Raw genomic sequence first — 57671 nt, forward strand, 5'->3', positions numbered from 1 at the left:
AACCCACGGGCAGCGCGCAATCATTTGCGCGTCGCGTCAGCGACGCTTGAAACACGCGACCATTCAAGCGTCGCTGACGCGACGCGGGTTTGTGGCGCGGATACCGTGGGTTGAAAACCCACGGCTAAATTCAACCGCCGCGAACGCGGCAAAAACAATTTTCAAAACACGAGATAACTTAGTTTCTCGTGTATTGAGTATCAGGAATTGACGCTCTATGCTGACTTGGCGGCAGAGCGGGCGTTAGCGGCGGAACGGGCTGGGCAGAAGATCGTGGTGGAGGTCAAAAGCTTCGTTGGCCTTGCCAAGCTGCAAGAGTTGAAGATCGCGTTGGGGCAGTACGACATTTATGCCAGCTTTCTGGAATTGCTCGCGCCTGAACGCAAGCTCTACGCCGCGGTGAGCGCGCAGATTCACGCGGATTTCTTCAGCCGCTCGGCGATTCAAGTGGTGATGCGCCGGACGCGGCTGCCGCTGATCGTAGTGGACATTAGACATCGAGGAGGTTGTGCAATGGATCAACTAACCAAATACCGCGAACTCATCAAACAAATCCTGACTGAATATGTCACCCTAACGAAGCGCACTAAGACGACAGGGCCCGAATCACAGTTGTTGATGGATGACGTGCGGGGTCATTACATGTGGCTCAAATTGGGTTGGGAAAAGGGACGGCGCGTGCAATACATCACTGTTTACGTGCGCCTGTGTGATGGGAAACTCTGGATCGAAGAGGACTGGACGGAAGACGGTATTGCCACCGAGTTGCTGCGTGCGGGCGTCCCCCAAGAAGACATCGTGCTGGCCTTTAACGCGCCAGATTCCAGGTCGCAGACGGAATCGGTTGCTGCTTAGCCGCTGTGGCATTCAAACTGATGCTCTTCACACAAAACGACTCATCTTTCACTAACACCTCCACTGTGAATTTCTGGCTCGGCGTGGATGGCGGCGGTACCAATTGCCGCGCCGCACTCGCTGATGCCGCAGGCAAAGTGCTGGGCGCCGGGCAAGCGGAGGCCGCCAATCTCATCCGCGTAGGGGTGGAAGCGGCTGTCGCACATATTCAGCAAGCCGTTGCCGCAGCCTGCGCCCAGGCGGGCGTCAGCGTGGCGCAAATTACCGGCGCGTGTTTTGGCTTAGCAGGCGTCGGCAATGCACAACATCACGCGGCGATGTTGGCGGCCTTGCGAGCGACGTTTCCGATTCCACATTTGCTGCTCGAAACCGATGCGCGCATCGCGTTGGCCGGGGCGACCGATTTGCAGCCGGGCGTGGTCGTTATCGCGGGGACGGGTTCGATTGCCTGTGGCATCAATGCGCGCGGCCAATTTGCGCGCGCGGGCGGCTGGGGGCCGGCGATGGGTGATGAGGGCAGCGGGTTTTATATCGGACGTCGCGCGCTGGCGGCGGTGGTGATGGCTTTTGACGAACGCGGAGCCGCCACCAGTCTGAGCGGGCCTGTCTGCCAGCACTTTCACGTCAGCGCGCCGCCCGAATTGCCACCCGTGATTTACAGTGAACCGGTCAAAGTGATGCACGAGATTGCCCAGCTTTCCAAACTGGTGGTCGCGCACGCGCAAACGGGCGATACCGTGGCGCTGGGCATTCTGACCGATGCTGCGCACGAGTTGGCGCGCGCCGTCAACGCTGTGATCAGGAAACTCGGTATGCAAGATGAAGCGTTTCGCGTGGCCTATGTGGGCGGCGTGTTCGGCGCGGGGGACTTGATGCTGGAGCCGTTGCGGCGGGCGGTGCGTGCTGGCGCGCCATGGGCGGAAGTCGCGCCGCCGTTGCTGCCGCCCGTGCAGGGCGCGGTGAAATTGGCGCGGGGCTTGTCGGCGGCTTTACCAAACGCTCATCTCAACGCGTGACTTGAAAGGTGTACTGCTCAGCCCGAATTGAACCTGCTGTCGCCATCAGGTTGATTTGATATGCACCGGCGGGTAATTGCGCGGTCGGCACCGTTAAAACAAGCTGTTGTTGCTGGCCTTGCTTGAGCAGGCGCAAGCCATCCCAACGTTGTTCCTTACCCAACTCGTCACGCAAGACGGCCTGATACGCTCCGCTTTCCACTTGTTCCAATTCAAGAATGAGTTGAATTTGCGTAGCGCCGGACGGCACAGCAATGAAATTGCCTGCCGCGCCGCCGCGCGTCGCGAAAGGCAGCAGCGTGAACGAGGCCAGTGGTGGCGTGGTGGCGCTGCTGGTATGCCATATCCCCCAACCCACGGCCGCGAGTAACACGAACGCGGCGGCATAGGTCAAAGGAGAACTCAACCAGGCGCGCCACCAAGGTATGGGCGGGCTGGGCGCGAGCGTGAAGGTCGCTTGATTTTGTGGGGCGACAGGCTCGCGGGCCGCCGCTTCTTTCGCGAGTTGTTGGTGCAAGGCTTGCGCCCAACGTAAGCGTGTGCGGCGTTCCGGGGCGGCCAGAAAGGTTTGCTCGAATTGTTGCCGGTCGGCGGGACTCAATTCATCGGCAATGTATTCATCCATCAACTCGTCTTCTTCAGCCTGCAACAACTCAAAAAAATCGCCGTCGTGCAGTAAACGCTCTTCCAAAGCTGCGCTGGGTTCAGCCGCTAGGACTCCAAGCAGATATTTTTTTATTTGTGTAGCTTCCATGTCTGTTCTAAACATTTTTCACCTGCACCATCAACCTGCACCCAAAAATGGGAAATTCTTTTCTCACGAACCGCGCTTTCAAACTGTTATGGGCAAGGCGCACATTTTATTTCATCGGTACTCGCGCGAACGTTGGGTCGCGGGGGCTGATTCGGTTCCAAAGTCTTTTAGGTATCTTCAACATCGCTCTTGGGTTAAAGCCATTCGACCGTTATTTCTCCAGGCCTTCGCACAGGTATTGAAAAAGTTGTTGGCGCAACCGGTGGACACGGATTTTGAGCGCGTTATCGCTCAGCCCGTATTGCTCGGCCAAGCGGCGGCGGTGCTCGATCTTGGCGCGTTTGTCGTATTGGTAGTAAGCGGTCACCAACTGACGCTGCTCCGGTTCCAGGCGTTGTAAGCAGCGTTCCAGGCATTGCGCTTGATGTTCTGCTTCGGCGGCTGATTCAGGGGGCGGTAAAGGCAGCGGCGCAGGTTTGACCTTGGTATATTCACGGAAGATGAAATTGGCGATGCCGTAAAAATAGAGTTTACGGTCGCCCTGATAGGTGGGGGCGATTTCCGGCAGCTTGGCGCTCACGCGATTGAAGGTTTCATCCGCCAATTCGTCCGGCGTGTGACAGCCGCGCGCGGTGAAGATTTTGATCAAGCGCTGGCGAATTTCTTCGTAGCACTTACCGGCGCTTTCGCGCTCTGGCCCAAGCCAATCCAGCAATTGGTCGAAGGCTTCCGGCGTCAGTTCCCAGTCTTTTTTCATTGAGGGGTGATGCGCGAGCGCTTCAGTTTCGCGGGGGCGCGTGGGGAGCGCCTGGGGAACTGAAATTGCGCGGTTCTCCTTGCAAGATAAACGCCGCCCAAAAGAAAGGCGCGCTGGTGCGAGGTTGGTTCAACATCTCCAATTGCGCTTGCCGTAAGGCGGCGGCGGGGGCGCGCTTTTCCTGCAACATACCTTGATAAAAGCGGCCCATCAACGCCGGGGTGGTGTGGTCGTTGACCTTCCACAAACTAGCGACGACCCGCGTGGCGCCCGCATACATAAAGCCGCGCGTCAACGCGATCAGCCCTTCGCCCCGCACCTCTTTGCCCAGCGCCGTCTCGCAGGCGCTCAGCACGATCAGTTCGGCGGGCAATTTCAACCGGTAGATTTCGTGCATCCGCAACAGACCGTCCGTCTTTTTCCCGTCGGGTTGAACGCAGGACAGGAACAGGCCGGAAAGTTCAGGATGCGCGCCGTCCAAGTGTCCATGTGTAGCAAAATGCAGGATGCTGTAGGCGCTCAATTGCGGGCCATCCAGAATGCCGCGATTGACGTCGAAGCCTTTCAAAATAAGACTTTGCTCCGGTGCCGCATACTTCCGAATCGCTTCAGCCTCTTCGTCTGCATTGAACAAACGTGTGAGTGGGATCAGGGCGCCGTCATGCGCACGCACGGACAACCCTGACGAGACTGCTGATGGCTGTGTGGTAGCCAATGCCTGGCCCGCCATCTTGGAGCTTGTCGAACGTAACCGTCCATCATCGGAGTTGTAAACCGGATCAGCCAAAACGGCAAGCAGTTTAGCGTTCGGTGGCCGCGCCGCCCGTTGCCGCCGCAATTCCGCCAGCACCGCGCCGGAGGGCAAGCTGGTGATCTCGAATTTCGTCAGCAAGGGCGTTCCCGCCGGCGCGCCCGGCAAGGGCAAGGCGCAGAACGGCAGGTATTGCAGCGCGCCATCACTGACCACGAGCAAGCTGGGCTGCTGCAACTGTGCCAGCAATTCAGGCGGCAAAAGCATTTCGCTGAGCCGGGCAGCTTCCTGCCAATACTGTGCATCGGCCTGGCGGACGTATTCGCCGAAGGTTTCCTGGGGAGCGTGCAAGCGCGCCGTGAGTCGTTCATAAACACACTGCGCCTGTGTTTCAATCTCGCTGCGTTTGGCTAACTGCCAACTGCGCACTTGTTGCGGCGTGATCAACCACACATAGCTGCGTTCTTCACCAAAAGCATATTCCAGCAGCGCCGTCTGTCCATCCAGCAATTGCCGTTGCACGGTGCGCGCGTCAGTCAGCGGCGGCTGTGTCAGCGCGGCATAGCCGGGCGCGGCTTGGCGCAGCTCGCCCTCCAGCGTAGCCAATTGTAAGCGCAACTCGCGCACCTCACGGGTCAAGGCCGCCTGCTCTTCGGGCTTGACCTCGGAAAGCAAACGATTGGCCGCGACGTTTAACTGTTCCTGCAAGGCGCGCTCGCGTTCAAGCAAGGCGAGCGGCAAACCGGTGCGCATCTCGGCGCGGCTCTCGTTGAGCATTTCGCGTAGGGTGCGCGCGCGCGCTTGCTCGTTCATTTGCCAGGCGCGCGCGGCAAACCCGGCCTGTGGCTGCCGTTCGTGCTGGCGCATCAGGATGTCCACGTACAAGCCGTAGCTCTTTTGCACGGTGGCGAAATAGGATTCGCGCAATTGGCGATTAGCGACGCGTTCGCGCAACGTTTCGATTAGTTGGCGGGCGCGCTTGATTTCCTGTTGCGCCGCCGCCAAACGCCCGAGGTCGCGCTGGGCGTGCGCCAAATTGTGCCGCGTGGTGATTTCGCCCAAACGGTCTTCGTACTTTTGGCAAATGGGGAGGGCCTGGCGGTAGTAAGCCAACGCGCGCGCTTGCTCGCCCACGGCTTCGTAACGGTTGCCGATGAGGTTGAGCGTGAGCGCTTCTTCCTGCTTATTCCCGACCTGTTTTGAAAGTGGCAGGGCCTGTTGGTAAAACGCCCCGGCTTGGCTCAGTTCGCCTCGCAACTCGTGCACCACGCCAATCTTCCTGAGCATCAAGGCCTGGATGCGTTGATGCCCATGTTGTTCGCTCAAGAGCAGCGCCTTTTGTAAATGAACCAAGGCCTTTTCCGGCTCTTTCAAGTGCAGATGCGCGTGGCCGAGCAGGCTATGCGCCAGCTCTTGTTGTAACGACAACTGCAGCGTGTCGGCTAAGGCCAACTGTTGCTCGGCAGCATCTATCGCATCCTGCTCTTCGCCGAGTTCCAGGTAGGTGTAGCCGAGTCCGGCCAGGGCGCTGACTTCTCCGAGCCGATTGCCGGCTTGCCGGTGAATGCCCAGGGCCTGCTCGTAATAGCTCAGCGCTTGCTGGAAATTGCCCAATTTGATGTTGGTGACGCCCAAACCGATTTTGGCGCTGGCTTGCCCTTCCGTGTTGCCAAGCCCTTCCCAGAGTTGCAGCGCCTTCAGGTAATCCGCCTGGGCGAGCGGTACTTGGCCGAGGTCTGTTTTAGCGTTGGCGAGTTGCAGATAGGCGTTGGCTTCGCCCTCTTGATCATTCAACGCTTTCCAGTGCTGCAAGGCTTGTTGCAAATAGCCGAGGGCGGCCTGTTCCTGGCTTGAATAATAGTGCGTTAGGCCCAAGCCAAACAGCGTCAAGGCTTCTTCGTGCCGGTCGCCCAGCGCGCGCCAACCCTGCAAGGCCAACTGGTATTGGTTGGTGGAGCGGCGCAAAACCTCGGTTGATTGTTGTTCGTGCAGCAACTCAGCCGCTTCCATCGTCCTTTCGGTCAGCACCCGGCGCGCGTCCTGCGCCGCGCTGCCGCGTTGCTCCAACCACTGGAGTTCATATTCCAAATTGGCTGTGGTGGCGTCGAGTTTGCTGATTTCGATGACAACCTTGCCGGGAGCTTCAGCCAGCAAAGAAAAATGTGTCTCGCCGAAGCGGCGGCTGTTGCTGCAATGCTGAATGTTTCCGTGGGCGTCGTAAACCGCCCAGATCAAACCGAAGCCACTTGGCCGCAGACTGAAGCGCAGGAACGAAGCGCGCGGCGCTTGCACCGTGTAGCGATGTGTCTGTCCGGCGCTGATGACTTGCCTGATTGGTTGGGCCAGCGTGAGCGTTGGCTTGGTTGCCGTGATGGGGGTTGGCCTTGTCGAAACGTTTTTAAGCGCGCTGGCGTTGAGATAGAGCAGCGCCGCCAAGCTGAGCAGCAAGCCCGCGCCACACACGAATGGACGTGATGGGCGACCGGGCAAGCCTAATCCGCGACGCTGCCAAAACGGGGGAGTGGAGGGCGCTTTCATAAACGCTACTGCATTGTTTGCGAGGTCTGTTTTCGGTTGTGCTTCTGATGTCTAGCACTTGGATTGATCGTGGCGGAAGAATAGTACGTTTCTGGCTGAGATGAAAAGCAATATCCTTCCGCACCGATTTTGACACTACGGTTGCGCCGCTTAATCCGCCTTTTGCGAAGAGGCGGGTAGCTCCGCTTGGGGGCTAGGGCATTGACCGTCTGTGGTGGTTCCTTCAACAGTAGGAGGCAGAGGGAACAGCCCCGTCGGCGGGGCTGGAATCCTTTCAGGACTGCCTTGATCTGCTTTTTCGGGATTGCCCTGACCTGCTTTTTCGGGATTGCCCTGACCTGCTTTTTCAGGATTGCCCTGGCCTGCTTTTTCAGGATTGCCTTGACCTGCCTTTTCAGGGTTGCCCTGGCCTGCTTTTTCAGGATTGCCCTGGCCTGCTTTTTCAGGATTGCCTTGACCTGCCTTTTCAGGGTTGCCCTGGCCTGCTTTTTCAGGATTGCCCTGCCCTGCCTTTTCAGGATTGCCTTGCCCTGCTTTGACCGCGCCGATGCCGGTCAATGCGCCTGCCCCGCGCAGCGCCGCCGCAACCTGTTCACCATTCACGCGGTCTCCCAGTTCCTCGTCGAGTTTCAGCAATAGCTCATGCCACCCCGTCACCTGTCCGAATTGCACCGTGCCATAGCTCTCGGCCGGTGCGACCAGCGGGAAGTAAACCGAAACGCCGCGCGCGTTGCGGACACGGTAGCCGCTGAAACCATAATCGAAAACCAACGCTTCGGGTTGCGCCGGAGCGCCGGCGAAAAGCGCTTGCCGGACGGCCTGGCAACGCGAGCGAATCGTTTCTTTGGTGGTGAGCATCTCCAACCGGTAGCAGAAATCGTAAAGGTCAACGTAGTTCGCGACAAAAAAGCTCTGCGTGTAAGCGCGCGCCAAGACAAGTTGCGCGAGCACCGCGGCTTTTTCATGCGGTTGCGCGAGCCAATCCAGCAGGTTTTGTGTCAACTCGCGCAGCGCCTGAACCGTCCCGTACCAGTTCGTCAAGTTGCAGATCGCTTTCGTTACGTCGCGATCCCGTTCGCTATAAAAGCGCAAATAGTCGCGCACAATCCACACCGACAACTCCTCCGGCGACATCCGCGTATGCTGGTGCAGATGCTTCAGAATACGCTCATAGGGCCAACTCTCCAGTGCGATGGTGTCTTCGGAAGCCACCAGAAAGCGGGCACTCTCGCGCACCGCATAGCCCAGTTCGGCAAATCCCATCAGACAAACATCCATCCCCAAAATATCAATCGGCGCCGGAAACTTGGCGGCAGCCAGGGCCGACGCCAGGCCTGCGAGACTCAGCACGTCGAGAGATTGTTGGGCTAATTCGTGTGGCGTGTTGTCATCCAATATACCGAGGCCAAAATTTTGTAGCGGTTGGCCGCCCACTTTCTGACCGGGCACATGCATGACGGACACAGCAGCGGAAGACTGCTCGGCGACCGGCTGCTGCACTGCGTGATAACTGCTTGGATAGGTGTGCAGCCTGCCTTGCAGGTTGACGCCCAGAGTCTGACCGGCGGGCAGCGTCTCATGTGTGACGAAGCTGTTGGTGGTCAGCCCGGCGGCGCGATGCGGGTCGGTCAACTGTTGCCAGCCGTTGCCGTGGCCCCAGAGGACGACAAGGTAGTGGTTGGCCGGGTAATTTTTCTGGCCCCAACAAAGGAAAGCCGTCAATTCCGCCGGGTCGCCGGTGTTGATTTCCGGCAAGGTCTCGACCACGTCCTCTTTCAGCCGGGTCGTTTCGTCGTGCAGCCGGTAGCGGAAGGTTTGGCTGGACGAGCGGGTGTCGAGTTGGGCCAGCAGGTTGAGTTTGCCGTCAAGTGAGCCAACCTTTTTCATTGCTTCGAGGTTGGCAAAGGCGGCGTCTTCCAATTCGTTATCAGCGGCGAAATAGACCATCACGGTCCAATCCGCTGTCGCGACGGAATTAGGGGAAGTATTGGTTTGCATGGTCAGTTCTCCTTACATGGTGTGTGAAATGGACGGAAACCACCGGGCTGGCCGCTGATTTTGACTGCTCATAATCAGCGGCGGCTGGCGCGGTAGCGAATGGCGAAACTGTGTGTTGACCCGTGTTTGCTAAGTGTCTATGTCTGTTAAGTGCGTGCCAACTCGTGATAGCCCGTCCGAGTTGCCGGGCCGCAAGATAACACGATTGATCAGCGTGGACGGGGCTTTTTTAGCCGCCATTGGAAAAAAGGCTGCCACGTAAAACTTTTTTTCGTGCTTGGCTGAAACGTTTCCCGCTGCGCTGACATAAAGGAGTGAAGAGCGCAGACAAGGGTTTGCGCCTCGTGTGTTGATCCGATTTTCGATGTGACAATTCACGCGTTGCGACAGTCGTCGTACCGTTGCTTGTCAGGGATAGAGATTCCCTGGCCAGCCGCAGTGCGCCCCCGTGTGGCAGCGTTGTGAGGAGGAAGGGTCGCACCTCTCAGGTGTGGCCGTTGCAGGTTTGCGCCGTAGCTCGCCAGCGGGTCTTCAGTCATTGAAAAGCTAAATAGCCAAAGCTTCGTCCTCAGGGGTAACCGCAAGCTGGCAGGCTGCGGCGCAAACACTTTTGCTCATCTTTATTGAGTCCAACTTCGGCTTGTCTTATCCGTCCGGCCATCTTTATCGCAGCTTCTCCCATCAGCTTGCCTCGGCATGGTTGCTCTCAGCCCTGACACGCGGTTTCGTTATGGTATAGTTGCGCGCCGCCCAAATGCTGAAAACCAGTAATACCAAAACACCGGGTGCGGCAGTTCATCACAATGACCACGACCGAACAATCCAATCCGAACACCGCCAACATTGATCAATTGCCGACGCTCGACGCACTGCGCGTGATGAACGCCGAAGACCGACAGGTCGCGCTGGCCGTCGAACGTGTCTTGCCCGCTATCGCCCGCGCCGTGGATGGCAGCGTTGCCCGGCTGCAACGCGGCGGACGTTTGTTTTACACCGGCACCGGCACCAGCGGACGCCTCGGCGTGCTGGATGCCGCCGAATGCCCGCCGACCTTTGGCGTTGCGCCGGAACTGGTGCAAGGCGTGATCGCGGGCGGTTACGATGCCTGTTACAAAGCAGTCGAGGCTTCGGAGGATGACAAGGAAGCGGGCGCGCGCGATCTGCAAACGCGCGGTCTCACGGCTGACGACGTGGTCGTAGGCATCGCGGCCAGCGGGCGCACGCCTTACACCATCGGCGCGGTCGAATACGCGCGGCAATTGGGCGCGCTGACGATTTGCATTACGTGCAACGCCGACACGGCGCTGGCCATAGCGGTTGAAATCCCCATCGAACCCATCGTTGGCCCCGAAGTCATCGCCGGTTCGACGCGCTTGAAATCCGGCACGGCACAAAAGCTGGTTTGCAACATGCTTTCGACCATGACGCTGGTGCGCTTGGGTTATGTGACCGGCAATCGCATGACCAATCTGAAAACCAGCAACATCAAACTGCGCCAGCGCGCCACCGGCCTCGTGATGACCGAATGCGGTTTGGACGAAGCCCAGGCGCAGGCCGCGTTGGCAGCCGCGAACTGGGATTTGCGCGTCGCCATCGTGATGCAGAAGGCGCAGGTGCCGCACGCCCAGGCTGTGGCCGCGTTACAACAGTCCGGCTTCATCATTGCGCCGGCGGTTGAATTGGCGCGCCATGCTTAGTTGAGGTGCCAAATTGAGGTTAATCATGGCTTTGCTTGAATTGCTGATTGCCGTGGCATTTTTGCTCGGCGCGCTGTTGGCGCTGGTATATGGCCTGTTTTGGATTCGCGCCCAATTCTATTTCGTCAACCAGCAGGGCCGCGTGCCCTGTCCGCATTGCGCGGAACTGATTCAACCGGCGGCGAAAATTTGCCGCTATTGCCAGCGTGACGTGGGCGACTTGTTCGATACGCCCAAATCTCCCCGAGGACTTTTTCAGTGAGGTTGCAAGATGCCTGCAATCGGGTTGCCCTATTCGCCGCCAAATTGGACAAATCAACCGTTGACGCTTTATCACGGCACGGTAGACATTCACGCCGCTTCGATTTTGAGCGGTGTGAATGTGAGTTTGGGCCGTAGCGGTACGGATTTCGGACGCGGCTTTTACACAACAACGGTGCAGCGGCAGGCGGATACCTGGGCTTGGCAATTGGCGCAGACGATGACGCGCCGATTGCCCCGCGCAAAACCTGCTGTCTTGGCGTTTGAGGTCAAGCGCGATGATTTGGCGGCCCTCGATTCATTGTGGTTTGTGCGCGGCCATTTTGACGCCGAGAATTTTTGGAGCTTGATCTTTTACTGTCGCGGCGGCGGGCTGGCGCACCACCGTAGCAGCAGTTCAATCCCAACAGCAGCGCCAGCTTGGTATGATGTCGTCATTGGTCCCGTCGCCGCAGCTTGGCGGCAACGGCTGACAATTTATGATGCTGACCAAATTAGCTTACACACCAGCAACGCGGCGGCAGTGCTCAATCGCAGTCGCAAATGGAGGGTGTCATGATTAACCCACAACATTTGAACCTTTCGCTACTCGATCCACACACTCGCAATGAGTTTTGGGAAGTGGTGAAAGAGTGCCTGATTGAATGGCACGGCTTGTCACAGTTCGATGCGTTGCAGCGCAGTCACGACTTACGCAAGCAAATTGAGACACCGCCTCCCGGCTTGATCAGCGACCTCTTTTATCACAACGAGCCGTTTCAAGTGGCCTGTGACATTACCGGGCAACAATTTGATCTGGCCCAGTACCGCGCCCCGTATGAAGCCATTCTGCAACGGCACGGTTGGTAACACGAATCTCCTTTGAAGGAACCTGTTGAATGACTCTGCAACAAGCCAGATACCCAGACTGGACGATCCCCGGTTATCTCGAAATTCAAAACCAGCACTTGCATATCCACGGCGTAGACGCGACGCAACTCGCGGACGAATATGACACGCCGCTCTTCGTGATTTCGGCGCCGCGCATTCGCCACAACATCGCCCAGTTGCGCGAAGCGCAGCAGCATCACCCCAAACTCAAACTCTGTTTCGCCTCGAAAGCCAACAACCTGCTCGGCGTCTTGCGCGTGGTGCGTGCGGCGGGCATTGATGTCGAAGTCAATTCGGGTGGTGAACTCTTCAAAGCTCTGCGGGCCGGCTTCCAGCCCGACCAGATCGAAATGAACGGCATCGCCAAGACCGAGCAGGAATTGGCCGAAGCGATTGACGCGGGCATTTACACGATCAATCTCGATTCACCGTATGAACTGGAATTGGTCGAACAAGTCGCGGCGCGCTTGGGCAAACGCACCAACGTCACGGTGCGCCTGGTCGCGGGCGTCGGCACGCGTTCGCACGCTGGGTTGCAGACGGCGCTGTATACGTCGAAGTTCGGCGTCTCGCCCGAACAGGCGCGCGCGATGATGTTGCGCGCGTTGCAACGTCCCGACCTCGTCAATCTGGCGGGTTTGCACATTCACGTCGGTTCGCAAACGCCCGACCCGCAGCCTTATGCCGAAGCCTTCAGCGCGATGTGGGAACATCTGTTGTGGCTGTATCGTGAGACGGGGCACCGCTTGCAACACATCAACATCGGCGGCGGCATCCCGGTCAATTATCTGCGCGACGAATTGCACGCGGGCGAAATCAGCAGCGCCGAACGCACGATGCTCGGCGCAAATTTGACGGCCTCAGAAATGATGAGTGCAACGCTTGAAACCGTGCGCGCGACGGCGCGCCAGGCCGATGCCGAGCACTTGCTGGACGCGCTCGAAATCGTGCTGGAACCGGGCCGCGCCGTGATCGCCGATGCCGTGACCATTCTGACCAGGGTGCGCAACGTCAAACATCGCCCCGAAACCGGCGAGGACTGGCTGCTCACTGACGCGGGTTACAACCTGATGCTTTCGATGGTGATGTATCACTGGTACTACCACGCGGTGAACGCCACGCGCGCCGCCGCAGCGCACGCGGGCCGCTTTCGCATGGCCGGGCCGTTGTGCGATGGCGGCGATGTCTATTTTGATTTGCACGGCGACAACCACCTGCCCGATCAGCGCGCCCTGCCGCCGCAGTCGCAAGCCGGCGATGTCATCGCCATGCTCAACACGGGCGCCTATACGATGTCGCAGATGACTTCTTACAATGGGCGCGTGTTCCCGGCGGCGGTGTTGATCGAGTCCAACGGCAGCGTGCAACTGGTGCGCCGCCGCGACAGTTACGAAGATTTGCTGCACAACGAACTTTAGAAAGCTATGGAACTGCGGTTATGATGCGTCCGTAAGTTACAAGGGTAACGTGCTGAGCCGCGCGGCAAGGCGGGATGAATAACCGGTCTGCCAACGAGACCTGAATGCCAAAACAGGAGGCCATGATGAGCAACACTGACGATGTTACTTTGCCAATCAATGAAGGGAGCGATGGGGGCGGTCGCGACACCGCTCCATTACTCTCACAAATTCGCGCCGACTTGACGCAACTGATGAATCTCACGCGCCAACGTTGGGAACACGACGATACCTTTCAAGCTGAAGCCCGCCAACGCTGGGGGCGCGACGATGAATTCCAAGCCGAAGTCCGCCAACGCTTGCGCGAAATCGAAATCCAAGTCGGTTTGTTGCACAAAGATCAGTTCCGCATCCGCACGGATGCGGCGGATATAGCGCAGCGCGTTGAGTGGTTGGAACGCAAAGCCGGCTAAGCTCAGCTTGGCGGCGGCGTTTGGCGGTGGGGCGTAGCGTAACTTTTACGAAACAACCAGGTGTCAGCATGAACGACAAAGGCTTTCCAGTATTGAAGCGCGTAACGGGTTGGAAAACGCAGCTCACCGGCGCACAGCAGGCCAAGGCCTTTTCGGCGGCAACCGAGGCTTTGCCTGAACAAGAAGTGAGCCTTGATATTGAGTTAGTGGCGCGCGCCTGCGATGGCTATCAATTGCGTTATCGCGCGCGCACCGCTGAAGCCGAAGTGACGGCGGGTGAGTCCTACCATCGCACGCCGCTGGCTGCCGAAGAGGCCGCCGCCGCGTTCTTCGGCGTCACGCGCGACGCTTGGCAAACCGTTCCGCCTGCCAATCAGATTGGCACTGTGCCCGCGCGCCCTGGCGGAGAGAGCGCTACGAAGCCGCCCATGCCACAGCGCAAACGTTAATCAACCGAGCGGAAGATCATGAAACATAAACTGCTCTGCGTGCTTTGCCTCTTGCCGCTCGCCCTGTCTGGCGTAGGCGCCGCCCCGCAACCCAAAACCATCAGGCTGTTCGACGGCAAGACCTTCAAAGGCTGGGAAGGGAACTTGAACCTCTTCCACATTGCCGATGGCGCAATCATTGGCGGCACTTTGAAAGAACCGATTGCGCGCAACGAATTCCTCTGCACCACGCAGGAATACGGTGATTTTGAATTGCGCGTGAAGTTCAAACTGCTGGGTGACCCCGCCAAAGCCAACGCCGGGATTCAAATCCGCACGCGCCGCATTCCCAATCATCACGAAGTCATCGGCTATCAGGCGGACATGGGGCAAAACTATTGGGGCGCGCTCTATGACGAATCGCGGCGGCGCAAAGTGCTGGCCGCGCCCGATGCTGAAGCGGTAAACAAGGTATTGAAGCGCGATGACTGGAATGATTATGTGATTCGCGCCGAGGGCAAACGCATTCGCCTGACGCTGAACGGATTGCAGACGGTGGATTACACCGAGGCCGACGATACGATTGAGCAGAAGGGTTTGATCTGCGTTCAGATTCACGCCGGGCCGCCGAGCGAGGCGTGGTACAAGGATTTGCGGCTGACGTTTTTGAAGTAAAGGACAGCTTACGTGCAAGAGCTTCGAAAGGACGAACACAGGCTGTAGCCTGAACTCCATGCTCTTGTGCTTTGCTTAGGCGCATCACTCCGGCGCTGCAACAACGCTCTCTGCCGCGTTCTCTTCTTGGGCGGGCCGCAACCGATTGCTGAGCGCCTCCGCCAACTCATTTAACGAATTGCGATTCAAGGCCGAAATGCCCAGCGCATTGTGCGTCCGGCAGAGATGCAGCCGTTCTTCTTCCGCCACCAAATCCAGCTTGTTAAACACCAGCAAGCGCGGAATCTCGCTCAATTCCAACTCATCCAGAATGCGATTGACCGAGGCCATCTGGTTTTCAAACTGCGGGCTTGATGCGTCTACCAGATGAATCAGCAAGTCCGATTGCTCGACCTCTTCCAACGTAGCCTTGAACGCGGCCAGCAAATCTTTGGGCAGATCGCGGATGAAGCCGACCGTGTCGTTGACGATGATCTCCTGGTCTTGCGGCAAACGCAGGCGGCGGCTGGTCGGGTCGAGGGTGGCGAACATCTGTTGCTCGGCATAAACGCGGCTCTGTGTCAGCGTGTTGAGCAGGGTGCTCTTGCCGGCGTTGGTGTAACCGACGATGGAAACGACGGGCATTTCGCGTTTGGCGCGCTGGGCGCGACGTTGCTGGCGGCTGCTGCGAATCTTTTCGAGTTGCTGTTCGAGATGTGTGATGCGGTCGCGCACGCGGCGGCGGTCGGTTTCCAGCTTAGTTTCGCCAGGGCCGCGTCCGCCGATGCCGCCCATCAGGCGCGACATTTCCGCGCCGCTGCCACTCAGGCGCGGGAGCATGTATTTCAACTGCGCCAACTCGACTTGAATGCGGCCATCGCTGGTCTGGGCGCGCTGGGCGAAGATGTCGAGGATCAATTGTGAACGGTCGAGGATTTTCAGATCAGTGGCCGCATTGATCGAACGCATTTGCGCGGGCGACAGCTCGCGGTCAAAGACGATCATATCCGCGCCGAGTTGCAGGCTGCGAATGACGATCTCGCTCAGCTTGCCTTTGCCGATCAGCGTGGCCGGGTCGAGTTTATGGCGGCGCTGAATGACTTCATCCAACACGACGAGTCCGCCCGAAGTCGCCAGTTCGTGCAACTCGTCCATAGACTCGCGCGCGTCGGTCAAGGTGCCGGTGGTGATGCCGACGAGCAGGGCGCGGTCGCGTGTGTCCGAGGCTTTGCGCGTGCCGCGATTGCGCGCCATTTCGGCTTCGAGCGCGGTGATGAGTTCGAGGAAGTCCACGTCGAGTTGGCCGGGCAAATGCGGATCGAGAAATTGATAGGGTTGCGGCGCGGGGGGCTTGGCTTCTTCCTCCTCGGTCTCAAGTGCGGGCGCGGGGGCCTCGATGCTGATCGGCAGCACGTGGGCCGCGCGCACCAACCCGGGCAGCCCGGTCTTTTCGTCCACATCAATCGCGACCATCAGATCGAGCCGCAGCAGCGCCAAGTCGGTCAGATCGTCCTGCGTCAAACGCTTTTCGCCGCGCAGGTGCGTGTGCAGGCAGCGCAGGCCGTTGAACCGCGATTGGCTCAGGCGCGCCCGATCCAGCACGGGCAGCACGATTTGCGTGGCATCGCCCACGACGACATGTTCGACGTAGCCTTTGCGGTTGACCAGCACGCCGACTTGGCGGCCAATTTCGTGCGAGAGTTCGGTCAATTGCCGGGCGAATTCGGCGGTGATGATTTCGGTGGGCGGCAAACGGCGCTGATACATCTTTTCGAGCCGTTTGAGTTGGCTGGGCTTCAAGCCCAGCGTTTTGCCTTCGATGTTGGGAATAAGCTTGTTCTCCTTTGGCGTCGGGTCGTTGACGCGCCATACGCGCGCCGCAGAGAACATAGCGCGCTAAGCGGCTTGAGACAAGCAGGGCAACCCTGGGTGCGCGGCGCTGCTAGGGCCTTTGCAAAGTCGCCAGCGAGCGCGCTCGAACGGTTTGACTGAATCCTGATGCCCGGTTCCTGATTCCTGACAAACTGAAAATACCGGCTGATTTTCAATTTGTCAGGAGTCAGGAGTCAGGAACCGGGCATCAGTAAAGAGTCTTGGGCGGATGTTTTGAGGACTTTGCAAAAGCCCTGGCGGCGCTGCCAGCGCCGCGCACCCAGGACACACGCAAACCTTTGAGGCAAGCTTGCTCAACGCGGCCTGGCGCTGACCGGCGCCTCGCCCGCTTGTCCCAGTGGCCGCGCCAGTACGCTGCTATCGCCGCTGCAACGGATGTACCAGGTTTGATCCGCCGCGCGCCAGACGGCCACATCCACTTGTCCATCGCCGTCATAATCGCCCGGCACGGCTTGATCGAAGTACGGTGCAGCATTCGCACCCCACGCCGTCACGCGGTAGTTGTTGCTCGCGCTTTGCCAGATGTACCACGTGCCCGTGCGCCAGATGGCGAAGTCCGTCTTGCCATCGCCGTCGTAATCCGCCGCGACCGGCACGTCCGTCCCCACGCCCCATTGCTTGCCGCTGAATTGGCCGTCGCTGCTGCGCTTGACCAGCCACGTTCCCGTTGCGCGCCGGAAGACGGCCAGATCAGTTTTGCCATCGCCGTCGTAATCGCCCGGCACCGCTACGTCGTCGTAAGGCGCATAACCCGCGCCCCAGGCGGTCACGGTGTATTGCTGATCCGAACTGCGCAGCACGTACCAGTTGCCGTCGCTGGGCCGGAAGACGGCGCAGTCCGTTTTGCCATCGCCATCGTAATCACCCGGTACCGGCACATCGCCGAAGGCGCCCCAGGCGTTGACGAGCGCGCTGCCATCGCTGCTGCGCTTGACGTACCAAGTGCCGTTCGCGGGGCGGAAGACTGCCAAGTCCGTCTGGCCGTCGCCGTCGTAATCGCCCAGCAAGGCGAGGTCGCCCGCCGTGCCCCAACCGGGCGTGAGGCTTTGCTGATCGCTGCTGCGCAGAATGTTCCAGCGGCCCGTGCTGGCCGACCACAAGACCGCATCGCTCTGGCCGTCGCCGTCGTAATCGGCCTGTTGCGCGCGCGCCACCACGCGGCTGCCGATGGTCACGCGGTATTCGCGTTGGCCCGTGCAGTTGTTGCCGTCGGTAGCGCGGAGGGTGAAGCTGTACGTGCCCGCCGCCGTCGGGTAGCCGTAGAGCAAGGCTGCCTGGCTGTAAAACGTCACGCCCGGCGGCAGGCTGCCCGCCGTCATCACATAGCTGTACCCGGCGGTCGGACTGGCCGCCACCGAGTTGTTATACAACTGGTATGGCGCACCGTTCGGCAAAGCGGGCAAGCTGATCGTCGGGCAGCCGCTGAGCACGAAGGCATACGCGCGCGCCCCCGTGCACGCGCCCCAGCCCGTCGCCGTGAGCGTGAAGTTGTAGCTGCCCGTCACCGCTGTTATCCCGCTCACAGTGCCCGTCGCCGCATTCAGCGTCAGCCCCGGCGGCAACGCGCCGCTGGTGACTGCATAGCTGTAATTCCCGCCCGCCGGTGTGGCCGTTACCGTTTGATTGTAGAAGGTGTTCAACGCCGGCGCGGGCAAGGCCGATACACTGATGGCCGGGCAATTGATCGTCAGCCTGTAGGCCTGTTCGCCCCCACAGGTATTCGTAGTCATATTGGTGGCGCGGATGGCGAAATTGTAAACGCCCACAACGTGCGGCAGGCCGCTCACCACCCCGGCCAAACTGAGCGTCAGCCCGGACGGCAGATTGCCCTGGCTCAGCGTGAAGGTGTAATTGCCCGCCGGCGTCGCCGTGACGGTGTAGTTGTAGGCGATGCCCGCCGCGCCATCGGGGAAGGGCGGCGTGGTCAGCGTAATCGCCGGACAGGCGACCGTGAAGCTGTACGTGCGACTGCCCGCGCAACCGCCTGTCCCGGTCGCCGTGATCGTGACGTTGAAGGCGCCGCTGGCGGTCGGCGTGCCGCTGAGCAACCCCCCGCTGCTCAGCGACACGCCGGGCGGCAAGCCGCCCCCAGTGATGGCAAAGGCATACGGCGCCACACCGCCGCTGGCCGTGAGCATTTGGCTGTACGCGCTGCCGGCCTGCGCCGCTGGTAGCGGATTCGGATTGAGCGTGACGGGGCCGCAAGTGATCTGCAAGGTGTAAGCGCGCGCCCCGCTGCACGTGAGCGCATCGCTGGCCGTGACGGTGAAACTGAAATTCCCCAAGGCCGCCGGCGTGCCCGTCAGCAGGCCCGTTGGTGAAAGCGTCAGTCCGGCTGGCAACGCGCCGCTGGTGATGCTGAAGCTGGCCGAGTTGCCGAACGCGCCACTCTGCGTCAACGCTTGTGAATACGCGACACCGGTCATGCCGGCGGGCAGGATGCTGTTGGTTGGCGTGACCGTGAGCGCCGGACACAGCACCGGCACTGGCCCGGCGGTTGAACAGTTGTTGTTGGTGTTCGTGTCGGGCACCAGGCCCGCAACGCAGGCCATGTTGGTAAGCGTGGTATTGGCTGCCGCCCCGGCAACCGTCCCCGTGACCGTGAGCGTCACCGAACTGTTGGCGGGCAACGAGGTAAGCACCGCATTGATTGCATTGCCGCTGCCGCTGGCGCCCGCGCCGCACACCGCGCCGCCGGTCGGATTGCCGCAACTGAAAGTGACGTTGCTGAGCGAGGCGCTGACATTGTCGGTCACGACGGCATTGCTGGCGCCACTCGGCCCGGCGTTGCTGACCAGGATCGCGTAACTGATCGTACCGCCCGCCACGACGCTCGGCGGCCCGGTCTTGAGCACGGCTAAATCAGCGCCGGGCAGATCGAAGCCGAAGTTGGCCGTCGCCATGCCGCCATTGGTGACCGCCGCCGTCAAATCGTTCGGCGTGCCCAGCGTCGCGCTCAGCGGCAAGTCGGGATCATTCGTTTTGACCCGCACCGTGTAATTGCCCACCAGAATGTTGCTGAAGTTATAAACGCCACCCGCGCCGCTGTCAGTGATACCCGTGACCGCGCCAGTGCTCTGGTCAATCAAGCGCACTTCGATATTCGGAATGCCTGCTTCGCCGCCGCCGGGCATATTGTCGCGGTCGTCGTCGCTGTAAACCCGCCCCGTTACCGTGCCGGTCGCCAGGTTGACGCATTGCTGGACGGTCACATCGTCCATCGCAAAATCGTTGCCGTAGTTGCCGAAGGTGTTGTTGCGCAGGCGGAAGGTGATCGTCGTCGAAGGGCCGGTGTTGAAAACGAAGCTGCGCTGCTCCCACACAAACTGCGGCATGTGGATGGGGAAGGCGGTCGGTGCCAGACGCGGCACCGTGCCGAAAACGTCCACGGTCTCGAACGAGACGCTCGCTTCCAACGCCGGCACGCTGTTGAGGCTGCCGCCGAAGATCGAAAACTCGTAGTTGGTATTCGGCTGCAACCCGCTGACGGTTTCCTCGAAGAAAATGTCCGGTGTGCCCGCCGCATTGATCATCACGAAGTTGTCGTTATCCAGCCCCGTCGTGTGGCCCTTGGGCTGATACCAATTGCCGTACAGCGCGGCGTTCGGGTTGTTGACCACCGTGTATTCACCGTCTACCGGATGATTGAACGTGTTGCCCAGGTTGTAATCAACATAGGCATAGCCGGGAATGACGCCGGCGGGCAGCGCGCCTGCCGATGCGCCAGGCGCGCCCGTGCCCGTCCCGAATGTGCCGTTGCTGGCGGCGGTGAAGAGATTGCCGCCCGTCAGCATGCCGCCCGCCATCGTGCAAGCGCCGTTAGCCGCCTGAGCGCTTTTCCCGGCGGCCAAGGCCGTGTGGGTGGTGCGGCTGGTCAGCAGCCAGCCCAGCGTGAGCGCGCAAAGCAGCCCGGCCACACAGCTTAAAACCAAGCGGCGGCGTTGTTGAGTTGTCGTGTTGAGCTGAATGTTTCGCATGGTAATTCTCCTTGGTGTCTTGCGTGTTTGGGTCAGCAGATGAACCGTGAGCGCCACGCGCCGGGTAGGGATGCCCGCTGTGGGGACGCGCAAAGCGGCGGCCCCCGCGCGTGGCGTTCACGCTGCATCTGCCGGTGCAGGGAGACAACCGCGACCAGCGTCAGCGGTTTGTGTTTGTGCCCAGCGCAACAACGCGGGCAGACAAAGGCGCGGCGCGGCCGCCACGGCTTCACTGAAATGCAACGCGCCGGCTTCGATCCAGCGATAGACCTGGCGCGTGTCATAGCCCGCCGCCGCGGCGGCCTCATCCGGCGTCAGCCAGACGACGCGCGCCGCACAGGCCGCGCACCAGGCTTCGGTGACGGCCGCCGGACTGCTGATGGGCTGGGCCTGAACGCTCAGCAATTCGCGGGTGACGATGGTGATTTTGGTGCGCCGCATGTTTGTTTCTCGAAAGTTTGGGTGGGACGATTTGCCAAATCGCCCCGCTATGTTTTGTCGTGCTGGCGTCCCGCTGCTAGACTGCGCCCGGCGTCGCAACCCCACGATCAGACGCCGGTCGCCCCCGCGCCTAACCAATCAACCGGCGAACCATACTTTCGTTCAACAGGCCGTCTACAGGACGGGGCGAAGCTTAGGCGGGAGGCCGCTAAAGAGTCCTAAATTTGGGGCTAAAGCTTTCCGAAGATTTCCGAAGACGGGTTTATGTCCAAGCCTGAGAGTTCCTTATACGAGTTCGGCGAATTTCAACTGGATGCCGCGCGGCGCTTGTTATTGCGCCAGGGCGAGCCGGTGACGATTGCGCCGAAGGTTTATGAGGTGCTGCTGGCGCTGGTCGAAACGCCGGGCCAACCACTGAGCAAGGATGAATTGTTGCGCCGCGTCTGGCCTGACACGGTGGTTGAGGAGAGCAACCTGACGGTCAGCGTCTCGGCCCTGCGCAAGGTGCTGGGCGAACGGCGCGACGAGCATCAATTCATCGCCACGCTGCCCGGTATCGGTTATCAATTTGTCGCGCCGGTCAGTCAGCTAGAAAACAACCCGCCAGAAGAGGGGGGGCGCGGGTACGGAACGGGGAGCGTGAGCGACCTGCACCTGGGCAAGGGGCGCGAACCGCAAGCTCAGGTCGCTCACGCTCCCCGTTCCGTACCACTGGCTGAACAGGTGCTCGAACGCCAGACCATCGCGCAAGTCGTGATCGAAGAAGAGACCGAGGCCGAGACGCACGCGCGCACAACTCCGCCGCTGCAATTACCGGCTCCACGCCGGAGCTTCGTTGCGACGCGCTGGCTGGCGCTGGGCGGCGCGGCGTTGCTGTTGGTGGCGGCCTTGGCTTGGTACTTCCGGCGTGAAGCGCCCGCCAACAGCGGTCAGGTGCGTTCGCTGGCCGTGCTGCCGTTCACAGAGTTGGGCCAGTCCCAAGCGGATTCCGCGCTTGGCTTAGGCATGGCCGATACGCTCATCAGCCGGCTGGGCAGCCTCGGTCAAATCGAAGTGCGCCCGACCGCCGCCATTCGCCGCTATGCGGGCCAGACCGCCGACCCGCTGGCCGCCGGGCGCGAGCTGCGCGTCGAAGCCGTGCTGAGCGCCAACCTGCAACGCCAGGGGCAGACCCTGCGCGTGACCGCGCAATTGGTGCGCATCAACGATCAACACACGCTGTGGTCGGACACGCTGGACGAACAGGCCACGCGGCTTTTCACCTTGCAGGACAACCTCAGCGCGCGGCTGGCCGCGGCCCTGGCCTTGCCGCTCAGCGCGCGCGACCGCGAACGCCTGACCAAACACGGCACCGCGAATATCGAGGCTTATCAGCTTTACCTGAAAGGCCGGCTGTTCTGGAACCGGCGCACGCCGGAATGGATTGCGAAAGGGATCGAGTCTTTCGAGCAGGCGCTGCAGTTGGATCAGCAATACGCGCTGGCTTGGGCGGGGCTGGCTGATTGCTATGTGCTCAGCTCTTCGGGGCTGCCCGCGCTGGAACGCATGCCCAAAGCCCACGCGGCGGTCGAGCGGGCCTTGCAACTGGACGAGCAATTGGCCGAAGCGCACGCCACGCGCGGGCTGATCAAATTCAAGTTCGATTTTGATCTGGCGGGCGCCGAGACGGCCTTTCAACGCGCCATCGAATTGAACCCGAATTACGCGACGACTTTTCACTGGTATGGCGACTGTCTCTCGCGCCTGGATCGTTTCGACGAAGCGTTGCGGCTGTTGCGCCAGGCCGAACGCCTAGACCCGCTGGCGCTGGCGCTCAAAGAGGACATCGGCACGGTCTATTACCGCATGCGGCGTTACGCCGAAGCGGAAAAGCAATACCGCGACGTGCTGGCGATTGACCCGGGCTTTGCGCGCACGGTCGGCATGCTGGCCCTGGTTGACGCGGCGCAGGGCCGTTACGACGAAGCCGTCGCCATGCATTTGCACAAACAGGAACTCGCGGCGGCCCCGCCCGCCGAGTTGAGCGCGTTCAAGCAGGCCTATCAACAAGGCGGCTGGGCCGGATACTGGCGCAAGTATCGCGCGGCGAACGGCGAAAAAAAGGGTAACGCCTACGAGAACGCGCGGCTCGCGTTGCGGCTGGGCGAACGCGCGCGCGCTTATGAATGGCTGGAGCAATCCTTCGCCGATCACAGCGGCATTCAGATCGACATCAAGAACGACCCCGAAATGGACCCGCTGCGCGCCGAGCCACGCTTTCAAGCGTTGCTGCGGCGTTGTGGATTCGCGCCTTAGCGCGATTGGCAATTTGGCGTAGGGCAGTAGCCGCGCAGCCCGGTACGGTACCGCGCGCGTGAGCAAGCGGCGCTTAGGCTGCCACACCAGTCCGCCGTACTTGACGTGCCACTTGCTCACGCGCGGCACTGTCCCAGCTTTGAGCACGCTTGGCGAGAAATTTGAGGCCCGCCTAAATACAATCACACCACTCTCTGCGTATGTTGTGAAGCAGGGAAGGCCACGCCTTTCCACGCAGGCAACAAGTCCACAAAAGAGGAGTCGCATCATGAACAGCAATTGGTTTCATTCAATCCGGCTGGCGCTTGCGCTGCTGGCGCTGAGCACGCTGGCGCTGGCGCAACACGAACACCATACTGTGCCCGCCAAACCCGCCCGCCGCATAGCTGGCGTGGGCAACTGGCAGCATCCGGTCACGACCAAAAACATCCAAGCCCAACAATTTTTCAATCAGGGCCTCGCGCTCATTTACGCCTTCAATCACGAAGAGGCCGCGCGCTCGTTTGAGCGTGCGGCGGAACTCGATCCGCAATTGGCAATGGCGCACTGGGGCTACGCGCTGGCCGTGGGGCCGAATTACAACGAACCCACGATTGACCCCGAACGCATGAAAGCCGCCTATGAAGCCGTGCAGAAGGCGCAAGCGTTGGCCGCCAATGCCAACGAAGTCGAACGGGCTTACATCAACGCGTTGGCGACGCGCTTTACGCTCGAGGCCAACCCGGATGGTAAGAAACTGGGTACGGCTTACAGCGTGGCGATGCGCGATGTTTATCAACGCTTTCCTGACGATTTGGATGCGGCGGTGCTTTACGCTGACAGTTTGATGAATGTGCAGCCCTGGCAATTGTGGGCGCGTGATGGCAAGCCGCTGGGCCACACCGAAGAGATCGTGCGCGTGTTGGAAAGCGTGCTCAAGCGCAACCCGCAACACGTCGGCGCCAATCATCTTTACATCCACGCGGTCGAAGCTTCCAAACAACCAGGCCGTGCGTTGGCCAGCGCGCGCCGTCTGGGTAAGCTCGCACCTAAGGCCGGTCACCTCGTGCACATGCCCGCGCACATCTACATTCGCACGGGCGCGTATGACGCTTCCGCCGCCAGCAACGAAGCAGCGGCGGCAGTGGATCGTGCTTACATCAAAGCGACCGGTGCAAGCGGAATGTATCCGGCGATGTATTACAGCCACAACCTGCATTTCCTGGTCGAGTCGTACAACCGCGCGGGCAACTTCGCCAAAGCCCGGCGTTCGGCGCATCGGCTGGTCGCCAACGTGGCCGGGCATATCGAGATGATGCCCCAGATGGCCGGAATGCTCGAAGGCTTTTTGCCGTCAGAGGCATTTGTGCTGTTGCGCTTTGGCAAATGGAGTGAGGTGTTAAGACAGAACGAGCCGCCGCGTGAACAGAAGATCACGCATGTGTTTTGGCAGTACGCACGCGGCGTGGCGCTGGCTTCACTGGGTAAAATGGCTGACGCGGAAGCGGCTCGTAGGGCTTTTTTGCAAGAAGGTAACAGCTTGCCGGGCGAGACGCCTTTTGGCCTGAATTCGGCCAGCAGCGTCTTGCAAATCGCCGCAAGTGTACTGAACGCGAAACTAGCCGAGGCGCAAGGAACGCGTGAGCAGTCATTGGCGGCCTGGCGGCTGGCAGTGGACGCGCAAGACGCGCTGAATTACGACGAACCGCCGGGATGGTATTACTCCGTCCGCGAATCTTTCGGAGCGGCGCTTTTGCGTGCCGGAAAAGCGCCGGAAGCCGAGCGCGTATTTCGCGCCGATCTGGCTGATAATCCGGGCAACGGACGCTCGCTGTTCGGCCTCGCCGAAAGCCTGAAAGCGCAGGGCCAGCGGCAAAAGGCGGCGGCGGCGCGGCGTGCTTTCGTTAAAGCTTGGCGCAATGCCGACGCGCCGTTGCGCTTGAACGATTTGTAAAAGCCGCCGCACGGCATTGAAACTCAGGGCGGGCTTGGCGCAAACTTAGCGAGCTTGACGCGCATCGGTTGCATCGGAGCGCGTCGCGGTGGCAGGTAGAGCGTCAAGCTCGCTTTTGTTTTACCCCCACTAACATTTCCAACGCTGTTAAAGGAGTCGCAATGAATCAACGTTATCTGCCCGCCTTGTGGTTAGCTCTTGCCGGGGCGGCCTGCGTGTTTCCGGCTGGCACTTTGGCGCAAGCCCGTCCACAACCGAAACCGGCTGCGCCACCGGCAACGCCAGCGCCTGCCGCGCCGGTCAGCACGGCGAAACCGCCCTCCAAAGACGAGGTCTATTTCGCCATCGCGCGCCGCATCAACGCGCAAAACAACACGGCGGTCAGCGGCGTGGTGGGCGCGCTGGGGGGCGTGATCGAAGTCAAAGACATCGCTATGGGCGCCGATGGCAAAGCGACCGTGACCGTGCAGGAACGCGCCGGCTCGAATGCCGCCTACACCCAGAAATCCATGCGCATCATGTTGACGCCGCCGGTGGCCGGCGACAAAGACAACAAATGGGCGTGGGAACAGTTCGAAGAGGGGCGCCGCTTTTACGCGGTGGATAGAATTTTCCCGTTTACATCCGGCGATCTGAATCGCAAGAAACAGAACATCAGCGCCAAGTGGGCCAACTTCTCCGCTGCCATCGGCAAACAACTCGAAACCGGTATCAAAGCGCTGGAAACGGCCAAGGCCGTCATCAAAACCGATCCGGCGCCGCTGATTGCCTTGCTGCCGCTGCGCACCTCGCTGGCCGAGGCGCTCAAGAATAACGAGCAGGACGCCCTGGTCAGTATTAGCCTGGAACTGAGCAGCAGCACCGATAACATCACCGCGCTGGCCGATACGTTTGAGGCCCTCAAAGCCAATGATGCGTATTTGCGGTTGTTGGAAGAGTTCAAGGCTGCCGTCAACGCCATCATTGCGATGCGTCGCGATTATGTCGAGGCGGTCAAGGTTTACAACGAATCGCTGGAGCGCCTGCCCTACGCCTTGGTGGCTTACGGGCTGGAATTTCAACGCATCGAACCGAAGCTGACGGCGGATTAGCAACCTGGGTACGCGCGCATCCCTGCGCGCCGCGTGGCGTAAAACGCATTGAGGCTGAATAGTTCTGGTGGCCTGATTCCGTCGTTTGCCACCCTTGCCCGCAAGGATGCGGGCGTACCCAGGAACTTTCGGCGCAAGGTTGCGTATGAAGCGCTGATGCAAACACAACCCCACGTAATCACAAGGAGAATTTATGAGCGACAATCCGAATAACCCCGCGAACGCGCCGTTAGCCACACAACCGCCACCACCTGCTCAAGGCAAAGACACGATCGAAGAGATCGCCACGACCTTGCGCGACCTCTTCAACCGCGTGCCCGAGACGGTCAACAAAGCGGTCGAGCGCGCGATGAACGTGAAAGACACCACCGTGCTCGTGCGGTTGAGCGACGATTCGTCGGACAAACTCGACCGGCTGGTCGCGGCGGGCGTGTTCAAAAATCGTATGGAAGCGGCGGGCTTTTTGGTCGAAGAGGGCATCAAGGCGCAAGCCGGACTCTTCGAACGTATTCAGGCCAAGCTGGACGAGATCGAACGCATCCGCGCCGAGTTGCGCCACAGTGTCGCCCCGGAAGCATAGAACCACGATTCGGTACCGGGAGCGGTAGCGACTGGGCGCTTGGCACTCGCATAAACTGCCAAGCACCCGATCGCTACAGCTCCCGGTACTGTCAAGCACGCCATGACTTACGAATACCTGCTCGTCGAAACCGCCGCCGCGATCACGCGCATTACGCTCAATCACCCGGCCCGCCGTAACGCGCTCTCGCTGGCGCTGATGCGGGAGTTGACCGCGTGTTTGCGCAGCGTGAGCCAATCCGCCGCAACGCGTGCCGTGATTCTGGCGGCCAACGGGCCAGCCTTTTCCGCTGGGCACGACCTGCGCGAAATGCTTGACCGCAGTGTTGCTGAGTACCGCGCACTGTTCGATGCCTGCGTGGAGTTGATGACCACCATCCAAAGCATCCCGCAACCTGTCATTGCCGAAGTGCAGGGCATCGCGACAGCCGCCGGTTGCCAACTGGTCGCCACTTGCGATCTGGCGGTGGCCAGCGAAACGGCAACCTTTGCCACGCCCGGCGTGCGCATCGGCCTGTTTTGCAGCACGCCGATGGTCGCCCTGACGCGCGCGCTTGGCCGCAAACGCGCGTTACAAATGCTGCTGACCGGCGCGCCGATTGACGCGCGCACCGCAGTCGAATGGGGCCTCATCAACCAGGCCGTGCCTGCTGACCAACTTCGCATTACGACCGAAGAACTCGCCGCGCAAATTGCCGCAGCCAGTTCACTGACCGTCGGCCTCGGCAAACAGGCGTTTTACGCCCAACTCGAATTGGAGCAAACCAAAGCTTATGCCTACACCAAAGAAGTCATGAGCCTGAACGCGCTGGCCGCTGATGCCCAGGAAGGCATGGGCGCGTTTTTAGAAAAACGGCCCGCCTGCTGGAAGGGAAGATAGTGGCTAGTGGTCAGTGGTCAGTGGTCAGTAACCGCCAACCACTGACCACTGACCACTGACCACTAGCCACTGCTATGACCAAACATTTCTCAATGCTGCGCACCTTTCACCTGGCGGACTTGTTCACACTGGCCAATGGTGCGTGTGGCGTCAGTGCGATCTTCGGTGCAATGAAATATCTGGCGACGCAGGAGCGTTGGCATCTTTACGTTGCTTTTGGCTTGATTCCGCTGGCCCTGGTATTTGATGTGCTGGATGGGCGTATCGCGCGTTGGCGGCATACGGCGTCATCGTTGGGGCGCGAATTGGATTCGTTGGCGGATGTGATTTCGTTTGGCGTCGCGCCAGCGGCGATTGCCTTTGCCGCAGGACTGAACAGCGGCCTGGAGCAGTTGCTGCTGATTTTTTTTGCGGCGTGCGGGCTGAGCCGGTTGGCGCGTTACAACGTGACGGCGGAACGGTTGGCGGCCAACACTGGCAAGGTCGAATATTTTGAGGGCACGCCGATTCCGACCAGCGTGGTGCCGTTGGGCGTGTTATTGCTGTTGTTTCACTTTGACCGGTTGCAGCGCGTGGCGTTGCTGGGCGTGGATTTGCATTTGGTGGCGCTGCTCTTTTTCGTCTCGGGCTGTTTGATGATCAGCAAGACCTTGCGCATCCCCAAACCCTGAAGCCTTCCATCGAAATCAAAATCGTCTGGCCGAAAGAGTAACTACACGAGAAACTAAGTTATCTCGTGTTTTGAAAATTGTTTTTGCCGCAGAGCGGCGGTTGAATTTAGCCGTGGGTTTTCAACCCACGGTATCCGCTACAAACTACAAACCCGCGTCGCGTCAGCGACGCTTGAATGGCCGCGTGTTTCAAGCGTCGCTGACGCGACGCGCAATTGATTGTGCGCTGCCCGTGGGTTGAAAACCCACGGCTAAATTCAACCGCCGCTCTGCGGCGAAGAGTGCGCTGCCCGTGGGTTGAAAACCCACGGCTAAATTCAACCGCCGCTCTGCGGCGAAGAGGTAAATGCCAGAAAATTTAGTTTTTCTTGTAGTAACGCAACCCGCCGAGGTTGCGCTACTGCGGCGCGAGTCTTCAGTGCGACTATTTGCGCATCAACTCAGGGTGTTCAGCCGGATCGAATCTGAATTTGCCGTCTTTGTCCATACACCACGGATTGCTGTATTCGCGCAGGTGCGGCAGCACTTCGCGGGCGGGGTCAACGTGCAGCACTCGTTTGCAGACGTGGCGAAAGCGGCGGTTGTAGCGCCGCTTGTCCTGCTTTTCGCTGCGGGCCAGCGTGATGCCGTGAATGGGCGTTCGTTTTCGTGATCTGCTCATTATCATTAGTACCTCCACTAATGAAACGGCTTCACGCAATGCCTCCGCTGTGTGGTTGGTTGAGTGAACATCGCCGGCATTTTCGGCTTGGCTGTGGCAAAAGAAAAGGGCTGACGCGCTTGCGCCAGCCCTTTTCAGTTACTTCCGTGGTGTGCTTAGTTAGAAGTTGATCTTCAGCGCCATCTGCCCCGTGCGCGGGCCAGTACGCGGGCCGCCGGTGACGCCAAAGCGTCCGGTGGTCGGATTGGTATCCGTCACGTTCGGGCGAATCGGCGTGCCGCCGATGCCGAAGTTCGTGCGGTTGAAGATGGTGAAGAATTCGCCGCGTAACTCGATGTTGACCGTCTCGCTGATGCGCGTGCGCTTAATGAAGCCCATGCTTTCGTTGTAAACGTTCGGGTCACGCAACTCATTCAGGTAAATCGGCGCGTTGCCCAATTCAAACGTGCCGGGGATCGTAAAGAAGTCGGTCGTCCACCAACGCTTGGTCAGATCGCGCGGATCGAGGTCTTGGCGGCTGACATTGGTGCGAATCGCCTTGCCCGGCACGATATTCACGCGCTTGCGGCCATACTCAAATCCCCATTGCGGATAGGTGTATGGCGCATTGAGCAAGGCCAGCGCGCCGTTGGTGTAGCTGCCGGTAAAGCTGATCGTCCAGCCGCCGACGAGTTTGTCGAGCACGCCGTTGCCGCTCAGGAACTTTTGACCTTTGCCAAAAGGCAGGTCAACCACGGCCACGACGTTGGCGATGTTCGGATAGTCGGTGTATTGCAAACTCTTGTTCAACTCGACGGCACGTGGGTCATAGGGCCGGTCGGTCTTCGGGTTGCGATTGCTCGCGTCGCCGCCGGTTTGTGTGCCCGAAGCGTCGGTCAATGCTTTTGAGCGCGTGTAGTTGGCTTCGAGCGTGACCCAGCCGAAACGGCGATCCAGTTTGACTTGCAACGAGTCGTACCAGGAATGACCAATCGGATTGTAAAGATTGTTGATCGGGCCGTTGATTTGCGGGAACGGGCGTAGCGCACGCGCCAATGTTGCGCCCGCACCCCAATCGGCGATGAAGTTGGCGTAAGGTGATTTGTAACCCGCCGCGACCACTGCCGGGTCGTCAATGCGTGAGTTGAGGAGTGCGCCCAGTGAATAAAACTTCGGATCAAGATGGTTGAGCGGCGCGTGGCTCGACGAAACGCGTGTGCCGCGCATGCCGATGTATGCGACTTCGGCCACCAGCTTCCAGGGCAGTTCGCGCTGAATGCTGATGCTGTAGTTTTGGAAACGCGGCGCTTTGCCCGAATCCGGCGTGATGAAATAAATGTCATCCGCCGCGTTGCTAACCGACGCATTGACCACCGGCGGCGCGAGGAACGTGGGTGGCGGCACAAAGCCGTTGTCCCAATTCAAGGCCGCGCCCGTCGTGCCCGCGCGCGACAGACCAGCGGTCGTGGAATAGCCGTTGGCGCATCGCAAACAGAAACCGCCCGTCAAGCCATTGCCCGCCGCATAATAAATGCCATAACCGAGCCGCACGACGGTCTTTTGATTAACCGACCAGGCCAGGCCCAGGCGTGGCCCGATGCTGCTGAAATCGGTGTCGGCAAAGCGCGACTTCTTGATGCAGCCGTTGCAATCGCCCAGATAGGCGGTCGCGCCTTTCAAGCCCGAACGCGGATCGGTGAGCGTTGGATCGAACGAAGTAAAGCCCGTCGGACTGGTCGAACGCGCCAGCGGCAATTCATAGCGCATGCCGAGATTGAGCGTGATGTTCGGACGGATGCGCCAATCGGTTTGCGCGTACCAGCCGTGGTAACCGAAATTTGCCGAGATGGCGCTGGCGTTGAAAGTGCGCGAGGCGTTGTCAACCAAACCGAGCAGGAAACTGGCAAACGAGTTGCCCGAACCCGACACGTTGGCGGCACTGGCCGTTTGGTTGGCCGCGAAGGCAAAGGTGCCCTGCACGCCCGCGTCGTCAAACCCGCCAGTCGAAAGCGGTTTACCAGTGGTGCGCATCCAGCGATGGTCGGCGCCGAACTTCCAATTGAAATTGCCGCGCACCCAACTCAGATCGGCCCGGAAATGATCGGTGAAGTTGTACTGCGTGCCTTTGGTCTTGTTGCCGTTGGTATCGGCATAGGCCGTGTAACCATCAGTTGCAAAGGTGATGACGGGGAACGAATTGGTATCGCCTTCCGAGACGCCCTTCAGGCCCAGCTTTTGCGGCCAACCCTGGCCGACCTGATCGTTGTCGAAAATCTGGCGCAATCTGGTCATGCCGTAGGTCAAATGCAAATTCACCGTCGGCGTGATGATGTAATCGTAATTAAACCGCGTAAAGGTCGGGCGATTGGCCGAATAGGAAGTCGTGCCCCCGCCTTGCAACGGTTGCGGCAAAGGCCCCACCTGCAACGAACCGAGGTCTTGCCAGGTGTAAAAGAAATTGATCAGGTGTTTGTCGGTGATGTTGTGATTGGCCTTGATGCTCCACGAATTCTGGCGCGCCCGTGTTTGAATGGTCGCCAGATAATTATTGAGCATGCCGGAAGTCGTGGTCGCCGGGATCAACGGCAAAATGTTTTTAGTAACGTTGCTGAACCGGTTTTGCGGAATGAGGTTGCCCGCGAAGGGCTGCCCCGTCAGCGGATCGTAAATCACACGGCCCGGCAGCAATTCAGAGAAATCGCCCGTGCGCATTTTTGCGGTCGGCAGGCTGCGAAAGCTCGATGATGCATCGGTGCGCCGATAATTCTCAGTCGTGAAGAGGAAGAAGGATTTGTTTTTCGACTCGTTATAGCCGCCCAAGGGGCCAAAGTATTTTTTGGGCAGGAAGATCGGCCCGCCCAGCGCGCCGCCAAACGTATTGCCGTGGTATTTCGGTTTCACGGCGACAACGCCAGCGCCCAGCGGATTTGCTTTAGTCGCCCAGGCCGTAGCGCTCAGCGCGCTCGATGTGTGGAAGTCATAGACGGTGCCGTGGAAGTCGCGTCCGCCCGATTTGGTGACGAAGGATTCGATGCCGCCGCCCGTGCGGCCATATTCCGCCGCAAAGGTATTGTTGATGAGTTTGAATTCGCCGATGGCTTCGACCGAGGGCAAGCCGTTGAAGGCCACGCCGCCCGATTCCGGGTTGGTCGCGTTGACGCCGTCAATCAGAATTTCCTTGGAGCGGCGCTGTCCGCCGCCAATGCCGCCTTCACCGCCCGCGCCATTGACGACGCCGGGTTGGAAACCGATGAATGCTTCCGGGTTGCGAATGCCGGCGCCACTGATGGGGGCATCCACCATCAGTTTCGGCGAAAAGTTGACGCCGACTTCGGTCGTCGTTGTTTGCAGTTGCGCCGCTTCCCCTGTGACTTCCACGGTCTGGTTCACGTCCCCGACTTCCAGCTTCAAATCGGCCACCGTGGTGTTCGAGATGGCGACGATGACATTGGAGCGCGCGATTTTTTTGAAACCGGATTGTTCGACCGTCAGGGTGTAAACGCCGACTTCCAGGTTGGAGTAGGCATACAACCCTTCGCTGGTCGTGACGGTTTTGATTTCGCGTCCGGTGGCATTCTGCTTGGCCGTGACTTTGGCGCCCGCCACGGCGCCGCCATTGGCGTCAGTCACGATGCCGGAAAGCGAGCCGGCACTACTTTGCGCAAACACGGCGGTCGCCGGGCCTAAGAAAAGACAGCTTAAAGTTAGCAATCGGATGAGCTTTTTCATCACATTACCTCTGGGTTAGTTGAGTTGTTCGTACTCCGGCGTTCCAAGCAGGTGCCGTTGGAGTAGGAGTTTGATGTTGGTTGTTGATGATCGGGGAGTGCAATCCCACATGTGCCCAGCAAAACTTGTATCAATAGGTAAGTTAGTAAATTGTGGGGGACAAGGTATGGCTAGACATCGGGGATGTCAAGTGGTTATACCAATAAGACGAATTTTCCGGATGGGCTTTTTTTAGGGTGTGTGGCGCTCAATTCCTGACAGGCGTCGAGGCTTCCCAAAAACGCCATTTGGCATACCCTGCACGTGTGCCCGCGCCATCCAATTGCAAGCCGAAAGAGTTGGGCAAGGCTTCCTGCAAGACCTGTTGGCGGAAACTGAGTTTGATGAATGTGGCCGCGCCGTATTGAAGCTGGTTGCCGTTGAGCTTGGCGAACAGATACGACGCATCCGTCTCGAATTCGCCGTATTTCACCTTGCCCAAATCGTATTGATAACGCGGGCCGATTTGTTCGCGCGCCAAATCCATCTCCAAGTCGAGTTTGACACACAGGTAAGACCTTTCCGCACCGTCCGTGATTTCCAGGCCGAGCGCGCGCCCCGCCTTGTCCACCTCCAGCAGCTTGAATTGCGGGTAGGCGATGTCGCCCTCGGCGCTATGCGGGAAGAGCACGGTCACAAAGAATTCATAAGCGCCCGCTTGGTAAAACTGCGAGTTGGTTTGATAGATCGCCGTCTCGTCCTGAAAGTGGCGCGTGATGGGGAAGGTGCCGATCTGTTTGCCCTGGGCGTTTTCAGGGAAGCGAATCGTCAGCACTTTGTTTGCTGGCAACTCGTCCGTCTGGATTTTGTCGTAGCGCGTCTCGAAGCTCTGCCCGTTGCCTGATTGGCCCTGGCCGATGATTTGGCGCGTGTGCCAGAGGTTGGTGAAGGTGTAGTAATCGGGTCGCAGCACCTTGATGCCGTCCACCACGATGAAGTAATCGCGCGCCTTGACGTGCGTGATGACGCGATCCCATTGGTAGCCGAGTTCGTCATCGGTGACGCGCGTGCGGCTGGCGTCCACGTCCTTGAACTTGAGGAAGTCAATTTTCTGCGTCGTGACTTTGCGGTATGCGCCGGAGTTGCGGATGAATTCGTAAACGCCTTGCGCTTTGCCGCGTTTGTTTTTGCGCGCCACGACGCGGTTGTGGAAGTAGTCGCTTCGCCATTCGCCAAACGGGCCGCTGGGCAAATCGGGGCGATAGCCGCCGTCGTGCAGCAGCACCGAACCGCCCGACATCAGCAGCGCGATGCTGTTTTCGTCGGCGTGGCCGTGATGCATTTTCTCTTCTTCGACTGAAAGCGTTTGGCGCAGGAAATCGCGCCCGAGCAAACCGCCGTCGCCTTCGTCGCGGTAATTCAACAGCATCATCGTTGATGTTCTGTCCCAGCCGTTGCGAAAGACGACTTTCTTACCGATGACATCTTCGAGCACGTCGCCGCTCAGATTCGCGGGCGGCGCGGGTTTGATCGAATCGTCGGCCCAGCGGCAGGCATCGGTAAACGGCGAGCCTACCCCGGCGCCGAGGTTGACGTCGCTTAAGTTTTGCGTCTTGGCCGCGCGTTCAATTGCGCGCTTAGTCAGTTGTTCGGCGACGTATTTGTAAACCGGGTTGCGATAGAGCGTCGCGGCCTTTTCATACACGGGCACGAAGCGTTCCCAACCGCCATTCCAATGCGCGTCGCCGAAATCCGCGATGTTGCCGTGCGGCGTCAGCAGTTGCGCGAAATAATCCAGGTAGTAATGCACCATCGGGGAACGCAGCACGTCTTCGCGCCCGGCGATGTCGGCGTAGGAGAAAACGGAATAGAGCCAGATACCGTGATAGCCGGTGGCATCTTCGATTTCCCATTGCTTCATACTGTCGCTGGCCAGCGTCTCGGCCAGTTGCTTCCACTTCGGCGCATTCGGGTGATTGGCCAGTGCAACCGCACCGTAATAAAGACTCTCGGCGCGCAGCATCGCGCGGTTGTGCGCGCCCCATTCCGGGTAATAAAAGATGTGATCCAGACTGAAGGCGAGGTCGGTTTCGATTTTGGCCTTGGTCTTGGCGTCGAGCACGCCGCTCTCGCGGATGCGCATGTACGAGCGCGCGTATGGCGGCATGATGAAAAAGTTCGAGATCGAGGGCACGCCGCCACGGTATTCGACGCGCTTGCTCTGAAACTCCTTCGGCATGATTTCGCGCAGGTCGCCGTAACTCGCCAGCAGATCGCGCGCGCGTTCGGCGTATGTCTTGTCTTTGGTTTCCTGATACAGATAGCCGAGCAGGTCGGCGAGATAGACCGGATGGCCGGGCGCGTCGTAGCCCCAGAGTTCGCTTGGCTTGGTCGTCTGCTTCCAGTTTTCGAGGATGGCGGGTGTATCGGCCCAGCCGCGGGCGGCGGCGGTTTTCAGATAACGCAGGTAATCGCTTTTGAGTGTTTGGGCGGACAGCGAAGCAGTGAACAGCAGTAGTAAGGAGCAACAGCTGAGCAGGCGCATGGTTATTTTTTCTTTTTGGATTTGCCGGTTTTGTGCCCATTCTTGTGGCCGTTCTTTTCAACGGCCGGGCCAAACGCTTGCGGTTGGAAATTGCGTGGGATTTGCAGCTTGAATGTCTCGTCGTTGATACGGGCCAGGTACAGCCCAGCCTTCCACACTTCGGCGCGCAGATTGGCGGGGATGTCCACGGCGGCGATGATGCCGTAAATCTTACGGTCTTTCATGGCAGGAAAGAAGCGCGGTAGTTTGGCGATAGTCTCAAGAATCTGCTCAATCGCTTCCGGTTTGAGGTGGCTTTTGATCTCGACGACGTAAGCTTCCTTGAGAGTGCCAGTATTGTCGTAGCCAAATACGTCCATTTCAAGCGTTTCGCCGTTGAGAAAGAATTTGCGGCGCGGTGAGACATCGTTCACGCCGAAGCGTCTGCGCAGCACTGTTTCCATAGAAGGCAAGGCCATGCCTTCGGCAAAACTGCCAAACTTGTTGCCGAGGTCGCCAATTTGTTTATCCACACGTTTAATTTGTTTATTGGTTTCGGCTTGTTGGCGGTCAAGTTCGGCTTGGCGGCGGTCAGACTGTTCCCGCAACTCGGCTTGGCGGCGGTCGGACTGTTCCCGCAACTCGGCTTGGCGGCGGTCAGACTGTTCCCGCAACTCAGCGATGCGCCGGTCGTGTGCTTGCATTTGCGCAGCGGTTTCAGCCTGCATTTTTGCAACGCTCGCGACTAAGTCTCTCAATTCCTGGTCAGTCATAAAACCTCCTGCCGTGTTTGGCTCGTTGATGAATGGCGCGGAAATACTAGCACACCAAATCTGATTCAGCTTCGGCCCAAAAACAAATCCCGCCCTTTGACCAAGGCCGCAATCTTCCGATCCGCAATCGAACGCTTGTTCATCCAGAAGCCGCAATCGGGATTGACCCACTTAATGCGTTCCGCGCCGATGAAACCCGCCGCCGTCGCGATGCGTTCGGCAATCTCGTCGGGCGTTTCGACAGTGTTGACCTTGATGTCCACCACGCCCAGGCCCAGGCCGATGCGCGGGTCGAGTTCATCTTTGAAGTATTGCAACTCTTCGTACCCGCGAAAGGCCATCTCGATCAGGATGTGGTCGCAATGCAACCGATTCAAAAAGGCGATCAGCTTGCGCCATTCACCGCGTTGGATGGACTGACCGCCGTAATTGCCGAAGCACAGATGCACGCCTTTTTCTCTGGCGCTGGTGGCTGCGTCAAGCACGACGTTGAGGGCGTCGGCGGCCCAGTCGCCTTCGTCGGGGTGGCCGGTGATGTTGGCTTCGTCAATTTGAATCACGTCGGCGTCAATTTCGGGGACTTGCTTGGCGAGTGCGTGCGCCAAGGCTGCCGCGAGTTCGGCGCGATTGGCGTAGCGATGATCTATGAGCGTCTTGCACAGCATGTGCGGCCCCGTCAGCGTGAATTTCATGGGATGCGTCGTGCAAGCGCGGGCGCGCCGGTAATCCTCCCCCAGATTCAACATGCCTTCGTCAATCGTATCTTCGACGACACCGGCGGGGGTGGAACGAAAGCCCATGCCTTCCAGTCGTTTGAATTCGGCAATGTCGGTGCGGGTGACTTGCGAGCGGATGCCCGTCATCGGGCGAATAAAGTATTCGATCATGCCGTTGGTGTCGGGATGATTGACATCCCAGCGATACAGTTCGCCATCGGCGACGACATCGAGGCCGGCGAGTTCTTGAATCTTAAAGACGACTTTGGTCGCGTCAATCAATCCCTGCTGACTAGGCGAAGCCATCAGCCAGTCGGGGACGGGATAGGAACCCACGACGGTAGTGCGGATCGGTGGAATTGCGGACTCAGCGATTGCGGATTGCGGATTGCGGATTGCGGATTCGCTCAAGTTGTCTGCTCCTGTGAATCGAATTGTTAGATCGGTTTTCACTTCAGTTTACGGGAAAAGAGCCGCGCCTCAAGACGGTATCGCGCGCGTGAGCAAGCGGAGCCTGTGCGATTCGGACAATGGCGTAAGCTTGACGCGCCGCTTGCTCACGCGCGCGGTACCGTCCCGGCACAAGCTGCTCCCGTAAACGCGATTGCAAACCGCTCTAAGTGAAAGGTAGCGTATCAATAACACCGGTGGCAGTAAATCCGCAATCCGCAATCCGCAATCAATTGAGCTTGTTCAGGCTTTCTGTTAGCATCTGCCGCGCAATTGCGGCGAGACAAGCAGTTGGCAACGTGGCGGAACCCCCCTCCCAACCTTTTTCTGTAAACGTTCGGACGTTATCTGTTTTTGCATGGAAGCTGAATCGGCCTTCGTGTTGTGCCACACGGACGGGCGCATTGTGGCAGAAAATCCAATGTGGCGGCAGTGGTTTGCCGCCGCGACGGATTGCACGCATCTGCAAGCGGCTGCGGCGCGCCTGGCTTGCCCGCAATTGTGGCCGTTGTCGAGCGCAGCCGTGGAGGCGGGCGCGGTTGAAGTGCAGATTGGCTCCCAGTCGTATCTAATGCATGTGCATACGCTGGGCGAATGGCTCTTGCTGGAATTCACTGCGGCAGAGCAAGACCGTGCGGCGCAAGCTGAGACAGACGCCCTGCTCGATATGGGGCGGCTGACGTCGCGGCTGATTCACGACTTTCGCAATCAGATGGGCGGGCTGAAACTCTATGCTTCCTATCTGAAGAAACGCCTGGCGGGCGCGGAGGCCGGGACGGCGGGGCAGGAAGGCGCTGAGATTGCCGACAAGATCATTGAAGGGTTGAATACGATGGCTGAACACGCGACGCTGGTCAGCCGTATGACCAAGCCGATTGAATTGCGTTGCGAAACGGGTGAGTTGGCGGCGCTGGTTGAGCAACTTGTAAGTGAACAGCGGTTGCGCGCCACGCCGCGCCACGTCCAACTGGTCAGTGGGCTGGCCGATGACCTTCTCGAATTGCCTTTCGATGTGCAGCAATTGCACGCGGCGCTCACGGCCTTGCTGGCCCGCGCCATCGAAGTTTCACCGCCGCAAACGACCGTCACGGTTACGTTGCAACGTGACGCTGAGGATTGCGTTCTGACCGTGACGGATGCCGGGGCGCGGTTGACGGACGCGCAACGCGCGGCGCTTTTTGATTTTTTGACCCATGAACGACTCAACAAAAACGCCCTTGAACTGGCGCACGCCAAACGCATCCTCGAAGCTCATGGCGGTTCGCTGGTGGCGCGGGCGGCAGGTAAGGTTGGAACATCGGTACAAGTGAGGTTGAAAATATAAACATAAGGCTGGCCGTTCATTTTTCCGTTTGTCATTCACTGGCAGTACGGCAAATGAGAACACTGACTGGACAGAGGGCGAGGGGCGGAACCGTTGAAACAAGAAATCAACATCCTGGTAGTGGACGATGAACCGATGATGACCGAGGGCCTCAGATTGGTGCTCGGCGCGGAAGGTTATCGTGTGCAAACGGCGCAGGATTTCCGCGCGGGTCACGCGGCGCTGCAACGCGGCGCCTTTGATCTGGTCATCTCCGATTTGCAATTGCCCGATGATCAGCAAGGCGGGTTGTCGTTGCTGCGCGCGGTTAAAAGCCGCGACTCCCAAAATGGCCAATCCGAAACCGAAGTCATCATCATTACTGGCGTCGGTTCAGTCACGAAGGCCGTCGAAGCCACCAAAGCCGGCGCGTTTTACTTTGTCGAAAAGCCCTTCGAGCCGGAGCAGATGTTGCTGCTGGTCGAAAAAGCGCTCGAACGCCGCCGCTTGCGCACCGAGTCTGAGAACCTGCGCAAACATTTTCAGCGCTCCGAATTCGCCAGCATGATCGGTGCCTCGAAGGCGATGCAGAAAATTTACGAGACCATCGAGAGCGTTGCCAAAAGCGATGCCAACGTCCTGATCATTGGCGAATCCGGCACCGGCAAGGAACTGATCGCCAACGCCATTCATTTCAATTCGCTGCGCGCCACGCATGAGTTCGTCAAGGTCAATTGCTCCGCGCTGCCTAAAGAACTGATCGAGTCCGAACTGTTCGGCTATGTCAAAGGCGCGTTTACCGGAGCGAATCAAAACCGCTCCGGCCTCATCGCCGAGGCCAAGGGCGGCAGCCTGATGCTCGACGAAATCGGCGAGATGCCGCTGGAGTTGCAGCCGAAGCTTTTGCGCGTGCTGGAAGAGCGGCGCTTCCGTCCGGTCGGTTCGTCCGAAACCTTCGAGGCCGACTTCCGCTTGATCGCCGCCACCAACCGCGAACCGCGCGAGGCGATCAAGGACGGCCAGATGCGCGAAGACCTTTTCTATCGCGTCTCGACCATCACGATCAGCGTGCCGCCGCTACGTGAACGCAGCGAAGACCTGCAACTATTGATTGATCACTTCTTCAATAAGTTTTCCAACAAATACAAACGGCCGCTGCAAGGCATTTCGCAGGCGGCCTATCAACGCCTGTTTGCCCACCCCTGGCCCGGCAACGTGCGCGAATTGCAGAACGCGCTGGAGCGTGCCGTGCTGTTGGCCAAAGGCAATCAAATTCAACCCGAAGATTTGCCATTCGGCGCGTCCACGGTGGATGGCGAACAGGACGGCAATGCGGCGCACCATTTCACGGTGCCGCCGGATCTGACCTTGGACGAAATTGAAAAGATCGTCATTGCGGAAACCTTGAAACGCACGGACGGCAATAAACAGGAAGCTGCCCGCTTGCTGGGCATCTACCGCCCGCGGTTGTACAGCAAGATTCGCAAATACAAGCTGGAAGTCTCTAGCAAACCCGGACGCCGCCCCAAAAAGAAAGCGGCCACGGGCGCGGGGGACTGAGCAACAAATCAAATGGCGCAGGCAGCACTGCTAGCCCTTTGGTTTCTTTACCTAGGAGTTGAGGTATGAGAACAGTTACAACATTTGGTTTGAGTCTGGCCCTTTGCGCCGGATTGACCTTGATGGCAGCGGCACAAACCGGGCAAACGCAAGCAACTGATACGACCAGCGCCACCCAATCACAAGCCGCCGCCGCGCCGCTGGAAGCGGTCAATTTGGTCATCACCAACAAAGAAGTCTCGGCCGTGCAAGCCGCCTTGCTGGGACGCGGCTATTTGCAGGCGCGACCGAGCGGCGTCCTTAATGGGCAAACGCGTGAAGCGTTGCGCGCCTGGCAAACCGATCACAAGCTCGAAGTCAGCGGACGCATTGACCGCCCGACGCTCGAGAGCCTGGAGGTCAGCTATCCGGCCACGGGCAAAGAAACCGAGAGCGCGCGCCGCAACGGCATGCTGCCGAGCCTTGGGTACAAGACCAAAAATGGCGCGCTCACGGCCAAGAATGCGGTCACGGGCACTTCGCAAAGCGTGGACAACCACACGAAAGCCGGTTATCAAAAAACGGTGGATACGACCAAGAACGCGGGGCTTTACGTGAAGGACAAAACCGTGGGCGCGGCCCTGTACACCAAAGACAAAACCGTCGGCGCGGCGCGGTACAGCAAAGATAAAACTGTCGGCGCCTTTACGCGCACCAAAAACGTTACGGTGAGCGCGGGGCAAACCACGTCGGGCGGCGTCAAGACGGCGGCGCGCAAAACACAGGGTGCCGCGCAACGCACGACGGACGCCGTTGTCGGGCGCAGCGACTTGGACATCCAAACCCAGATTCGGGCTGTGCTCGAGGGCGATTCTGAAGCGCGCAACTTCACGACCACCGTCAAAAACGGCAATGTCACCGTGAAATTGCCGCCCGGCTATCAACAGGACTACAGCAACGCCATTGCCAGCATTCGGCGGGTCGGTGGCGTCAAGTCGGTGTTTGTGGTGCAGCCTTAGCAGCAGGGCTTTGAGTGGTATGCGTAGCGCAACCTCGGCGGGTTGCGCTACGCCGATCGGATTGCAGAGCGGTGTACGGGCGGCGCTCCGGGGCAGTACCGCGCGTCAGCAAGTGGAGACTCAGGGTGTACCGTATTGCGCCAGCGTTGACGCACCGCTTGCTGACGCGCGCGGTACTGCTCCGGAGCGCCGCCCGTACATTCAATTGCAAACTGATCTAAAGTGCGCTTTGTTCTCGAAATGGCCTTTTTGGATAAGTGTCCAGCCATCACATACAGTAAAACCTGCCTCGAAGTGAGTAGTTTACTTGGTTTGAGCAGGGGAGAAAGCGGGCGGGCAGGTTAGAGCTTGACGGGTTCGCGGCTGGTGCTTTGCGCGGGGAGCGTGCCTTGTTGGGTTTTGAGGTCTTCTTCCAGGTCTTTTTTGATTTGTTTGAGTTCTTTGGCGACGTCTTCGCAACGTTGCTCGATCTCGTCTATGCGTTCAGGCGAAAGTTGTGCGATGTCAATCAGCGTGGCTTGCGCTCTATTCAGCTTCTGGCCCAATTTCTCGCGCTTTTCGGTGCCGACTTTGGGTGCCGCCGCCAAGTCGTTTTTCAGTTTCGTGATCTCATCATGCAGACTCGTTAGCAGGGATTGTTTTTGCGTCTCGCGTTCCAGGCGCTTGTGCTGCTTGACCGCTTCGGCCTCGGCGGTCGAACGCTGCTGTTGATTGAAGTACCAAAAGGCCGCGCCGCCGATCCCCGCGAGGGCGATGATGGTCAGAATCACTGGCAGGAAGGAGAACGATTTTTGTTCTCCTTGACCGTGACTGGCCGTCGCTGCCATGCGCCCGGAATGATTCGTTTGGGGTGCGTGGGGTAAGAGGTCTCCTGTACCATCAGCCGAAGTGGTCTTTAACTCCTCTTCAAAATCGCCAATTTCAAACACCGCCGTAATCGGGCCGACGCGGTCGGTCATGTCGTTGGTTGACTTAAGCGGGGTAGTACGCGAGGGGAGCGGCGAAGTCGTCGGTGGAGGGGGAATGGGCGCGACTAAAGGCCCGGTTTTTTTGGCGTTCAGTTCACCGGTTAAAGCCCCGGTGCGGGCGGGTGACCCGGCCACAGCTTCACCCGCGAGGTCAGGCCCCGTCGGATCGGTAAGCTGGTCGGTCGTCGCTCCCGCTGACCAATTCAGTTCGGTCGGCGTATCCGGTGAACGCGCGATGCCTTGCGGTTCAATGGCGTCGCCCTCTGGCTGCTCGAGCGCGCTGCCGGAAAATTGCGCGATGACGACGGTGATGTTGTCTTCGCCGCCGCGCTGATTCGCCAGGGTGATCAGATTTTGGCAGGCGGTTTTGAAATCCGCCGATTCCTGCACGATCTGCAAAATCTCTTCGGCATGCATCTTGCCCGAAAGTCCGTCACTGCACAGCACCAGCGTATCGAGATGGCAAACCGGCAGCGTGTTGACCTCGACGTTGACGTTGATGTGCGCGCCCAGGGCTTGCAGGATGACGTTGCGGTAACTGTGGGTCTCGGCCTCTTCTTCGGTAATCTGACCGGCATCAATCAATTGCTGAACCAGCGATTGATCTTTGGTGATGCGCGCGATTTTGCCTTTGCGAATCAAATAGGCCCGGCTGTCACCGACCTGCGCGAAATACGCGTGGCCGCTATGCACGGCGACGCCGGTGAAAGTGGCGCCGAGACCTTTATGGGCGGGATTAGCCATGCCATCCGAATGGATGAGCAGGTTGGCTTCTTCAATCGCCAGCCGCAAGCGTTCCTGGAAGGGCACTTTGCCGTAATTCTGGTGGGCTTGCAATTGCAGCATGCGATCCCGCACGGTCTCAACCGCCAGCCGCGAAGCGACTTCGCCGGCCAGCGCGCCGCCCATGCCGTCCGAGACAGCCAGCAGCGAACCGTAATAGCCTTGCTGAAACGTCAGCAATTCCGGGGGTTCTTCCTCGCCCGCGCTCCAACTGGTGCCCGTCGAAAGATCCAGAATCAGAAAATTGTCTTCGTTGCCGCTCCGCACCATGCCGACGTCGGTTTGGGCGTACAGTGCAACATTCATCGTTGGGTGGTCTGCCATAGAAACAGTGTGAGTCCGATTTGCGAGCCGTGCAACCTGAAACGCCTTCAGGTCTGACTTGCTAGATCCGTTCCAGTGCTTGGTCGAGATCAGTGATGATGTCTTCGACATCTTCGATGCCGACCGAAATCCGCACCAGACCGTCGGTGATGCCTAACCGCGCACGTTGTTCCGCGGGAACCGAGGCATGCGTCATACTGGCAGGGTGACTGATTAACGTCTCCACCCCACCCAAACTTTCAGCCAGCGCAGAGAGGCGCACATTATCCAATAGAGACCGCGCTGCCGCAAGCGAACCGGTCTCAAAGGCGAGCATTCCGCCGAAGCCGCTCATTTGTTGTTTGGCGCGGGCGTGTTGGGGATGTGAGGGAAGACCCGGATAGTAAACTTTTTGCACCTTCGGGTGCTCGGTGAGGAAACTGGCGACGCTCCGTCCATTGGCGTCGTGTTGTTGCATACGCAGCGCCAGCGTCTTGGTGCCGCGCATAATCAAAAACGCGTCGAAGGGCGACAGAATTGCCCCGGCGGCGTTTTGCAAAAAGCCGATGCGGTCGGCGTCGGCTTCTTTGGTCGTAATGGCGACACCGCCGACGCTGTCGCTGTGACCATTCAGATATTTCGTAGTGGAGTGCACCACGATGTCGGCGCCGTGTTCGATGGGCCGCAGGAAATAGGGACTCATAAACGTGTTGTCCACCACCAGCCGTAAATTGTTGGCTTGGCAGAGGGCCGCAATCCCTGCCAAATCGGCAATCGCCATCATCGGATTGGTCGGCGTCTCGACGAATACCATCCGCGTTTCGGGGCACAAGGCCGCCTCGACGTTGAGGGCCGCGGTCGTGTCCACGTAGGAAAACGTTAGCCCAAATTCTTTCAGCACCTGTTCGAACAAACGATAAGTGCCGCCATACGTATTTTCAGAAACGATGACGTGATCGCCGCCCTTAAGCAGCAGCAGCACGGTATGAATCGCCGACATCCCAGAGGCAAAACAGTGCCCGGCCAACCCGCCTTCCAGGGCCGCCAAATTGCGCTCGCAGGCTAACCGCGTAGGGTTTTGCGTGCGCGCATATTCAAAGCCTTTATGTTGCCCCAGCGCATCCTGAACATAAGTGGATGTTTGGTAAATCGGCACGGCGACCGCGCCGGTGGTGGGATCGGGGTCTTGCCCCGCGTGAATTGCTGTCGTTGCAAATGCCATACTAAAGTTGCCAAAGCTGCCAAAGCTGAATGTTAAGTTGATGATTCCGCTCGCGCATATTAAAGACTCGACTCAGAAAATGGAAGCGCAAACTCCGGTCTCTCTCAGCCCACTAGAAGATGATAGCGCTGCCCAGCTAATTCAGCTAAAATCCCGCCGGTTTTTCATGGCAAACCCCGAGTTACAGATCAAGGCGGCAGAACAAAGCGCGCTGCAAATGGCTTGGCAAGAATTGGCTGGCGCTGAAAACGCATTCTGGACGACCTTGCGCGACGCGTATTCCGAACCCGCGCGCCATTATCACAATCTGGGGCATATCCAAGCCTTGCTGGCTTGGGCGACGGAATATCGCGCGCAATCGCAGGATTATGATGCCGTGCGCTGGGCCATCTGGTTTCACGATGTCGTTTATGACACCCGGCGCGGTGATAACGAAGAGCGCAGCGCCGCCCTGGCCGTACAGGTTTTGTCGGACTTAAACCGCGCCACGCCGTTGCTCAAAGCGGTCGAGGCCATGATTCTGGCGACCAAAACGCATCAGCTTGGCGAACTCAACGGCGATGCGGCCTGGTTTTTGGATTTCGACTTGGCGATTTTAGGTAGCGCGCCGGAAGTTTATCAGGCTTATAGCCAAGCCATTCGGCGTGAATATCAGTGGGTGCCCGGCTGGTTATTTCGCCGCAAACGCCGCCAGCTTTTGGCAAGCTTCCTGCAACGCGAGCGGCTCTTTTTTACCGCTGAATTGCGCGGGCGGTTAGAGCGTCAGGCACGCCGGAATTTGCAGGAAGAGTTGCAGCAATCGAATTGGGTAGTGGGGAAATGAGGTTGGATAATGTAGGGGCAGACCTGCGTGTCTGCCCCGGTCGGGTCGGACGCCCTTGATTCCGCCTAAGGCCACCGGGGCAGACACGCAGGTCTGCCCCTACGTTGGGTTCATCATCCCACATCATTTCCCCGCTACCTTGAATTGAACTCCCCACGCTAACCGAAGTTATCCCTTAGAGGTCATTCGTGCAAAAGATTTGCCCCCAGTGCCAGCAGCCCGCCAGTGAAAGCCAGCAATTTTGTGTGCATTGCGGCGCCGCGTTCAGCGGTCAGCGCGCGCCCACCGAACCGACGCAACTGATGCTGGCGCCAAGCATCAAGAAAGCCCCACCCGACGAATTGATTGGCCGCCTGCTCGACGGCAAATATCAATTGCAGGCACGCATCGGCGCGGGTGGGATGGGCGCTGTTTACCAGGCGCGGCGCGTGCACATCGGCGACGAAGTCGCGGTCAAGGTTTTGCACGCGCAATACGTCACCGAAGCCAGCGCCGTTGAACGCTTTCGCCGCGAAGCGCGCGCTGCCGCGATGTTGCGCCACCCCAGCGTCGTCGCCATCTATGATTTTGGCGAGGCGCGCGGCAACGATCCGGCCTTTATCGTAATGGAGTTGGTCGAAGGTCTTTCGCTGCGTGCGCTGTTGCAACGCGAACGCCGCTTGCCGCCAGAGCGCGCGGTGGCCCTGATGCGCGAAATCTGTGCCGGTGTCGGCGCGGCGCATCGGCATAATGTCGTTCACCGCGACCTCAAACCCGACAATGTGATCGTCACCGCGCCCGCGCACACAGGCGAATTCGAGAAGGTCAAAGTCCTCGATTTCGGCATCGCCAAATTGCGCGACCTGACGCCCGATCAGAGCCTGACGCAAACCGGCGCGGTGCTGGGCACGCCCTATTACATGTCGCCCGAACAATGCCGCGGCGATGTGCTGGATGCGCGGTCGGATGTCTACAGTTTGGGCGCGATGCTTTATGAAATGATCGCGGGCCAGCCGCCTTTCACGGCCAATACGATCACGGGCGTGGTGGCGAAGCATTTGACCGAAACGCCCGTGCCGGTCAATCAACATACGACCGTGGCGCCCGCGCTCGAAGCCTCGATCATGCGCGCGCTGGCAAAAGACCCCAATTGGCGGCAGACCGATGCCATCGCCTTTGCCCGTGATTTGCAAAGCGCGCTGCAAGGCGCCGGGGGACGCATCATTGAACTGACGCCGGAACCATCTTCTGCCAGCCGCCCGGTATCGTTTGGTGAAGCCACTGTTGCCATGCCGCCGCCACAGCCAACGATGCCGCCGCGGGCCGCACAGACGGTGCCGCCGGCAACGGCGTCAACCAGCAGGCCGTCAGCGCCTTCTTTTTCCCAGCCTTCCATGCAGGCACAGGCAAGGCAAGTCGTGCCGGTCGCGCACCCCGTGACGTTGTTGCCCTCAGCCGTTGAGAAAACTGCCAAGCAGAGCCGCAATCTGGTGTATTGGGCCAGCATTAGCGCCACCGTATTGATTTTGTTGGCTGGCGTGGCCGCCTGGCTGGTGCGGCACGCAGAATCGGTCAACAACCGGGCTGTCGCCAGCGCTTCGCCGAGTCCGACACCGCCCCCCGTGGCTTCGCCACCCAATGCCAAAGTGCTGGCCGCGACCACCGCCCCGGCGGATGACGCCACCACCTATGCCAAGCCGCTGAGCGTGCCCCGCGCTGAAAGCGCCGAGGCGCTTTTGGCCCACGGCGAAGCCCTGTCCGAAAAAGATTTGGTCGAGTTGGGCGTGCCAGAATTGCGCATCTTGCGAAATACCGTGTATGCGCGGCATGGCCGGATGTTTGAATCGCCTGGGTTGCAGCGCTATTTCGGCAGCCGCTCCTGGTATAAGCCAAACACGGCGTATACCGATGAACTGCTGACCGAAGCCGACCGCACCAACCTGGAAGTAATTGCCACCGCCGAACGCCAGGCCAGGACGACCCAAGCCACGACGGCGCACGCGTCCAGCCGCTTGAGCGACCAGTACGGGCCGGAAAACACCCGCGATGATCGCGTCGAATCCGCGTGGGTCGAGGGCGTCAAAGGCCCCGGCGTGGGCGAATGGATTGCCTTCACCTTCAAACCGCAGACGATTCAATACCTCGAAATCTATCCCGGCTACGGCAAAAGCAAAGACCTCTTTTTCGCCAATCACCGGCTCAAACGCGCCACGCTGATCTTTTCGGACGGCACCCGCGTGGCCGTGCAGCTTTTCGATGAAATGCGCGTGCAAACCGTCGCGCTGCCCGCCCTTGTGCACACCAGTTCACTGCGGCTGATCATCGAAGAAGTTTTCCCCGGCGCGCAATACGATGACACCGCCATCGCCGAGATAAGCTGGCGCTGAAACAGACTTCAGACCTCAGACCTCAGACCTCAGACCTCAGACGGGCAAAGCATAACCAAATCACTTCGAGCTTGAGGTCTGAAGTCTGAAGTCTGAAGTCTGAGGTCTGAGGTCTGAGGTCTGAAGTCTGAGGTCTGTTTATGGTTATTGCTCTGATCCCCGCTCGTTACGCCTCGACGCGCTTGCCCGGCAAGCCGTTATTGGACATTGGCGGTGTGCCAATGATCCTGCGTGTTGTCCAGCGTGCCCGCCAAGCCGCTTCCATCCAGCGCGTCATCGTGGCCACCGATGATGAGCGCGTGTTTGCCACGGTCAAGGCCGCCAGAGAAGAAGTCTGGCTGACTTCGCCTGCGCATCGCACCGGCACCGACCGGCTGGCCGAAGTCGCTGCGCAACTCGACGCCGGCATCATCGTCAATGTCCAGGGTGATGAACCGCTGATCGAACCCGCGACCATTGACGCCGCCGTTGCGCCATTGCTGGCCGATGCTTCCATCGTGATGAGCACCACCTGTGAACCCATCGAATCCGCCGCCGACCTGCTCAATCCCAACGTTGTCAAAGTCGTCACCGACACCGCCGGGTTCGCGCTCTATTTCTCGCGCAATCCGATTCCGTATCCGCGCGCCGAAGCTCAGGCGCATGGCTCACTCACAGCGGCTTTGCAGGCGCAGCCGGAATTGCTCGCCCGCTACGCCAAACATACGGGCCTGTACGCCTATCGCCGCGACTTTCTGTTGCAATACGCCAAGCTGCCGCCGACGCCGCTTGAGCAGACAGAACTGCTCGAACAGTTGCGCGCGCTCGAACACGGCTACCGCATCCGCGTAGTGAAAGTGCGGCAGCGTTCGATTGGCGTGGATACGCCGGAGGATTTGGAATTGGTGCGGCGGCTGTGCCAGCAATGAAGCTGCCGAACTGCGCGGACTTCAAAACAATTTGAGCAACTCAGCCGGAGTCTCCAAGACATAATCAGGCTGTTGGGCTTCCAGTTCTGTACGCGGAAAAGGCCCCCAGGCAGCGGCGGCGGTGGTCATGTTGGCGGCGCGCCCGGCGGCGATGTCGTGGATGCTGTCGCCGACGTAAAGGGCGTGGTGCGGCGCGGCTTCAAAACGTTCCAACGCGCGCCACAACGGTTCGGGGTGCGGTTTGTGCCGCGTCACGTCATCGGCGGCGATGATGACCGCAAAGAACTCCTGCAACGCAAACAGCCGCAAGCCGCGCTCGACACCCGCGCGCAATTTCGACGAGACGATGCCCAGGCGATGGCCGCGCCCTTTGAGTTCCGCGAGGGTTTCCTTGACCTCGGCAAATGGCTCGCACAATTCGTCGTGACGCGCGCCATTGAATTCGCGGTAGGTGCGCAACAACTCATCGGCTTTGGTCGGCAGGTCGGCGATGGGGGCGATGCGTCCGTCATCAATGCCTTGTTGCGTCAGTTGCTGTAACGCCGTGTGCAGCAGCGTGCCGAAGGTGTTGATGTACAGGCTGTCGTCCAGCGTGAAGCCGAAACTGTGCTGCCAGGTGGCGCGAAAGGAATGCAGAATCAGCGGCGTGGTGTTGACCAGCGTGCCGTCAAAATCAAAAAGAATGACACTGCGGTCAGTGGGTTTCTTGTTCATGCGTTCGGACTTTCGGTTTGTTACACTGCGCTTGCGTTTAAGCACATTCAACCAGGAGCTTACCATATATGCCCGTTCGTGAAATCCTGCTGCTTGGCAACCCGCAGCTTTGGCAGCCGTCGTCTGAAATTACCGAAGTTCAAGCACCGCAAACCCGCGCGTTGATTACTGACTTGGCTGACACGCTAGCCGACTTCCGGTTGCGCAACGGTTTTGGCCGCGCCATCGCCGCGCCGCAAATCGGCGTCAAGCAGCGCATGCTATTCGTGAATATGCAAAACGGCAGTACGCCGTTTCCGCTCATCAATCCGCATATCGTGCGCGCCAGTTACGAACAAATGGAATTGTGGGACGACTGTTTTTCGCTGCCGAATTTGCTGGTGCGGGTGCGGCGGCACAGCGAGATTGACGTGCGCTATTTCGATCAGAACGGCGCTGAGAGATTGCTGACGGCGACCGCTGATCTTTCGGAATTGCTGCAACACGAGATTGATCATCTGGACGGCATTCTGGCGACGGATCGCGCGATTGACAGCCGCAGTCTGGCCTTCCGCAGCGAACTTCAGCGGCAGCCAGGCTGAGGCGTGCCGTTTCGTTGTCGGCCTGACCGCTTTGGTTTAGAGTGCCGCCATTCCCCCCTCCCAATCTTTACAGACAATACAGTGGCAATGCCTATCCCGCTCACCGCGCGCACAGCGGTCTCTCTAGTTCCAGGTCTGCTTTGGCGCTGTCTGCTCAGCTTGACGGCGCGCGCCCAGTGCCGCTGCGAGCCTTGGACGGCGGACAAGGGGCTGCCGCAAAACGCGGTGCGCGACCGGGCGCAAAGCATCATCCTGCTCCTGTTATTGCTGGGTGGCCTGACCCAGGCGCGCGTCCACGGGCAGACGCTCAGCACGCACAAGGTGCTGGGCCGCTATCAACAACTCGTCTGGCAGGATCAGCACGGTTTGCCGCAAAACGGCGTGCTGGCGATTTTGCGCACGCGCGACGGATATTTGTGGTTGGGCACGATTGAGGGAGCCGCGCGGTTTGACGGCGTGCGGTTCGTAGTGTTCGACAACAACAATACGGCGGCGCTCAAAAACAACCAGATTCTCTCGCTGGCCGAAGACCGTGCGGGCCAGCTCTGGCTGGGTTCGGTCGGCGGCGGGCTGACACGTTACGCGGACGGGCGCTTTCGGCTTTACACGACCCGCGACGGTTTGGCGAGCGATTACGTGCGCTGCCTGTTGGCTGACCGCGCCGGCAATCTCTGGATCGGCACGCGCGGCGGCGGGCTGAATCTGTTCCGCGACGAACGCTTCACGGCTTACACCACGCGCGACGGATTGCCAGGCGATCAAATTCTGACGCTGGCCGAAGACCGCGCCGGCAGTCTCTGGATTGGCACGACGAAAGGGTTGGCGCACTTCGCGCAAGGCCGCTTCACCACTTACACCATGCGCGCGGGCTTGCCGGGCGACCGCGTGAACGCGCTGTGCGTGGACAACGCGGGTCGTTTGTGGGTGGGCACCGGCGGCGGACTCTGCCGCTTTGAACAAGGCCGCTGCGTGGTGGATGGCGCGCCTGCGGCCCGGCTCGGTTCGGTGACGGCGCTGTATGAAGACCGCGAACGCAACCTCTGGATCGGCACCGGCGGGAATGGTTTGTTTCTGCGCCAGGGCGCGCGTCTGACGCAATACGCGGTGCGTGACGGTTTGCCGAGCGACACCGTGCTGGCGCTGTTTCAAGACCCGCAAGGCGACCTCTGGGTCGGTACGGTGGATGGCGGTCTCGTGCAGTTGCGCGCCGGACGCTTCGGCGTTTACACCGTTGAAGACGGACTGCCGCACAATTTCGCGGCGGCTGTCTTTGAGGATTCACAAGCCAACCTCTGGCTGGGCACGAACGGCGGGTTGAGCCGGCTCAAAGAGGGCGTCATCACCACCGTGCCATTCTCACAGGGCCGCCCGGACAGTGGTTCGATTGCCGAAGACCGCGCGGGCCGTCTTTGGTTCAGCGGCAACGGCCAGTTGAATCAGGTGCTCAACGGTCAATTCAGACGCTGGACGGCGGCGCAGGGCCTGCCGCACGAACCGGTGCGCGAGCTGCTGGGCGATGGCGCGGGCAATCTCTGGCTCAGCACGCCCGGTCACGGGCTGGCGCGGCTGAGCGCCGACCGCTTCCGCAGTTTCGATATGCACGACGGCCTCGCCGATGACGAAGTCACAGCCTTGTACGAAGGCCGGGCGGGCACGCTCTGGGTGGGGTTGCGCAACGGCGGCGTCAGCCGTTTCGATAGCGCGGCACAGCGCTTCACCAGTTGGACGGTCAAAGACGGGTTGCCCGGCGATCAGGTGATCGCTTTTTACGAAGACCGCTGGGGCAGCCTCTGGATCGGCACGAGCGGCGGCGGGTTGCGCCGTTTCAAAGCGGGCCACTTCGCCGCCATTACTGTCAAAGACGGCCTGTTTGACAACCGCACCTTCCAAATCCTTTCCGACACTGAAGACGACAGCGGCGATTTGTGGATGAGCAGCAATCGCGGCCTCTTTCGCGTCAGTTTGCGCGAGTTGAATGATTTGGCCGAGGGACGCCGTGCGACCGTGAATTCCTTTGTGTATGGCGTGGCGGATGGGATGCTCAGCCGGGAATGCAACAGCGGCAGTCCGGCGGGCTGGAAAACACGCGACGGACGGTTGTGGTTTCCGACCGTCAAAGGCGTCGTGGTGGTTGATCCCAAACAGCGCAACGTCCCGCCCTCGCGCGCCATCATCGAGCGCGTCATCCTGGATCGCGCGCCGCTGCCCGCCGGTCAACCCGTGCGCATCAGACCGGGGCAGGAGAACCTGGAGATCGAATACACCGGCATTAACTGGAGCCGCCCGCAACAGCTTCGGTTCAAATACCAACTGGCCGGTTTCAATCAGGACTGGGTGGAAACGGGCACGCGGCGCACGGCATATTTCTCAAGCCTGCCGCCGGGCGCTTACACGTTCAAAGTGATTGCGGACAATGGCGAGGGGCTTTGGAATACGGAAAGCGCAACCTTGCGCGTGGTCGTGCTGCCGCCGTTTTATCGCACCTGGTGGTTTTTGACGTTGGCCGTCTTGTCGGTGACGGGCGTAGTTTTGGCCGCGTTCAAATATCGCATCAATCAACTGGAACAACGCCAAGCCGCGCAGCAAGCCTTCGCGCGCCAGTTGATCGAATCGCAGGAAGCCGAACGCAAACGCATCGCGGGCGAATTGCACGACGGCTTGGGGCAAAACCTGCTGGTCATCAAAAACCGCGCGTTGTTCGGCTTGTTGCAACCAGAAGATGCGCCGCGCGCCGCCGCCCAGTTGACCGACATCTCCACGACCGCTTCGCAAGCGCTTGACGAAGTGCGCCAGATCGCGGCCAACTTGCACCCGTATCAACTCGACCGGCTGGGCTTGACCAAAGCCTTGACGACCATGATTCGCAACGTCGGCGCGGCGGCGCAACTCGACCTCGCGCTGTCGCTCGACAACGTGGATGGTTTATTCGACGCGGCGGGCCAGATCAATCTGTACCGCATCGTGCAGGAAGGCTTGAACAACATCGTCAAACACGCCGCCGCCCGCGAAGTCAGCCTGCAATTGCAACGCGCGCCGCACCGCTTGACCCTGACGCTGCGTGACAACGGACGTGGCTTTGTGATTGCGGAGCGTAGGTCGCAAGCTGGCGGTTTGGGTTTGACCGGGCTGGCCGAACGCGCGCGGTTGCTGCACGGCACACTGAACATTGAATCCACGCCGGGCGCGGGCACGCTGCTGACGCTGACGATTCCGCTAGACTAATCGCAGGTGTGACAATGGCAAAGAGAGATTACGGAACAGGCGGAAATAACGGAACAGACGGAACCGAATAAGGCAGCCTGCTTCCGTTATTTCCGTCTGTTCCGCAATCTCCAAAACCGTTTGAAAGGAAAGCTGACTGATGAATCCAATCATTCGCTTGCTGATTGCCGACGACCATCCGTTGTTGCGCGCCGGGCTGCGTCAGGTGATTGCCACCGACCCGCGTTTGCAGGTCGTTGCCGAGGCGGAGGACGGCGCGACCGCGCTCGAATTGCTCGCCGCCCACAAACCCGATGTCGCCGTGCTCGACATCGAGATGCCGCAATTGACCGGCTTCGCCTTGTTGCGCGAAATGCGCGCACAACGCCTGACGACCGCCGTCGTCTTCCTGACGATGTACCACGACGAAGAGATGTTCAACGAGGCGCTCGATCTAGGCGCGCTGGGCTACGTGCTCAAAGACAGCGCGACGACCGACATCGTCGCCGCGATTCGCGCCGCCGCCGCCGGACAGCCTTACATCAGCCCGGCCATTTCAGCTTTTCTGTTCAATCGTGCGACACGCGCGGCGGCGCTGGCGCAACAGCATCCCAGCCTGAACGACTTGACCCCCACCGAACGCCGCGTGCTGAAACTGATCGCTGCGAACAAAACCAGCAAAGAGATCGCGGCGGAGCTTTTCATCAGTTACCGCACGGTCGAAAACCACCGTTCCAACATCTGCCAGAAACTTGACCTCAAAGGCAGCCATTCACTGCTCAAGTTCGCGTTTGAGCACAAATCCGAGTTGTAAACGGGTTTTCGTCGCGTAGCGACGGGGGGAATTTAGCCGTGGGTTTCAACCCACGGTGGGCAGTGCACATTTCCCCGCGTCGCGTAGCGACGCTTGAAGGATTGAGGAGAAAACACCTTGACTAATCCCGAACCTCTTTTCTTCCCTGCACGACCTAAAGCCGTAGCGGATTCAGGCGTCGCTACGCGACGCGGGAACGCTCGTCTTCCCAACCGTAGGTTGAAACCCACGGCTAAATTCACCCCGTCGCTACGCGACGAAAACACCTGCCCCGCGCGCAATCAGCCCAATCAGCCCAACCTTTTCCTGACTACACGCCTAAGTGGAAACACCCAGCAAAATGAGTGGAAACACTCAGGCATTTTGTGAGGGTTCCTCTATACCCAACGCGCGCTTCCTGCCGTAGCTTCCTCGGTGTCCCCACATCCCCCCAAAGAGGTGAACGGAATGCTGAGTGTTTTGCTTGTGGAAGATCACGCGCCGATGCGCGCCACGTTGCGGCTGTGGCTGGCCGATCTGGCCGCGCCGATTACCGAGTGCGCAAACGGCGCGGAAGTCTGCGCCAGTTACGCCGCCGAGCGCCCCGATTGGGTGCTGATGGACATTGAATTGCCGGGGCAGGACGGCCTCGCGGCGACGCGCGAATTGCTCGCCGCAGAACCGGCGGCGCGCGTGCTGATCGTGACGACTTATGACGATGCCGAGTTGCGGCGCGCGGCGCAGGCGGCGGGCGCGCGCGGCTATGTGCTGAAGGAAAATTTGCTGGAACTGCGGCAATGGCTGCAACCGGCAGCTTGAATCTCAACAGGCTTTCAATCATCGAGGACAAGACCATGAAACGACACATCACCTTAATCGTAGTGCTGCTGAGCTTGTTGGCCGGCTTCGCGTTGTGGCGCGCCGCGCGCACGCAGGCCGCGCCCTTTGCCACGCTGCGCGTGCCGGAAGACCACGCCACCATTCAAGCCGCCATTAACGCCGCGCAAGCTGGCGATACGGTGGATGTCAGGGCAGGCACTTACAACGGCGCGGGCAACCGCGAACTCACCGTCAACAAAGCCATCACAATCAAATGCCGCACGGGCACCGGCGACGATTGCATCGTTGAGGATGGACGGGGGCTTGCCGCCCGCACCATCGTTACCTTCAGCACGCCGAACGTGACGCCCGTGCTCGACGGCTTCACGCTGCGCGCCGGCACCGGCTTCGGTTTCATTGCGGGCGGCATGTACATTTACAACGGCGCGCAGCCGCTCATCCGCAATTGCAAAATCACCGGGAACAACGCCATCAACGAGAACGGCGGCGTGCTGGTCGAAAACGCTTTCCCGGAATTCCGCAACTGCGCGATCAGCGGCAATCTCGGCACCGGGATGAAGGTGACTGGCGTGAGCATTGCCGCGCTCAGCGATTGCACCCTCAGCAACAACACGAGTGACGGGTTGAAAGTCGGCGCGTCCACCCTCGGCCTTTTCAACGAGGCCAGCGGCAAGCCCACGGCGCTCATCAGCAACTGCCGCTTCGAGAACAACACCCAGTCCGGTCTGGAAGTGGCCTCCATCGTGCCGGACTCAGAACCGTCGGCCATCGTGACGGGCAGCGTCTTTAGCGGGAATGGACAATCCGGCGTGGACGCATTTAACGCCGACACGCTGAGCCTGACCAACTGCGCCTTGCTCTTCAACACGGGCATCGCTCCGAACGCCGGCGGCCTCAATCTCCTCCTGGCGCGCCAGTTCGCGCTCACCAACTCGCTGGTGGTTGGCAATCGCGTCATCCCCCGCGTCGCGCAACCGGGCGTGCTCGATTCACCGGCGAGCGCGGTGGCGCTCACGTTTCCCCGCGCCGCCGCCGTCACCAATTGCACCATCACGAGTCACAATTCCCCCACGCTGCCGACGATGTATTTTGTCCCGGCACTCGACACCAGTCTCGTCAATGTTCCCTTTCGCGTGACCAACACGATCTTCTGGGGCAATACCGCCACCACGGACATCATCGGCGTGAACACACCGGGCTACCCGGCGGTTACCGTCAGCGCCTGCGACTCGCAACGCGGCACGATGGACGTGGCGGACGGCGGCGGCAATCTCAACGTTGATCCGCTTTTCGTGCGCAACGCGCTGACCAACGGCGCGACTGATGCGGGCGATTTGCGTTTGCAAAACACTTCGCCGGTCATCAATCGCGGCACGACCGCCGGTCTCGATCTCAACATCTTTCCCAAAAACGTCAACAACACGCCGCTCGATTACGCCGGGAACCCGCGCGTGTTTTGCGCCGGGCAGATTGACCAGGGGGCGTATGAGAATCAGTCCACGCCCAGCGGCGGGCAGCTCGTTTTCGGCCAACAACCGAACGGCACGACGCCCAACACGCCGCTCAGTCCGACGGTCACGGTGCGGCTGGTGGATGCTTGCGGCACTTTGATGAACAGCAACGCCGCGGTCACGCTCACGCTCAACAACGCCAACGGCGCGACGCTCAGCGGCGGCAGCGTCAACGCGGTCGGCGGCAGCGCCACCTTCAACAATCTGGCCGTCAGCAAATCCGGCATCGGCTACACGCTCACGGCTGCCAGCGGAGCGTTGACGGGGGCGACCTCGAATGCGTTTGACATCGCCTGTCCCAACATCACTATCGGCACGCCCGCCAGCGCCATGCTCGGCGTGCTTTACAGCAGTTCGATTGCCGCCACACCGGCAGCACCCAGCGGCCAGAGTTACCAGTACTCGCTGGCGAATAACACCAGTCTGCCGAGCGGCTTGATTCTGGTGAGCAACGCCGCCGGCATCGGCGGCATACCGGCGGTCAGCGGCAATTTCAGCTTCGACCTCAAAGCCGAGTTATTCAACGGCAACGTCTCGACCGGCTGTAGCGTGACGCAAACGCGCACGATCAACGTGACCTGCGTGAGCAATCCGATGGTGACGAATCGGAATGACAGCGGCGCGGGCAGTTTGCGCGAAGCCATTGCCACGGCCTGCGCGGGCAGCACGATCAGCTTTGCCGACGGGCTGACGGGGACGCTGTCATTGACCTCGGATGAACTGAAGATCGAGCGGAGCCTGACGATTCAGGGGCCGGGCGCGAACCTGTTGAACGTGCAGCGCGGCAGCGGCACGCCCAACATTCGCATCTTCCACATCACGGCGGGCGACGTGACGCTGGCGGGCTTGACGATGTCCAATGGGCAGGCGACGCCCGACCGCAATGGCGGCGGCGTGCTCAACGAAGGCACGGGCACGGTCACAGTCACGCGTAGCACGCTCAGCGGCAACTCGGCTGATTACGGCGGCGGCGGCATCGCCAACTTCAGCACGGGCGCGGTTACGGTCACGTACAGCACGCTCAGCGGCAACTCGGCCACCTCGGTGGGCGGCGGCATTTATAACGCCAACCTAGGCACGATCACGGTCGTCAACAGCACGCTCACCGGCAACACTTCGACCGTCAACGGCGGCCAAGGCGGCGGCCTTTATAACGGCAACGGCCTGGGCGGCACGGTCACTCTCACCAACTGCACGGTCGCCGGCAACACGGCCAACCGCGCCGGGGGCATTTATAACCAGGGCGCAGACTTGGTGCGGCTCAGAAATACGCTCGTCGCGGCGAATACCGCGACGACTGCCCCAGATGCCTTCGGCGGCCTGACCTCGCTGGGCAACAACCTGCTGGGCAAGAGTGACGGCAGCACGGGCCTCACGAACAATGTGAACAACGACAAGGTGGGCACGCTGGCCGCGCCGCTCGATCCGCTGCTTGCCGCGCCCGGCAATTACGGCGGCCCCACGCAGACGCAGCGCCCGCTGCCCGGTTCGCCGGCCATCAACGCGGGCGACAACTGCGTCTTCGACAACACCTGCTCGCCCAATCCGCTCGGCTTCAACCTGACCAGCGATCAGCGCGGTGCAACCTTCAGTCGGAAAGTGGGCGGCACGATGGACATCGGCGCGGTCGAGACCAGCTACGCGCTCGCGGCCACCGGCGGCACGCCGCAAAGCACGGTCGTCAACACGAACTTCACCAATCCATTGGTCGCCACGCTGACCGAATCCGGTCAACCGGTCAGCGGCGTTTCAATCACCTTCACCGCGCAAGCCGCCA

42 protein-coding genes and 1 pseudogene (1 of these 43 running past the window's edge) are annotated in these 57671 nt (G+C 59.9%); 28 read left to right on the forward strand and 15 right to left on the reverse strand.

The window, feature by feature from the left end; all coding sequences use genetic code 11:
• The first annotated feature begins 192 nt into the window (after window positions 1–192).
• The 3 genes and pseudogenes from HY011_04370 to HY011_04380 all read left to right on the forward strand — a co-directional run bounded on the left by HY011_04370 (window position 193) and on the right by HY011_04380 (window position 1871).
• Window positions 193–498, forward strand: a pseudogene (locus HY011_04370) (fatty-acid synthase).
• Window positions 499–513: 15 nt separating this feature from the next.
• Window positions 514–855, forward strand: coding sequence for a XisI protein (locus tag HY011_04375; protein ID MBI3422149.1), 342 nt, complete (start codon window positions 514–516; stop codon window positions 853–855).
• Window positions 856–875: 20 nt separating this feature from the next.
• Window positions 876–1871, forward strand: a complete 996-nt coding sequence (locus tag HY011_04380) for a hypothetical protein (protein MBI3422150.1) — start codon at window positions 876–878, stop codon at window positions 1869–1871.
• Here the strand turns inward: HY011_04380 and HY011_04385 are convergent.
• From HY011_04385 to HY011_04400, 4 genes are all read right to left on the reverse strand, one after another.
• Entirely contained in the window at window positions 1861–2562 is a 702-nt protein-coding gene (locus tag HY011_04385) for a hypothetical protein (GenBank protein ID MBI3422151.1), read from the reverse strand. The genes HY011_04380 and HY011_04385 overlap by 11 nt on opposite strands.
• A gap of 274 nt (window positions 2563–2836) precedes the next feature.
• On the reverse strand, window positions 2837–3382 hold the full coding sequence (locus HY011_04390; GenBank protein MBI3422152.1) for a sigma-70 family RNA polymerase sigma factor: 546 nt from the start codon (window positions 3380–3382) through the stop codon (window positions 2837–2839).
• 22 nt (window positions 3383–3404) lie between these two features.
• Entirely contained in the window at window positions 3405–6671 is a 3267-nt protein-coding gene (locus HY011_04395) for a CHAT domain-containing protein (GenBank protein MBI3422153.1), read from the reverse strand.
• A gap of 150 nt (window positions 6672–6821) precedes the next feature.
• Entirely contained in the window at window positions 6822–8669 is a 1848-nt protein-coding gene (locus HY011_04400) for a hypothetical protein (GenBank protein ID MBI3422154.1), read from the reverse strand.
• An 803-nt stretch (window positions 8670–9472) separates the two neighbouring features.
• Between HY011_04400 and murQ the strand changes: the two genes are divergently transcribed.
• From murQ to HY011_04440, 8 genes are all read left to right on the forward strand, one after another.
• A complete protein-coding gene (gene murQ / locus HY011_04405; GenBank protein MBI3422155.1) occupies window positions 9473–10366 on the forward strand; it encodes an N-acetylmuramic acid 6-phosphate etherase in 894 nt (297 codons plus the stop codon).
• 25 nt (window positions 10367–10391) lie between these two features.
• The gene (locus HY011_04410) at window positions 10392–10628 is read left to right on the forward strand and encodes a hypothetical protein (protein ID MBI3422156.1); all 237 of its coding nucleotides are present in this window, start codon (window positions 10392–10394) and stop codon (window positions 10626–10628) included.
• A 9-nt stretch (window positions 10629–10637) separates the two neighbouring features.
• Window positions 10638–11186 carry a DUF3990 domain-containing protein gene (locus HY011_04415; protein MBI3422157.1) on the forward strand — a complete coding sequence of 183 codons (549 nt, stop codon included), beginning with the start codon at window positions 10638–10640 and terminating at the stop codon, window positions 11184–11186.
• Complete coding sequence (locus tag HY011_04420; GenBank protein ID MBI3422158.1) at window positions 11183–11476, forward strand: hypothetical protein; 294 nt, start codon at window positions 11183–11185, stop codon at window positions 11474–11476. Before HY011_04415 ends, HY011_04420 begins: the two co-directional genes overlap by 4 nt.
• 29 nt (window positions 11477–11505) lie before the next feature.
• Window positions 11506–12915 (forward strand): diaminopimelate decarboxylase, encoded by a 1410-nt coding sequence (gene lysA / locus HY011_04425; protein ID MBI3422159.1) that lies wholly within the window; start codon window positions 11506–11508, stop codon window positions 12913–12915.
• 104 nt (window positions 12916–13019) lie between these two features.
• Entirely contained in the window at window positions 13020–13367 is a 348-nt protein-coding gene (locus HY011_04430) for a hypothetical protein (GenBank protein ID MBI3422160.1), read from the forward strand.
• A gap of 68 nt (window positions 13368–13435) precedes the next feature.
• Window positions 13436–13816 (forward strand): hypothetical protein, encoded by a 381-nt coding sequence (locus HY011_04435; protein MBI3422161.1) that lies wholly within the window; start codon window positions 13436–13438, stop codon window positions 13814–13816.
• Window positions 13817–13834: 18 nt separating this feature from the next.
• Window positions 13835–14470, forward strand: a complete 636-nt coding sequence (locus HY011_04440; GenBank protein ID MBI3422162.1) for a DUF1080 domain-containing protein — start codon at window positions 13835–13837, stop codon at window positions 14468–14470.
• An 84-nt stretch (window positions 14471–14554) separates the two neighbouring features.
• On the opposite strand, the gene hflX is transcribed toward HY011_04440, so the two are convergent.
• The 3 genes from hflX to HY011_04455 all read right to left on the reverse strand — a co-directional run bounded on the left by hflX (window position 14555) and on the right by HY011_04455 (window position 20760).
• Window positions 14555–16339, reverse strand: a complete 1785-nt coding sequence (gene hflX, locus HY011_04445) for a GTPase HflX (GenBank protein MBI3422163.1) — start codon at window positions 16337–16339, stop codon at window positions 14555–14557.
• Between the two features lie 296 nt (window positions 16340–16635).
• Window positions 16636–20319: a putative Ig domain-containing protein gene (locus tag HY011_04450; protein ID MBI3422164.1), complete on the reverse strand. Its 3684-nt coding sequence runs from the start codon at window positions 20317–20319 to the stop codon at window positions 16636–16638.
• Window positions 20320–20436: 117 nt separating this feature from the next.
• Entirely contained in the window at window positions 20437–20760 is a 324-nt protein-coding gene (locus tag HY011_04455) for a hypothetical protein (GenBank protein MBI3422165.1), read from the reverse strand.
• Window positions 20761–21024: 264 nt separating this feature from the next.
• Between HY011_04455 and HY011_04460 the strand changes: the two genes are divergently transcribed.
• The 6 genes from HY011_04460 (at window position 21025) to pssA (ending at window position 28209) form a co-directional block, all read left to right on the forward strand.
• The gene (locus HY011_04460) at window positions 21025–23055 is read left to right on the forward strand and encodes a winged helix-turn-helix domain-containing protein (protein ID MBI3422166.1); all 2031 of its coding nucleotides are present in this window, start codon (window positions 21025–21027) and stop codon (window positions 23053–23055) included.
• Window positions 23056–23323: 268 nt separating this feature from the next.
• Complete coding sequence (locus HY011_04465) at window positions 23324–24988, forward strand: hypothetical protein (protein ID MBI3422167.1); 1665 nt, start codon at window positions 23324–23326, stop codon at window positions 24986–24988.
• A gap of 161 nt (window positions 24989–25149) precedes the next feature.
• Entirely contained in the window at window positions 25150–26079 is a 930-nt protein-coding gene (locus HY011_04470) for a LemA family protein (protein MBI3422168.1), read from the forward strand.
• Window positions 26080–26272: 193 nt separating this feature from the next.
• The gene (locus HY011_04475; protein ID MBI3422169.1) at window positions 26273–26659 is read left to right on the forward strand and encodes a hypothetical protein; all 387 of its coding nucleotides are present in this window, start codon (window positions 26273–26275) and stop codon (window positions 26657–26659) included.
• Between the two features lie 102 nt (window positions 26660–26761).
• Complete coding sequence (locus tag HY011_04480) at window positions 26762–27538, forward strand: enoyl-CoA hydratase (GenBank protein MBI3422170.1); 777 nt, start codon at window positions 26762–26764, stop codon at window positions 27536–27538.
• Window positions 27539–27612: 74 nt separating this feature from the next.
• Window positions 27613–28209: a CDP-diacylglycerol--serine O-phosphatidyltransferase gene (gene pssA, locus HY011_04485; protein ID MBI3422171.1), complete on the forward strand. Its 597-nt coding sequence runs from the start codon at window positions 27613–27615 to the stop codon at window positions 28207–28209.
• Between the two features lie 424 nt (window positions 28210–28633).
• Here the strand turns inward: pssA and HY011_04490 are convergent, their stop codons facing one another.
• From HY011_04490 to HY011_04510, 5 genes are all read right to left on the reverse strand, one after another.
• Window positions 28634–28870, reverse strand: a complete 237-nt coding sequence (locus HY011_04490; protein MBI3422172.1) for a hypothetical protein — start codon at window positions 28868–28870, stop codon at window positions 28634–28636.
• A gap of 159 nt (window positions 28871–29029) precedes the next feature.
• The gene (locus HY011_04495) at window positions 29030–32578 is read right to left on the reverse strand and encodes a carboxypeptidase regulatory-like domain-containing protein (protein ID MBI3422173.1); all 3549 of its coding nucleotides are present in this window, start codon (window positions 32576–32578) and stop codon (window positions 29030–29032) included.
• 247 nt (window positions 32579–32825) lie between these two features.
• Window positions 32826–35102: a hypothetical protein gene (locus HY011_04500; GenBank protein ID MBI3422174.1), complete on the reverse strand. Its 2277-nt coding sequence runs from the start codon at window positions 35100–35102 to the stop codon at window positions 32826–32828.
• 2 nt (window positions 35103–35104) lie between these two features.
• The gene (locus HY011_04505) at window positions 35105–35854 is read right to left on the reverse strand and encodes a DUF3782 domain-containing protein (protein ID MBI3422175.1); all 750 of its coding nucleotides are present in this window, start codon (window positions 35852–35854) and stop codon (window positions 35105–35107) included.
• Between the two features lie 65 nt (window positions 35855–35919).
• Window positions 35920–36876 (reverse strand): methionine synthase, encoded by a 957-nt coding sequence (locus HY011_04510; GenBank protein MBI3422176.1) that lies wholly within the window; start codon window positions 36874–36876, stop codon window positions 35920–35922.
• 502 nt (window positions 36877–37378) lie between these two features.
• Here HY011_04510 and HY011_04515 point away from each other — a divergent pair.
• The 3 genes from HY011_04515 (at window position 37379) to HY011_04525 (ending at window position 40881) form a co-directional block, all read left to right on the forward strand.
• Complete coding sequence (locus HY011_04515; GenBank protein MBI3422177.1) at window positions 37379–38344, forward strand: HAMP domain-containing histidine kinase; 966 nt, start codon at window positions 37379–37381, stop codon at window positions 38342–38344.
• Window positions 38345–38437: 93 nt separating this feature from the next.
• Window positions 38438–39883: a sigma-54-dependent Fis family transcriptional regulator gene (locus tag HY011_04520; protein ID MBI3422178.1), complete on the forward strand. Its 1446-nt coding sequence runs from the start codon at window positions 38438–38440 to the stop codon at window positions 39881–39883.
• Window positions 39884–39948: 65 nt separating this feature from the next.
• Entirely contained in the window at window positions 39949–40881 is a 933-nt protein-coding gene (locus HY011_04525; GenBank protein ID MBI3422179.1) for a peptidoglycan-binding protein, read from the forward strand.
• A 341-nt stretch (window positions 40882–41222) separates the two neighbouring features.
• Here HY011_04525 and HY011_04530 read toward each other — a convergent pair whose 3' ends face one another.
• Window positions 41223–42938 (reverse strand): protein phosphatase 2C domain-containing protein, encoded by a 1716-nt coding sequence (locus HY011_04530; protein ID MBI3422180.1) that lies wholly within the window; start codon window positions 42936–42938, stop codon window positions 41223–41225.
• A gap of 79 nt (window positions 42939–43017) precedes the next feature.
• Entirely contained in the window at window positions 43018–44157 is a 1140-nt protein-coding gene (locus tag HY011_04535) for a PLP-dependent transferase (protein ID MBI3422181.1), read from the reverse strand.
• Between the two features lie 166 nt (window positions 44158–44323).
• Here HY011_04535 and HY011_04540 point away from each other — a divergent pair, with 166 nt between their 5' ends.
• The 3 genes from HY011_04540 to kdsB all read left to right on the forward strand — a co-directional run bounded on the left by HY011_04540 (window position 44324) and on the right by kdsB (window position 48254).
• On the forward strand, window positions 44324–44980 hold the full coding sequence (locus HY011_04540; protein ID MBI3422182.1) for a hypothetical protein: 657 nt from the start codon (window positions 44324–44326) through the stop codon (window positions 44978–44980).
• Between the two features lie 245 nt (window positions 44981–45225).
• Window positions 45226–47346, forward strand: a complete 2121-nt coding sequence (locus HY011_04545) for a protein kinase (GenBank protein MBI3422183.1) — start codon at window positions 45226–45228, stop codon at window positions 47344–47346.
• A gap of 140 nt (window positions 47347–47486) precedes the next feature.
• Entirely contained in the window at window positions 47487–48254 is a 768-nt protein-coding gene (gene kdsB, locus HY011_04550) for a 3-deoxy-manno-octulosonate cytidylyltransferase (protein ID MBI3422184.1), read from the forward strand.
• A 21-nt stretch (window positions 48255–48275) separates the two neighbouring features.
• On the opposite strand, the gene HY011_04555 is transcribed toward kdsB, so the two are convergent.
• Window positions 48276–48968 carry an HAD-IA family hydrolase gene (locus tag HY011_04555; GenBank protein MBI3422185.1) on the reverse strand — a complete coding sequence of 231 codons (693 nt, stop codon included), beginning with the start codon at window positions 48966–48968 and terminating at the stop codon, window positions 48276–48278.
• A 68-nt stretch (window positions 48969–49036) separates the two neighbouring features.
• Between HY011_04555 and HY011_04560 the strand changes: the two genes are divergently transcribed.
• The 5 genes from HY011_04560 to HY011_04580 form a co-directional block, all read left to right on the forward strand.
• Window positions 49037–49549, forward strand: coding sequence for a peptide deformylase (locus HY011_04560; protein ID MBI3422186.1), 513 nt, complete (start codon window positions 49037–49039; stop codon window positions 49547–49549).
• A gap of 87 nt (window positions 49550–49636) precedes the next feature.
• Complete coding sequence (locus HY011_04565; GenBank protein ID MBI3422187.1) at window positions 49637–52771, forward strand: hypothetical protein; 3135 nt, start codon at window positions 49637–49639, stop codon at window positions 52769–52771.
• Window positions 52772–52910: 139 nt separating this feature from the next.
• A complete protein-coding gene (locus HY011_04570; protein MBI3422188.1) occupies window positions 52911–53564 on the forward strand; it encodes a response regulator transcription factor in 654 nt (217 codons plus the stop codon).
• Window positions 53565–54011: 447 nt separating this feature from the next.
• Complete coding sequence (locus HY011_04575; protein ID MBI3422189.1) at window positions 54012–54362, forward strand: response regulator transcription factor; 351 nt, start codon at window positions 54012–54014, stop codon at window positions 54360–54362.
• Between the two features lie 35 nt (window positions 54363–54397).
• Window positions 54398–57671, forward strand: the 5' portion of a protein-coding gene (locus HY011_04580) for a putative Ig domain-containing protein (protein ID MBI3422190.1). It continues 2846 nt past the right edge of the window; the window shows 3274 of its 6120 coding nt (coding positions 1–3274); its start codon is at window positions 54398–54400; its stop codon lies off the right edge, out of view.

Source organism: Acidobacteriota bacterium (genome assembly GCA_016196035.1).
In the GTDB taxonomy this organism is placed as follows: Bacteria; Acidobacteriota; Blastocatellia; order RBC074; family RBC074; genus JACPYM01.

Excerpts from the sequence above, each read along its gene's own strand:
- HY011_04375 (MBI3422149.1), top strand. The coding sequence starts at position 514 with ATGGATCAACTAACCAAATACCGCGAACTCATCAAACAAATCCTGACT.
- HY011_04380 (MBI3422150.1), top strand. The coding sequence starts at position 876 with ATGCTCTTCACACAAAACGACTCATCTTTCACTAACACCTCCACTGTG.
- HY011_04390 (MBI3422152.1), bottom strand. The coding sequence starts at position 3,382 with ATGAAAAAAGACTGGGAACTGACGCCGGAAGCCTTCGACCAATTGCTG.
- HY011_04395 (MBI3422153.1), bottom strand. The coding sequence starts at position 6,671 with ATGAAAGCGCCCTCCACTCCCCCGTTTTGGCAGCGTCGCGGATTAGGC.
- HY011_04400 (MBI3422154.1), bottom strand. The coding sequence starts at position 8,669 with ATGCAAACCAATACTTCCCCTAATTCCGTCGCGACAGCGGATTGGACC.
- murQ (MBI3422155.1), top strand. The coding sequence starts at position 9,473 with ATGACCACGACCGAACAATCCAATCCGAACACCGCCAACATTGATCAA.
- HY011_04410 (MBI3422156.1), top strand. The coding sequence starts at position 10,392 with ATGGCTTTGCTTGAATTGCTGATTGCCGTGGCATTTTTGCTCGGCGCG.
- HY011_04415 (MBI3422157.1), top strand. The coding sequence starts at position 10,638 with ATGCCTGCAATCGGGTTGCCCTATTCGCCGCCAAATTGGACAAATCAA.
- HY011_04420 (MBI3422158.1), top strand. The coding sequence starts at position 11,183 with ATGATTAACCCACAACATTTGAACCTTTCGCTACTCGATCCACACACT.
- lysA (MBI3422159.1), top strand. The coding sequence starts at position 11,506 with ATGACTCTGCAACAAGCCAGATACCCAGACTGGACGATCCCCGGTTAT.
- HY011_04430 (MBI3422160.1), top strand. The coding sequence starts at position 13,020 with ATGCCAAAACAGGAGGCCATGATGAGCAACACTGACGATGTTACTTTG.
- HY011_04435 (MBI3422161.1), top strand. The coding sequence starts at position 13,436 with ATGAACGACAAAGGCTTTCCAGTATTGAAGCGCGTAACGGGTTGGAAA.
- HY011_04440 (MBI3422162.1), top strand. The coding sequence starts at position 13,835 with ATGAAACATAAACTGCTCTGCGTGCTTTGCCTCTTGCCGCTCGCCCTG.
- hflX (MBI3422163.1), bottom strand. The coding sequence starts at position 16,339 with ATGTTCTCTGCGGCGCGCGTATGGCGCGTCAACGACCCGACGCCAAAG.
- HY011_04450 (MBI3422164.1), bottom strand. The coding sequence starts at position 20,319 with ATGCGAAACATTCAGCTCAACACGACAACTCAACAACGCCGCCGCTTG.
- HY011_04455 (MBI3422165.1), bottom strand. The coding sequence starts at position 20,760 with ATGCGGCGCACCAAAATCACCATCGTCACCCGCGAATTGCTGAGCGTT.
- HY011_04460 (MBI3422166.1), top strand. The coding sequence starts at position 21,025 with ATGTCCAAGCCTGAGAGTTCCTTATACGAGTTCGGCGAATTTCAACTG.
- HY011_04465 (MBI3422167.1), top strand. The coding sequence starts at position 23,324 with ATGAACAGCAATTGGTTTCATTCAATCCGGCTGGCGCTTGCGCTGCTG.
- HY011_04470 (MBI3422168.1), top strand. The coding sequence starts at position 25,150 with ATGAATCAACGTTATCTGCCCGCCTTGTGGTTAGCTCTTGCCGGGGCG.
- HY011_04475 (MBI3422169.1), top strand. The coding sequence starts at position 26,273 with ATGAGCGACAATCCGAATAACCCCGCGAACGCGCCGTTAGCCACACAA.
- HY011_04480 (MBI3422170.1), top strand. The coding sequence starts at position 26,762 with ATGACTTACGAATACCTGCTCGTCGAAACCGCCGCCGCGATCACGCGC.
- pssA (MBI3422171.1), top strand. The coding sequence starts at position 27,613 with ATGACCAAACATTTCTCAATGCTGCGCACCTTTCACCTGGCGGACTTG.
- HY011_04490 (MBI3422172.1), bottom strand. The coding sequence starts at position 28,870 with ATGAGCAGATCACGAAAACGAACGCCCATTCACGGCATCACGCTGGCC.
- HY011_04495 (MBI3422173.1), bottom strand. The coding sequence starts at position 32,578 with ATGAAAAAGCTCATCCGATTGCTAACTTTAAGCTGTCTTTTCTTAGGC.
- HY011_04500 (MBI3422174.1), bottom strand. The coding sequence starts at position 35,102 with ATGCGCCTGCTCAGCTGTTGCTCCTTACTACTGCTGTTCACTGCTTCG.
- HY011_04505 (MBI3422175.1), bottom strand. The coding sequence starts at position 35,854 with ATGACTGACCAGGAATTGAGAGACTTAGTCGCGAGCGTTGCAAAAATG.
- HY011_04510 (MBI3422176.1), bottom strand. The coding sequence starts at position 36,876 with ATGGCTTCGCCTAGTCAGCAGGGATTGATTGACGCGACCAAAGTCGTC.
- HY011_04515 (MBI3422177.1), top strand. The coding sequence starts at position 37,379 with ATGGAAGCTGAATCGGCCTTCGTGTTGTGCCACACGGACGGGCGCATT.
- HY011_04525 (MBI3422179.1), top strand. The coding sequence starts at position 39,949 with ATGAGAACAGTTACAACATTTGGTTTGAGTCTGGCCCTTTGCGCCGGA.
- HY011_04530 (MBI3422180.1), bottom strand. The coding sequence starts at position 42,938 with ATGAATGTTGCACTGTACGCCCAAACCGACGTCGGCATGGTGCGGAGC.
- HY011_04535 (MBI3422181.1), bottom strand. The coding sequence starts at position 44,157 with ATGGCATTTGCAACGACAGCAATTCACGCGGGGCAAGACCCCGATCCC.
- HY011_04540 (MBI3422182.1), top strand. The coding sequence starts at position 44,324 with ATGGCAAACCCCGAGTTACAGATCAAGGCGGCAGAACAAAGCGCGCTG.
- kdsB (MBI3422184.1), top strand. The coding sequence starts at position 47,487 with ATGGTTATTGCTCTGATCCCCGCTCGTTACGCCTCGACGCGCTTGCCC.
- HY011_04555 (MBI3422185.1), bottom strand. The coding sequence starts at position 48,968 with ATGAACAAGAAACCCACTGACCGCAGTGTCATTCTTTTTGATTTTGAC.
- HY011_04560 (MBI3422186.1), top strand. The coding sequence starts at position 49,037 with ATGCCCGTTCGTGAAATCCTGCTGCTTGGCAACCCGCAGCTTTGGCAG.
- HY011_04565 (MBI3422187.1), top strand. The coding sequence starts at position 49,637 with ATGCCTATCCCGCTCACCGCGCGCACAGCGGTCTCTCTAGTTCCAGGT.
- HY011_04570 (MBI3422188.1), top strand. The coding sequence starts at position 52,911 with ATGAATCCAATCATTCGCTTGCTGATTGCCGACGACCATCCGTTGTTG.
- HY011_04575 (MBI3422189.1), top strand. The coding sequence starts at position 54,012 with ATGCTGAGTGTTTTGCTTGTGGAAGATCACGCGCCGATGCGCGCCACG.